This is a genomic window from Streptomyces sp. NPDC051173 (genome assembly GCF_040689515.1).
Lineage (GTDB): Bacteria > Actinomycetota > Actinomycetes > Streptomycetales > Streptomycetaceae > Streptomyces.
The window spans coordinates 1-56,471 of record NZ_JBFBBD010000001.1 but is presented as its reverse complement, the minus strand read 5'-3'; the positions used below and the strand labels follow the sequence as shown (position 1 = coordinate 56,471).

Genomic DNA, 56,471 nt, shown 5'->3' with positions numbered 1-56,471 from the left:
GCCCGTCCTCGGTCAGTTCGACACCCACCACGCTCACCTCGACGCCGAGAACGATCGTGGTGAACGGTAGGGCGAGGTTCTCCTCGATCATCGTGAAGAGGCCAGTGAGCTGCTCGTCATCGCCGTAGGCGTCGACGGTGGCCTCTTCGATCAACGTATCCAGCGCGGCTGCGTCCAAGGCGCTCATGGACTCACCGTAGCGCTGCACCGCGGGGAACAAGGCTGGTTTCCGGCGGTGAAGCCAAGGCCCGAACTTGCCAATGGGTGACCGCGCCTGGTGGGGTTTGGTGGTGAGCGGGCCTGGGCGTGGGCCCCCTGCAAGCGACAAGGCGGGCGAGAGTGGCACGGGTCGTCGTACGAGGATCGGCTACGGGCGCGAGGAGCGTGCCGCCGCTGGCCCTGCCAGAAGCATCCGACTTCGCGAGGAGGCTGCTCGACGGCGGTTGGGCGGCGGTGTTCCTGCCCGACCAGCCCGCCCGCCTCGGTCGACTGCTGCTGTGGAAACCCGCCGGGGCAGTCGCAGCGAACGACACGGCACCCACGGGCATCGAACCCGAGTCGGTGGAGCTGGTGCTGCCGCACGGCCGCTCGGTCAGGCGGCGCAGGGTGGAGGGTTACGCGCTGCCCGTCGCCGTCGCCGTGTCCGCTCTGACCGGGGCCGCGCCGACGCATCCCTCCGCTGCCGCCTGGCAGGCCGCCGCCCGGTTCGCGCTGCGGCTGCTCGCCGATGGCCGCCTCCATCCGGCCCTCACCGACACCGGCTACGACATCTGGCAGGTGGGCCCGCTCACCGCCGCGCAGCGGCAGGCGCTGGACGCCCTCGCCGCCGCCTTCCCGCCCCATGCCCACTGTCTGCCCGAGCCGGGGCCGCCGCCGGTGCGGATCGCCGAACCGGACGCGCTGGTACGGCAGTTCTGCGACGCGGTCGCCGACGAACTGGTCCGTACTCCGGCCGCGCCGCTCTCGATGGGAGCGCTGCCCTACGCCTGGCGCGAGACGCGTGCCGTGCCCGCCCTTCGTGAGTGGGCCGAGGAGACCATCGCCGCGTTCACCGCCGACGTCGGCGTCTCGCTGCGTATCGACCTGCCCGAGGGGCGGCGTCGGCAGTTCCGGGCCGTCCTGCAGCTGCACACCGCGGCGGATCCGGCGCTTGTCGTCGAGGCGGCACGGCTGTGGAGCGAGACGGCCGAGGTGGAGCGGCTGCTCGGCCCGCGGGCCGAGACCGAGACGCTGCTCGCGCTGCGCCGGGGCGCCCGCGCCTGGCCCCCGCTCGATCGGCTGCTCAAGGACGCCGCTCCGGACCAGCTGCGACTGACCGACGGCGAGGCATTCGACCTCCTTGGCGACGCCACCGACACGCTGCGCACCGCCGGTATCGCCGTGCACTGGCCGCGTGAGCTGGTCAAGGCACTCACCGCGACCGCGGAGATCGGGCAGCGCACCGCGCCCGGCTCCACCGCGGGCGGGCTCCTCGACGCCGACACCCTCCTCGACTTCCGCTGGCAGCTCTCGCTCGGCGACCAGCCGCTCACCGAGGCCGAGATGGACGCCCTAGCCGAATCGCGCCGACCCTTGGTCAGGCTGCGCGATCAGTGGGTGGTTGCCGACCCGAAGTTGGTGGCCCGCGCCAAGCGTCGCCGGATGGACCCGCTCACTCCCATGGAGGCGCTGAGTGCCGTGCTGACCGGTGAGGCGGAGCGGGACGGCGAGGGGATCCCCTGCGTGGCCGTCGGCGCGTTCGGTGACCTCGTCGCCCGCATCCGCGACCCCGAATCCCGCACCCCCGCCCCACAGCCCGCCGCACTCAAGGCTACGTTGCGCGACTACCAGAAGCGGGGCCTGTCCTGGCTGGCCGAGATGTGCGAACTCGGCCTCGGGGGCTGCCTGGCCGACGACATGGGCCTGGGCAAGACCATCACCCTGCTCGCCCTGCACCTGCACCGCCAGACCGACCCCGCCACCGCAGGCCCCACCCTCGTCGTCTGCCCCGCCTCCCTGCTCGGCAACTGGCAGCGCGAGGCCGCCAGGTTCGCGCCGTCCACCCCCGTGCGCCGCTACCACGGCGGCGATCGCCACCTCAAGGACCTGGCCGTCGATGAGATCGTCCTGGTCACGTATGGGGTGCTGCGTCGGGACCGCGAAGTGCTGGCCGAGACGGCCTGGTCGCTTCTCGCCGCCGACGAGGCCCAGCACGTCAAGAACCCCTACGCCGTCACCGCCCGCGAGCTGCGCGCCCTGCCCGCCCGTGCCCGCGTCGCCCTCACCGGCACCCCCGTGGAGAACAACCTCTCCGAACTGTGGGCACTCCTTGACTGGACCACGCCCGGGCTCCTCGGCCCGCTCAGCGCCTTCCGTGATCGGCACGCCCGTCCGATCGAGTCGGGCGAGGATCCCGAGGCCGCCGAGCGCCTGTCCCGTCTCGTACGTCCCTTCCTGCTGCGCCGAAAGAAGTCCGACCCCGGCATCGCGCCCGAACTGCCCGCCAAGACCGAGACCGACCGCGTCGTGGCGCTGACCACCGAACAGGTCGGTCTCTACGAGGCGGTGGTCCGCGAGGCCATGGGGAAGATCGCGGAATCCGAAGGCATCGCCCGACGCGGCCTGGTACTGAAACTACTCACCGCGCTGAAGCAGATCTGCAATCACCCGGCCCAGTACCTGCGCCAGTCCACGCCACTGACCGGCCGCTCGGGCAAGCTCGAACTGCTCGACGAACTGCTCGACACCATCACCGCCGAGGGCGAGTCGGTGCTGGTCTTCACCCAGTACACGCAGATGGCCACCCTCCTGGAGAAGCACCTCGCCGAGCGCGGCACCCCCACCCTCTTCCTGCACGGCGGCACTCCCGTCGCCCGCCGCGAGGAGATGGTAGAGCGCTTCCAACAGGGTGAAGTGCCGGTGTTCCTGCTGTCGTTGAAGGCGGCGGGCACCGGACTCAACCTCACCCGCGCCACCCACGTCGTGCACTACGACCGCTGGTGGAACCCCGCCGTCGAGGACCAGGCCACAGACCGCGCCTACCGCATCGGCCAGACCCAGCCCGTCCTGGTGCACAAACTGCTCGCCGAGGGAACCGTGGAGGACAAGGTGGCGAAGCTCCTCACATCCAAGCGCGCGCTCGCCGACGCCGTCGTCGGCTCCGGCGAGGCGGCCCTGACCGAACTCTCCGACGCCGAACTCGCCGAACTCGTCGCCCTGGGGAGGCAGTCATGAGCCCTGCGGCCCGCCGCGCGCCGACGCGTGGCAAGCGCGCCTTCGCCGCCACCTGGTGGGGCCAGGCGTGGGTGAAAGCCCTGGAGGACTCAACCCTGGACGCCGGGCGGCTCTCCCGCGGACGCACCTACGCCCGCAAGGGCATGGTCGGCCCGACCACCGTCGCACCGGGCCAGGTCAAGGCCGCCGTCCAGGGCAGTCGCCCGCGCCCATACCGCTCCTCGGTCCATCTGCCCGTCCTCACCGCCCCCCAATGGGACACCCTGCTCGATGCCATCGCGGCCCGAGCCGGGCATCTCGCCGCGCTCCTCGACGGCGAGATGCCCGCCGAACTCGTCGACGACGCCCGCCAGGCCGGCGTCCCCCTGCTCCCGCAGCCCACCGAGCTCGACCCCGAGTGCTCCTGCCCCGACTGGGGCTACCCTTGCAAACACGCCGCCGCGCTCTGCTACGCCATCGCCAGCACCATCGACGAGGACCCGTTCGTGCTCTTCGCGCTGCGCGGCCGCGGTCGCGAGGAGATCTTCGCCCAGCTGCGAGCACGACGTACGGCAGTCCAAGAGAGCGCCGCCCCACCAGCCCCGACCGGCATCCCGGCCGCCGCCGCGTACACCCGCTGGGCCGAACACGCCCCCCAGCTACCCGAACTCCCCGAACCGGCCGCTCACACCGCAGCCCTGCCCGTCGCCCCGCCACCCGGCACCGGCCTGCTCACCACGGACCTCGAACACCTCATGGCCGACGCCGCCGCACGCGCCGCACGGCTCCTGACGGGAGACACCGTCAGCCTCCACCTGACCCAGCACCAGGACGCCGTACGGATCGCCGCGAGCAGCCCCGGCCCCGAGTGGTTCCACCACCTGATCCAGAACACCGGCGCCAAACCCAGCGCCTTCGCCCGCCTCACCCGCGCCTGGCGCCACGGCGGCCCCACCGGCATCACCGTCGCCGAACAACCCCACACCCCCGACCCGGGGGTGATGACGGCCGCCCGCACCACTCTGACCACGGCCCTCGCCGAGATGACCGACGCCCCCGCCCCTCTGCGGGCCTGGCGCAACCGCCTCACCCTCACCGACCACAGCATCCAACTGCGCCTGGGCCCCGACGCCCGCTGGTACCCCTACCTCCAGGACGACAGCGAATGGTGGCCCGCCGCACCGGCCGACATCGACCCAGTCGCCGCACTCACCTCGGTCTGGCAGCAGGCCGACCGGTGACCATCCGACGCACCCCGCCAATCCGCCGCCTCCGCCCACAAATTCACCTCGCCCAATTTCCGGCACCCGGTGACGCTGGCCAAGGAGCTCATCTCGCTGGACGACATCTCCGGCGGGCGCGTCACGCTCGGCATCGGCGCGGGCGGCTCCGGCTTCGACGCCACCGCGCTGCTCAAGGACGGCCAGGAGCCGTGGACCCCGCGCGAGCGCGCCGACCGCTTCGCCGAGTTCGTCCCGCTGCTGGACCGGCTGCTCACCCAGGACGTCGTCTCGTACGACGGGGAGCACTACTCCGCGTCCGAGGTGCGCAACATCCCGGGCTGTGTGCAGCGCCCCCGGCTGCCCTTCGCCGTGGCCGCCACCGGCCCGCGGGGGCTCAGGCTCGCCGCCCGCCACGGGCAGGCGTGGGTCACCACGGGGGACCCGAAGCTGTTCGAGACGGGCACGCCGGAGCAGTCGCTGAAGGCCGTCGCCGGGCAGATCGAGCGGCTCGGGGCGGCCTGCGCCGAGATCGACCGTGACCCTGCCGACCTCCACAAGATCATGCTCACGGGCTTCACCCCGGACCGGCCGCTGGACTCCTTCGACGCCTTCGTCGACTTCGCGGGCTCGCACGCCGAGCTGGGCATGGACGAGATCGTGGTGCACTGGCCGATCGCCGATTCGGTCTTCGCCGCCGACCTCGCGGTCTTCGAGAAGATCGCGACGGACGGGCTCGCGCAGCTCTCCTGAGGGGCGCGGCGGGGCGGCGGGGGCCGCCGCCCGCCGCGCTTTCTTCAGCCCGTTCTTTACTCCGCGTTTTCTTTACCCCGCGCACAACCGGTGAAGGAGGAGAATCGAGGACAGAGGCACTCACTGGGGGCGCACATCGCGCTGAGCCTTGGAGGTACCCCATGCCACGGACCCGATTCGCTCCCGACCGGGGGCTGACCACCCGCATGGTGAGCACGATGTTCTTCATCGGGCTGCTCTACGTCGTCTTCGTGGGCGTGCTGGTGGTGCTGCTGCGCGGGGCCTGGCCGATCGTCCTGATCCTCGCGGGCGGCATGTTCATCGCCCAGTTCTGGTTCAGCGACAAGATCGCCGCCTTCAGCATGGGGGCGCGCGAGGTCACCCCGGAGGAGGCGCCCGAGCTGCACGGCGCCGTCGACCGGCTCTGCGCGCTCGCGGACATGCCCAAGCCACGGGTGGCCATCGCCGACAGCGACGTGCCGAACGCCTTCGCCACCGGGCGCAACCAGAAGAACGCCCTGGTGTGCGCGACGACCGGCCTGCTGCGCAGGCTGGAGCCCGAGGAGCTGGAGGGCGTGCTCGCCCACGAGCTCTCCCACGTCGCGCACCGCGACGTGGCCGTGATGACCATCGCGTCGTTCCTGGGCGTGCTGGCCGGGATCATCACCCGCATCGGCCTGTGGGGCGGCTTCCGCCGCGCCGGCGGCCGCGATCAGAACACCGCGCTCCTGATGGTGCTGATCCCGCTGGTCAGCGCGGTCGTCTATGCCATCAGCTTCCTGCTCACGCGGCTGCTGTCCCGCTATCGCGAGCTGTCGGCCGACCGCGCGGGCGCCCTGCTGACGGGCAGGCCCTCGGCGCTGGCGTCGGCACTGACCAAGGTCACCGGGCAGATGGCGCAGATCCCGACGCGCGACCTGCGGCAGGCCGAGCCGTTCAACGCCTTCTACTTCGCGCCCGCCTTCTCCAAGGACAGCTTGAGCCGGCTGCTGTCCTCGCACCCGACGCTGGAGCAGCGGCTGGACCAGCTCGGCCGGATCTCGGCGGAGCTCGGCCGCGCCTGAGCGCGCGCCACGCCCGTCAGAATCTCGGAACGTCCGGAACTTCGGAACATTCGGAAACTTCGGAGCCTCGGAGGCTTCGGAGCCTCGGAGGCTTCGGAGCCTCGGAAATCTCGGAAAGGAGCTTTCGCCTGTGGGATTCCTGGATGCCATCCTCGGCCGCAGCAAGCCGGTCCGCCCGGACCTCGACCAGCTCTTCGCCCTGCCCTCCGCCGCCGTCACCCTCCAGGCCGGCGCCGGATTCACCCCGACGGGACTGGGCTCGGTGTGCTTCGCGAGCGTGGAGGGCGGGGCGTTCGGCCGGCTCCAGCAGGACGTGCGGGAACTGCTGGACGCCGATACGGAGCGCGGCGGGGCGCCCGTGGAGTTCAGCCAGGACGGCTACGGCTACACCTGGCTGCTCGCACGGCAGTCGGCCGACGACGTGGCGGGCCTGGTCAACGACCTGCACGCGGTCAACACCCTGCTCCAGGAAGGCGGTTTCGGACCTCAGCTGCTCTGCTCGCTGCTGGGCTTCCGGGACGAGGAAGGGCGCTCGCTGGCCCTCGTCTACCTCTACAAGCGCGGCACCTTCTACCCCTTCGCGCCGATGGCGGGCGGGGGCGACAAGCGGGACAACTCCCTGGAGCTCCAGGCCCGGGCCCTGCTGGCGAACGACCTCCGGATCGAGGAGGACCTGGCGCGGTGGTTCCCCGTGTGGGGCGCACCCGGCCTGAATTGACGGTGCGTCACCTACCGTTCGTCGCGGGGGAGCAGGCCGTCCATCACCCGGGCCCGCACCTCACGCTCGGCGGCGGCGGCGACGAAGGCCGCGACGTGCTCCTCCCCGACGAGCTCGCGCACGGCTTCCAGGGTGCGGGCGGGGAGCCGGAGGCTCCGGTGGGGGTGCGGGCCGGGAGGAGCGCCGGGGGTGGGCAGCGGCAAGGGATCCGGTCCCGTGGCCGGTCCTGTGCCTGGCGTCTCGGCCGGTCCTGTGCCCAGGGCCTCGGCCGGTCCTGTGCCCAGGGCCTCGGCCGGTCCTGTGCCCAGGGCCTCAGCTGGTCCCGCGGCCAGAGCCTCGGCCGGACCTGTGGCCGGGGCTTCAGCTCGTCCCGTATCCAGGGCCTCACCCGGTCCCGTGCCCAGGATCTCAGCCGGTCCGGCGGCAGAATCCCCCGCTGGTCCGGTGAACGAGTCCCCTGCCGGTCCGGCGAACGGATCCCCCGCCGTTTCCGCGCACGACTCGGATCCCCCGTGTTCCTCCAGGCGGTGGCGGAGATAGCGGGTGGCCAGCGATCGCATCGCCCGTGCCAGCTCCGCGTCCACGGTCTGCTGGGCCAGGGGCCGCAACCGGCGGACGAGAGCGGCGGCTTCGGCCGCTTCCTCGTCGGTCGGCGGGTGGTCGAAGAACTGGTGGAAGACGTGCTCGGTCGTGAAGTCGAGGAAGCGCGCGGCGATGTGCTCGACGTGGGTGCGCAGTTCGCGCAGGTGGCCGGAGATCGCGGGCAGCGGCACCCCGGCGAGGTGGAGCTCGGCGGCGACGGTGAGTTCGCGGGGGCTCGGCACCAGGAACTCGTCCGGCGCGTCCGTGACCGGGACCAGCACCCCGAGCCGTACGGCCTCGGAGACGGCGTCGTCCTGGGCGCCGCCGAACCTCTCGTCCAGCGCCGCCCGCGTGATCCGTTCGGCCTGTTCGTCGGTCCAGGGGCCGTCGACCTCGGCGACGAGGCCCAGGACGCCGCCGAGGTCACGGCCCGCGTCCCAGGCGTCCAGGAGCTCCTTGATGCTGGCGAGGGTGTAGCCGCGGTCGAGGAGGCCGGCGATCCGCTGGAGCCGCGCCAGATGCGCCTCGCCGTAGACATTGGCGCGGCCGCGCCGCTCGGGCCGGGGGAGCAGCCCGCGGTCCTGGTAGGCGCGGATCGTGCGGGCGGTGGCCCCGCTGTGGTGGGCGAGATCGTCGATCCGGTACTCGACGGCCACCCGTCCGAGCCGCTCGTCGGGGTGGGCCTTTTCGAGCACCGGACCGGGGACCGGCCCGGACGGCACCGGCACCGGCCCGGACTCCGGACTCCGTACGTGCTTCGTGGTCACAGGGGCGCTCCTCACGCGATGGCCGCGCGACCGATCGCGCCCGCCGCGGACCGTGCCGCGGGTGAGGTCGCCAGATACTCGACGGCCCGGCGCAGCGACCCCTCCTGCGAGGGATGGTACGACCGCCGCAGGTAGCGGGGTACGGCCGAGCCGAGCTCCCGCCAGCTGGGCAACAGGCCCTTGGCCACGGCCTTGTTGTGCTCGCGCAGCGAATAGCGCAGCCGCCCCGCGAGCCGTGGGTCGTGCCGTATCAGATAGGTGGCTCCCCATCCCCAGAGGTGGAACAGCATGGGGGCGGTGAAGGCCATGCCCAGGACCCGGCGGGCATAGCGCCCGGCCTCGGCGCCGCCGCAGTGTTCGTACATGTCGAAGGCGACCGAGCGGTGTTCGACCTCCTCCGCGCCGTGCCAGCGGAGCAGGTCCAGCATGACGGGGTCGGGGCCGGCCCGGTCCAGGCCGTCCGCGTGCAGCACCCAGTTGCCCAGCACGGCCGTGAACTGCTCGATGGCGGCGATCAGCGAGAGTCGGAACCGCAGCCACTCCCGGGCGCTCACCGGGAGGCCTAGGGGCGGCCGGTCGCCGAGCAGCGCGTCGAAGAGGAAGTCCACATGGCGGGTGTACGGGCCGGTGTCCAGGCCCTGCTGGGCGAGGTGGCCCAGCACATAGGCGTGCTGGACGCTGTGCGTGGCCTCCTGCCCCATGAAGCCCTTGACGTCCTTGAGGAGTTCCGCGTCCCGCACGAGGGGCAGGGCCTCCTTGAACACCTTGACGAACCACCGCTCCCCGGCGGGCAGCAGCAGGTGCAGGACGTTGATGACGTGGGTGGCGGTGGGCTCGTCCGGTATCCAGTGCAGGGGGGTGTCGTCCCAGTCGAAGGCGACGCGGCGCGGGGCTATGGGGTGGCCGCCGCTGTGACCGTGGTTCATCTCTGCTCCTCTGCGGGCTTTCCGCTACAGCGGTGGGTCGATCCGCGCGATGGCGCGCAGCACCCGCGGTGTGAAACGGGACATGAAGCGGATGCCGTGCGCCTCGGGGGTCACGGGGACGACGGCCTGGTCGCGGAGCACGGAGCGCAGGATGGCGTCGGCGACCTTCTCCGGGGGGTAGTTGCGCCTGCCGTACGCCCGGCTCGCCTTGTCCCGGCGGCGTTGCTGCTCCTCCTCGGGGACGCCCGTGAAGCGCGCGGTCCCGGTGATGTTGGTGTTGACCAGACCGGGGCAGATCGCGGTGACCCCGATGCCCTGTCCGGACAGCTCGACGCGGAGGCTCTGGCTGAGCATCAGCACGGCCGCCTTGGAGGTGCTGTAGGCCGAGAGCGTCTTGAAGGGCTGGAAGGCCGCGGCGGAGGCGGTGTTGACGATGTGGCCGCCCTGTCCGCGCTCGGCCATCTGCCTGCCGAAGATCCGGCAGCCGTGGATGACGCCCCACAGATTGACGTCGAGGACCTTCCGCCAGTCCTCAGCGGAGGTGTCCAGGAAGGGTCCGGACAGCCCGATGCCGGCGTTGTTGACCAGCACGTCCACCACGCCGTACTCGGCGGCGACCTTCGCGGCCAGCTTCTCCATCGCGTCCTCGTCCGCGACGTCGGCGCACTCGCCCCACGCCTCACGGGCGCCGATCAGCCGTGCCAACTCGGCCGTGCGCGCGGCGCCCTCCGCGTCCCGGTCGACCGCGACGACCCGCGCACCCGCCTCCGCGAAGGCGAAGGCGGTGGCCCGGCCGATGCCGCTGGCCGCGCCGGTCACCAGCACCAGCCGGCCGCCGAACGCCTGGGCGTAGGGGCTGTCGTCCACGGCCCGGCGTGCTCCGCGCACCACCGCGGGCCGTGCCCCGGCGGTGCCCACGGTGCCGCCCTGCTCATGGCCGGTCACGAACTCGGCGATCCAGGCGGAGAGTTGATCGGGGCGCGTCCGCTGCACCCAGTGCTTCGCGGCCAGGGTGTGCCGGACGAGGCCCGGCGCCCACTGGTCCAGGTCGTCGTAGAGCCGCACGGACAGGAAGGCGTCGCCGGTCGGGGTGATCAGCTGCACCGGCGCGTGGGCGTAGGCGTCGGTGCGCGGCCTGCCCAGGCGGGACCGGATGTTGTCGCGGTAGAGCCACGCGCCGTGCGCCGCGTCGTCGGGCAGTGAGGGCGTCGGATAGCCGTCGGAGCGAACCCTCTCCGAGCGCTCCAGGATCTTCGGCCACCGCTTCATCAGCGGCCCCCGCGCCAGCGCCTCCGGCACGGCCGGCGTGTGCAGCGCGGAGACGTACCAGGACCTGGCGCCCTGGCCGAGCAGCTGGGCCACGCGGCGCGGCGTCGGCTGGGTGAGGCGTTTCCTGGCCCAGAGCGCGACGTGGTCGAGGCCCGGCCCGGAGATGGAGGTGAAGGACGCGATCCGCCCCTCCGTGCGCCGCACCGTCACGAACTCCCAGCCCTGCACGGAGCCCCAGTCGTGCCCGACCACGTGCACCGGGGCGTCCGGGCTCACCGCGTCCGCGACCGCCAGGAAGTCGTCCGTGAGCTTCTCCAGCGTGAACCCTCCGCGCAGGGGCCGCGGTGCCGTGGAACGCCCGCAGCCGCGCACGTCGTACAGCACCACGTGGAAGCGGTCCCGTAGCCGCGCGGCGACCGCCGACCAGACCTCCTTGCTGTCCGGATAGCCGTGCAGCAGCACCACCGTGGGCCGCTCGGCGTCGCCCAGCTCGGCGACGCACAGCTCGATCCCGCCCGTGCGGACCCGGCGCTCCCGCGCGCCCTCGAGTCCGGTGTCGTGTCCGGTCATGCGGCCCTCTCCCCTTGCGCGCGCCGTACGTGCGGCAGATCGTCGTCGAGCCAGAAGGCGCTCTCCTCGGGATCCCGGGAGTCGGTGACCACCAGGAGCTCCTCGAACTTCACGCCGGTGCCCCGGAAGCCGATGTGGGGCTCGACCGCCCACAGGCCCGGCCGGGGCGGGTGGTCGGAGAAGCGGTGCGGGCTCCACAGCGGGGACCAGCCCTCCCGGTGGCCCCGGACGGCGTCGGACGCGAGCCCCTTGAGCGCCTGGGTGCCGAAGCCGAAGAGCTGGGGCGACCAGCGGCGCTCCCGCGCGCGGCCCACCTTGTGGGCGATCACGCCGAAGGGATAGGCGCGGTGCCGGTTGGCGTAGCCGTGGCGGACCATGAGGCGGTCCACGTTCTCGTAGATCTCGCGCAGGGAGCGGCGCTCGCGCACCTCGCGCAGGATCAGCTCTCGGTACGCCGGGAGATCCGCCGTCATCCGGTCGTGCAGCGGGTCGGGCCCCAGGCAGCCCGCGTAGCCGATGTCGGCGGTGAAGCCGCCGTGCACCGGGGCCATGTCGAGGATGAACGGCATCCCCGGCTCCAGCCTGCGGTCCGTCGGGAAGAACTGGAGCGGCACCCGGAACCCGACGAACGCCGTGCGGTCGCCGAACCACGCGAAGGGCAGGTGGAACCAGTCCCGCACGCCGCGCTCGCGCAGCCACTCCCGCTGCATCCGCGCCGCCTCGCGCTCGGTCACCCCCGGCCGCAGCTGGGCCGCCACCGCTTCCGCGCAGTCGTACGCGAGGCGCTGCACCTGTCTGAACCCCCGCAACTCCGCGGTGAGTTCCCGAGCCACTGCTGAGGTCATCGTCAACCGTCCGTCCCGCCTGCCGGGGCCCCCGGACAGCAGCCGGAGGAGCGTCCGCAACTTGACACTGATGAATGTGACAATGCTCCGCGGCTGCGTCAAGAGTTGTGCACGGCCTGTGGATAACTTTCGGTAACCCTCGGGGCCGTGGCCCCGTTCCCTTCCGGCACCCCCACCCCCCCTACGGGCGTGTCAGACCCGAGGACTACGCGCATCCCCTCATCTGGTCTGACGACTGCTGTGGCGCAGGCCACTAACGTCGAAGGCGTGACTGTGATCGCTACCGAAAGCCTCAGCAAGCGGTTCCCCCGGGTGACCGCGCTCGACCGGCTGTCCGTCGACATCACGCCGGGCGTGACCGGCCTGGTGGGTGCCAACGGAGCCGGCAAGTCCACGCTGATCAAGATCCTGCTCGGCCTGTCCCCGGCCACCGAGGGCCGCGCCCGGGTGCTCGGCCTCGACGTGGCGACCGAGGGCGCCGCCATCCGCGAGCGGGTCGGCTACATGCCCGAGCACGACTGCCTGCCGCCGGACGTCTCGGCGACCGAGTTCGTCGTCCACATGGCGCGGATGTCCGGGCTGCCCGCGAGCGCCGCCCGTGAGCGCACCGCCGACACCCTGCGCCACGTGGGGCTCTACGAGGAGCGGTACCGCCCCATCGGCGGCTACTCGACGGGCATGAAGCAGCGGGTCAAGCTGGCCCAGGCGCTCGTCCACGACCCCCAGCTGGTGCTGCTGGACGAGCCGACCAACGGCCTCGACCCGGTCGGCCGCGACGAGATGCTCGCCCTGATCCGCCGGGTGCACGCCGACTTCGGTATCTCGGTCCTGGTCACCTCCCACCTGCTCGGCGAACTGGAGCGCACCTGCGAGCAGGTCGTCGTCATCGACGGCGGCAAGCTGCTGCGGTCCTCCTCCACCGCCGAGTTCACCCAGGCCACGGGCTCCCTCGCGGTCGAGGTCACGGACTCCGACGCGCATCCGGACGGCACGTCCGCCCTCATCGGCGCGCTGGCGGCGGCCGGGCTGACGGTCCAGCCCGTGGGCCGCGCCGCCGAGTTCGCCGCGGCCGGCTCCGGCCACGTCGTCCTGGTCGACGTCACCGGCGACGACACCTACGACACCGTGCGCGACGCGGTGACCGACCTCGGCCTCGGCCTGGTCCGCATGGAACAGCGCAGGCACCGCATCGCGGAGGTCTTCCAGACCGCCGGCAGCGCACACGAAAGGGGCAGCTCCGATGCCGCCTGAGAGCATCACGGCGCCCGCCCAGGACGTCATCCACAACATCGGCTACCGCAACTACTCCGGGCCCCGCCTCGGCCGCGCGTACGCCCGCCGCTCGCTCTTCTCGCAGAGCCTGCGCGGCGCCTACGGCCTCGGCCGCTCGGCGAAGTCCAAGGTCCTGCCGATGATCCTGTTCGGCGTGATGTGCCTCCCCGCCGCCATCATGGTCGCCGTCGCCGTGACGACGAAGGCGAGCAAGCTGCCGGTGGAGTACACGCGTTACGCGATCATCCTCCAGGCCGTCATCGGCCTCTACCTCGCCGCGCAGGCCCCGCAATCCGTCTCGCGCGACCTGCGGTTCAAGTCGATCCCGCTCTACTTCTCGCGGCCCATCGAGCGCATCGACTACGTGGTGGCCAAGTTCGCCGCGATGGCCTCCGCCCTGTTCATCCTCACCGCGGCGCCCCTGCTGATCCTCTACGTGGGCGCCCTGCTCGCCAAGCTGGACTTCACCGCGCAGACGGAGGGCTTCGTGCAAGGACTGGTCTCCGTGGCGCTGCTGTCCCTGCTCTTCGCCGGACTCGGGCTGGTGGTCGCCGCAGTCACACCGCGCCGCGGCTTCGGCGTCGCGGCCGTCATCGCCGTGCTGACGATCTCCTACGGCGCGGTCTCCACCGTGCAGGGCATCGCGCTCGACCGCGACAACACCCAAGCGATCAGCTGGATGGGCCTGTTCTCGCCGATCACCCTCATCGACGGGGTCCAGACGGCGTTCCTCTCGGCCACGTCCGCCTTCCCCGGCGGCAACGGCCCCGGCACCGGAGCCGGCGTCGTCTACGCCGTCGTCCTGCTCGCGCTGATCGCCGGATCGTTCGGGCTGCTGCTGCGCCGCTACCGAAAGGCCGGGCTGTGACCGTCCTCCACATCGACAACGTCTCCCGCTGGTTCGGCAACGTGGTCGCCGTCAACGACGTCTCCATGACCGTCGGCCCCGGCGTCACCGGCCTGCTCGGCCCCAACGGCGCCGGGAAGTCCACCCTCATCAACATGATGGGCGGCTTCCTCGCGCCCTCCACCGGCACCGTCACCCTCGACGGCAGGACCATCTGGCGCAACGAGCAGGTCTACCGCGAGATCGGCCTCGTCCCCGAGCGCGAGGCGATGTACGACTTCCTGACCGGCCTGGAGTTCGTCCGCGCCAACGCCGAGCTGCACGGCCTGGGCGCCGAGGAGGCCCAACGGGCGCTCGCCACGGTCGAGATGGAGTACGCGCAGGACCGCAGGATCGGCACGTACAGCAAGGGCATGCGCCAGCGGGTGAAGATGGCCTCCGCGCTCGTCCACGAGCCGTCCGTGCTCCTCCTCGACGAGCCGTTCAACGGCATGGACCCGCGGCAGCGCATGCAACTGATGGACCTGCTGCGCCGGATGGGCGCCGAGGGCCGCACCGTGCTGTTCTCCTCCCACATCCTGGAGGAGGTCGAGCAACTCGCCGCCCACATCGAGGTGGTCGTCGCGGGGCGGCACGCTGCCTCCGGCGACTTCCGCAAGATCCGCCGGCTGATGACGGACCGGCCGCACCGCTATCTGGTGCGCTCCAGCGACGACCGCGCCCTCGCCGCCGCGCTCATCGCCGACGCGTCGACCTCGGGCATCGAGGTGGACGTCCAGGAGGGCGCGCTGCGCGTCCAGGCCGTCGACTTCGACCGCTTCACCACGCTGCTGCCGCGGCTCGCCCGCGCGCACGGCATCCGGCTCCTGACGGTCTCGCCCTCCGACGAGTCCCTGGAATCGGTCTTCTCCTATCTCGTAGCGGCCTGAAAGGAGCCCTGACGCCATGTACCACCCGACCGTCGCCCGGCTCACCTACCGGGGGCTCCTCGGCCGCCGCCGTGCCTTCATCCTCTTCGCGCTGCCCGCACTCCTGATCGTCATCTCCGCCGTCATCCGCGTGCTGACCGGAGCCGACGACGGCACCGCGACCAACGTCCTGGGCGGCTTCGCGCTGGCCACCATGGTGCCGCTCATCGGCGTGATCGCCGGTACGGGAGCGATCGGCCCGGAGATCGACGACGGCTCGGTGATCTATCTGCTCTCCAAGCCGGTCGCGCGCCACACGGTCATCCTCACCAAGCTGATCGTCGCCATCGGCGTCACCGTGGCCTTCTCGGCGGTGCCCACCCTGATCGCGGGCTTCGTGCTGAACGGCAACAGCCGGCAGATCGCCGTGGCCTACGCGGTGGCCGCCGCGGTCGCCTCCGTCGCCTACAGCGCGATCTTCCTGCTGCTGGGCACCGTCACCCGGCACGCCGTCGTGGCGGGCCTGGTCTACGCCCTGGTGTGGGAGTCGCTCTTCGGCAGCCTCATCCCCGGCGCCCGCACGCTCAGCGTCCAGCAGTGGTCCCTCGCCCTCGCGCAGAAGATCGGCGCGGAGGGAGCGATCAGCTCGGACGTCGGCCTGCCTCTCGCGGTCACCCTGCTGATCGCCGTCACCGCGGCGGCGACCTGGTACGCGAGCCGGAAGCTGCGCACCCTCACGCTCGCCGGCGAGGAGTGATCGAGAGACGAACGATGTAAGGGGCGGTCTCCATGGAGACCGCCCCTTACTCATGTAGGCGAGACACTCACGTAGACGGGATGTACGGAGGCGAAGTCGCCGCCTACACGCGCCCGTCCAGCAGCGCCCGCGCTATGTCCAGCTGCACCGGCGAGAGCGCGACGGCCTCGCCGTCCTCGGCGTCCTCTATGTCCCACAGGGCGTTCTGGAGCACCCGCCCGAGCGTCCAGCGCGCCGCGCGCCGCCGGTCCAGGCCGAGCACCTCGGTCATCACGTCGAAGCGGCGCAGGACCGCCCGTGTGACGTCACCGGTCGCGGCGAGGTCGTCCCACCGGTCGTGCAGGGCGGGCAGCAGCTCGAAGCCGGGGTCGCCCACGAGCGGCTTGGGGTCGATGGCCAGCCAGGGCTCCCGGCCGGAACCGGGCAGCGGCGCCAGCACGTTCGCGTAGTGCAGGTCCCAGTGCAGCAGACGCCCTTCACCGGGCTCGGCGGCCACCTCCCGCACGGCCGCCGCGCAGTCGGCCACCAGGCGGCGCTCGGCGGTGCCGGGCAAGGTGGGCAGGGCGGACGGCACTTCGGCCAGCATCGCGGCGGTGACGTCGGTCAGCGTGCGCAGCCCGGCCGGGGCGGGGGTCTTCAACAGCCGGGCGAGCAGCTCGGAGAGCGTACGGAGGGCGTCCTCGGCGTCCGGCACGGACATCAGCGAGCGGTCGGCGTCCAGCCGCTCCAGCAGCATCGTGCCGGACTCCGCGTCGTGGTCGAGGAGGGCGACGGCGCCGTCGCCGCCCCAGGCGCGCAGCGCGGCCGGTTCGTCGACGCTCTCGTCGGTGACCGGCTGGAGCTTGAGCGCGGCCCGGGTGCCGTCCGGGCGGCGTACGGGCAGGACGAGCGCCACCATGCCGTGCGAGGCCGGGCCGTCGAGCCGCAGCCCCCAGCGGTCCAGGAAGTCCGCCGCGAGGTCCGGCAGGGCGGCGATCCAGGCGCGGCCCACCTCTCCGTCGAAGGTGTCGTGGAAGCCGGCCAGTTCGGCGGGGACGGTGATCCGGGAAGGCACGTACATGGGTGGCGCACTCCTCGTGACGGGTGGGAGGCCCCGGGGGCCTCCCTGTCATCCCAACGTCTCAGATCTTCCGATCGCGCCCGGCTCCCATCCCGAGACCCAGCAGACCCGCGCAGACCACGAGCAGCACCACGATCGGCACGGTCCAGCCGCCGGTCGCCTGGTGCACGGCGCCGAGGGCGAACGGGCCGACGGCGGCCAGCAGATAGCCCCAGGTCTGTGCCATGCCCGAGAGCCTGGCCGCCGTGTGCGCGTCGCGGGTGCGCAGCACCATCATCGTCAGTGCGAGCCCCAGGGCGCCGCCCTGTCCCACGCCGAGGAGCGTCGCCCAGAGCCAGGCGCCGGCGACCGGGGCCACGAGCAGGCCCGCGACGCCCGCCGCCATCAGCAGCACGACACCGGCCGCCAGCGAGCGCTGGGAGCGCATCCGGCCGGCGAGCATCGGCACCACGAACGAGCCGACGGCCTGCACCAGCGTGCTGAACGCGAAGACGAGTCCGGCCTGCGCCTTGCTCATCCCGTGGTCGGTGAAGATCGTCGGCAGCCAGGCGATGACGACGTACGCCACGAGCGACTGCGAGCCCATGAAGAGGGTGATCTGCCAGGCCAGCGGGATGCGGGTCAGCTTCGGCCCGTCGTCGGCGGGCCGGGGCGCCGGGGCGGCCCCCGGGTGCCCGGCCGCGGCCTGGCGGGCGGCGCCGCGGGCGAGCACGGCCTGCGGGGCCCACGCGGCGGCCGCGACGGCCGCCAGCACCGACCAGGAGGCGAGGGAGCCCTGCCAGCCGCCGAGCGCGTTCTCCAGCGGCACGGCGCTGGCGGCGGAGACGGTGGCGCCGAGGATCATCGCGGTCGAGTAGAGCGCGGTCATGCCCGCAGCCCGCTCGGGGAAGTCCCGCTTGATCAGGCCGGGCATCAGGACGTTGAGCAGGGCTATCGCGGTGCCGACGAGCGCGCAGCCGACGAACAGCGCGACGACCGGCGGCGCGATGCGCAGCAGGATGCCGCCGCACAGCAGGACGAGCGCGCCGCAGAGGACGGCCTCCGTGCCCCACCGGCGGGCCAGTCTCGGCGCGAGGATCGAGCCGAGCCCCATGAAGACGAGCGGAATGGTGGTCACCAGGCTGCTCGCGGTCGCCGCCAGGTGGAAGTGGTCGCCGATCTCCCCGAGCAGCGGCGACACACCGGCCAGCGCGGCCCGCATGTTGAGCGAGGCCAGGACGATGCCCAGCAGGACGAGCAGGGGGTGGGCCCGCATCCGCCGGGCGGCGGCAGCGGGTGGCGCGAACTCCCCGGCGGCCACGGCGTCTTCCGTGACGGTCAGTGGTGCTTGCGACCTCGTTTCGGACATGGGGGGCCTTTCCAGGGAGTGCGGTGGTACGTGAGGGGGCGTGCGTGAGCGGGCGGTCAGCTCTCCGCGAGCAGTGACTCCACTGCCTGCTTCGGCCGGTCGAGCAGCATGCGGCAGGCGTTCGCCGCGGCGTCCGGGTCGCCGGAGGCGATGGCGGTCATGAGGGCGTGGTGGTCGCCGTGCAGGATGCGCGGCATCTCGCGGTCGCCGAGCGCGGTGACCAGCGCCTCGCGCACGGAGCTGCTGAACCACGAGTACGTGGCGGACAGCGCGCTGTTGTGGGCGGCGTCCACGACCGCCTTGTGGAATTCGATGTCGTGGTCCGCGTAGAGCTCCAGATTGCCCGAGTCGGGCTGGCCCTCGGGGTCCTCGAAGGCTTCCTGGGCCTCCAGCGCGGCGCGCATCCGCTCCAGGTCGGCGGGTTCGTGCCGGAGCGCCGCGAGCCGGGCGGCCTCGGCCTCCAGGGCGATGCGCAGCTCCAGGACGTCCCGGATGCCCGCGCGCTGCACTCCGCGCATGATCTCGGCGGGGTCGGCCATGGAGACGACGAACGTGCCCTCGCCCTGGCGGGAGCGCAGCATCCCGGCGTGCACGAGGACGCGGACGGCCTCGCGGACGGTGTTCCGTCCGACCTGGAGCTGTTCGGCGAGCGCGTGCTCGGTCGGGATGCGCTCGCCGACCTTCCACTCGCCGGCGGCGACCTGCGCGCGCAACTGATCCACGACGGTGTCCACCAGGGACTGCCGTCCCGCCGCACGCAGTGCCATTCCGCTGCTCCTCTTGCCGCACTCTTGGGCTCACCCGATTGCCCAGTCATCCTACAACTGCGCGCGAGCGCGGTTCGGGCTACCTTCGGAGAGTGGTCCGCAGCGAAACCTGCCTCCGGATGTACGACCGGCTCGCCGCCTGGGTGCGGTCGACCCCCGGCACCCACATCTGGCTGCTGGTCATAGGTGTCACCAGCCTCGTCGTCGCCGCGGCCAGCCAGGGCCTGGAGACGTTCCTCCTGCACCGCAACAGCAGCAACATCCACGAGCTGAACAAGCACCCCACGCAGTCGCTGCTGATCAGCGCCTTCTGGATCGAGAACCCGTCGTCGTTCCTGCTCTACGTCGCGCTCTTCGAGATCTTCCACGCCAACGTCGAGCGCTGGATCGGCACCTTGCGCTGGCTCGTCACGGTCACCGTCGCGCACGTCGTGGCCACGCTCGTGAGCCAGGAGGTCGTGCTGCTGTCGATCCAGGACCACGCGCTGCCCCGCTCGATGAAGCACGTTGTCGACATAGGCGTCTCGTACGGGCTGGCGGCGGCGGCCGGGATCCTCACCTACCGCGTGCCGCGGCCCTGGCGGTGGCCGTATCTGGCGGGCGCGGTGCTCTTCTTCGCGGTGCCGCTGCTGACCGGCGGGACGTATACGGACGTCGGCCACGCGATCGCGCTGACGATCGGGCTGGCGTGCGGGCCGCTGGCGCGGGGGCGCCCGCCGTGGGACTTCGCCGCCGGCCGCGAGCACCTGCGGAGGGCCTGTGAGCCGCTCCGCGGGCGCGGGACCGGTTCACGGACGCGGAGCTGATCGGAGTGCCGACGAGTGAGCCGCTCCGCGGGCGCGGGACCGGCCTCAGGTGAAGAGGCGGTCCAGGACCGTCGCGATGCCGTCGTCCTCGTTGGAACCCGTGACCTCGTCCGCCACGGACTTCAGCTCCAGGTGGGCGTTGGCCATCGCCACGCCGTGTGCCGCCCAGGCGAACATCGGGACGTCGTTGGGCATGTCGCCGAAGGCGATCGTGTCCGCCGCCTTCATGCCGAGGCGGCGCGCGGCCAGCGAGAGGCCGGTGGCCTTGCTCAGGCCCAGCGGCAGCAGCTCGACGATCCCGGCGCCCGCCATGGTCACGCCCACCAGGTCACCGGCGACGGCGCGCGCGATCCCTGCGAGGCCGTCGTCGTCCAGGTCGGGGTGCTGGAGGTAGAGCTTGTTCAGCGGAGCGGCCCACAGGTCGGCCGGGTCCGTGATCGGGACGGCCGGCAGCGGGCCCTCCTGGATGCGGTAGCCGGGGCCGACCAGGACCTCGCCGTCCATGCCGTCGCGGCTGGCCGCGAGGTAGAGCGGCCCGACCTCCGCCTCGATCTTGGCGAGCGCCAGCCCGGCGAGCTGCCGGTCCAGCGTCACCGACGTCAGCAGTCTGTGCTCACCCGCGTGGTAAACCTGCGCGCCCTGCCCGCATACCGCGAGGCCCTGATAGTCCAGGGAGTCGAGGATGTGCTTCGTCCACGGGACGGAGCGCCCGGTGACGATGATGTGCGAGGCGCCCGCCGCCGTCACCCGTTCGAGCGCGGCGCGGGTGCGCTCCGAGACGGTGTCGTCGGAGCGCAGCAGCGTGCCGTCGAGATCGGTCGCGATCAGGCGGTAGGGCAGCTCACTCACTGTGTCTTCTCGTTCGCTTCCCGGCCGCCCGCGGCCATCGTCGTCGTCACCGGCCCGGCGGCCACGCGTGCGTCGCTCACCGCCCGAGGGGCTCCAGGATCTCCCGGCCGCCCAGGTACGGGCGGAGCACCTCCGGCACGCGCACCGTGCCGTCGGCCTGCTGGTGGTTCTCCAGGAGCGCCACGATCGTGCGCGGGACGGCGCAGAGCGTGCCGTTGAGCGTCGCCAGCGGCTTGACGGTCTTGCCGTCGCGCAGGCGCACCGACAGGCGGCGCGACTGGAACTCGTCGCAGTTGGACGTCGACGTCAGCTCGCGGTACTTCCCCTGGGTGGGGATCCACGCCTCGCAGTCGAACTTGCGCGAGGCGGACGAGCCGAGGTCACCGGTGGCGACGTCGATCACCTGGTAGGGCAGCTCCAGGCTGTTCAGCCACTGCTTCTCCCACTCCAGCAGGCGCGCGTGCTCCGCCTCGGAGTCCTCCGGCGCGACGTACGAGAACATCTCGACCTTGTCGAACTGGTGGACCCGGAAGATGCCGCGGGTGTCCTTGCCGTACGTGCCGGCCTCGCGGCGGAAGCACGGCGAGAAGCCGGCGTAACGCAGCGGCAGCTGCGACGCGTCCAGGATCTCGTCCATGTGGTACGCCGCGAGCGGCACCTCGGAGGTGCCCACCAGATAGAAGTCGTCCTTCTCCAGGTGGTAGACGTCCTGCGCGGCCTGGCCGAGGAAGCCGGTGCCCTCCATGGCGCGCGGCTTGACCAGCGCGGGGGTGAGCATCGGCGTGAAACCGGCCGCGGTGGCCTGCGCGATGGCGGCGTTGACGAGGGCGAGCTCCAGCAGCGCGCCGACGCCCGTCAGGTAGTAGAAGCGCGAGCCGGACACCTTGGCGCCGCGCTCGACGTCGATGGCGCCGAGCGCCTGGCCGAGCTCCAGGTGGTCCTTGGGCTCGAAGCCCTCGGCGGCGAAGTCACGGGGGGTGCCTACGGTCTCCAGGACGACGAAGTCGTCCTCGCCGCCGCGCGGGACGTCCGGGTGGACGATGTTGCCGATGCGGAGCAGGAGGCGCTGCGCCTCGGCGGCGGCCTCGTCCTGCTCGGCGTCGGCCGCCTTGACGGCGGCGGACAGCTCGCCGGCCCGCTTCAGCAGCTCGGCCTTCTCGTCACCGGCGGCCTTGGGGATGAGCTTGCCGAGCGCCTTCTGCTCGGAGCGGAGTTCGTCGAAGCGGACGCCGGACGACCTGCGCCGTTCATCGGCGGAGAGCAGCGCGTCGACGACGTCGACGTCCTCTCCACGGGCGCGCTGGGAGGCGCGCACACGGTCGGGGTCCTCACGAAGCAGGCGAAGGTCAATCACCCCACCAGGCTACCGTTGCGGGCGCGATCACTCGACGCGATATTCCTCTTCGTTGCGTTTTGTCCCGTTTTGGGGAGAGTGGAAAAGGCTGTGAATAACCGGGCTCGCCGCCGCGCCGGGAAATTCCAGCGCTTTTGGCGAAAAGGGGCATAGGGGTGCCCCGGCGAGATGATCGGCCTTGTGGAGAGCGGGAGTTGGCGGAGGTGTTGTCCACAGGAGTCGGATCCTCCGTTTTCTTTGTCCACAGGCTGTGCGCGAAATCTGTGGATGCCGGAATCGAACGTTCCGCTCGGGGTCGACCGGCACTATGAATTGCGTGCCCAAACCCTACTTAGCCACTCATTCGGGTGGCATTCCCCCGCCCTAAAGGGTTGATGGCCGGTATTCGGCTGACGAACGGGGGGTGTTGGGCACGCAGGGTGGGGCTTGGCGCTGTGGATGACGGGCCTGTGGTTAGAGCGATTTGTCGACCAAGACCGGCCCGATCGCACTCCGGGAGCCTCGATCTGTCGACTTATCCCCAGGATGGAGCGGATCCTGTGGATAACCTTGTGGATCATGATCCTGGGCGGCTCCGCCGAAGATCGCCGATCATACGCGGAACGATCAAGCCCGGCCGCGGAACGATCAGGCCCGGACCGCGGAACGATCAGGCCCGGCCGACGTCGACCCCGCCGTCCGAGCACCGCGCCAGCCACTCCGCCGCCTCCAGGAACGCGCTGTCCGACGTCCCGTGCCGCGGCGCCGGGGAGGCCTCCGCGCCCGCCCGCGGATACGAGCCCAGGAAGCGCACCTTCGGGAACGTCCGCTTGAGGCCCATCAGCGCCTCGCCCACCCGGCAGTCGGTGATGTGCCCCTCGCAGTCCACCGAGAAGCAGTACCGGCCCATGCCCTCACCCGTCGGCCGTGACTCGATCCGCATCAGGTTCACCCCGCGCGCCGCGAACTCCTGGAGCAACTCCAGCAGCGCGCCCGGGTGGTCGTCGCCGAGCCAGACGACCAGCGACGTACGGTCCGAGCCGGTGCGCGCCGACGGCCGCGCCGGGCGCCCGGCGAGCACGAAGCGGGTCTGTGCGTTCTGCGCGTCGTGGATGTCCTTGACCAGCGGCTCCAGCCCGTACGTCGCCGCCGCGAACTCGCCCGCGAACGCCGCGTCGTAGCGCCCCTCCCGCACCAGGCGCGCGCCGTCCGCGTTGGACGCGGAGGACTCCCACACGGCGTCCGGCAGGTGCGCGGCCAGCCACTTGCGCACCTGCGGCTGTGCCACCGGGTGGCCCGTCACCGTCTTGATGTCGGCCAGCCGCGTGCCGGGGCGCACCAGCAGCGCGAAGGCGATCCGGAGCAGCACCTCGCGGTAGATCATCAGCGGGGCGCCGGTGGCGAGTTCGTCGAGGGTCGCGGTGACCCCGCCCTCCACGGAGTTCTCGATCGGCACGAGCGCCGCCGCGGCCTCGTCGTTGCGCACGGCGTCGAGCGCGGCCGGCACGGAGACCATGGGCACGAGCTCGCGCGTGGCCGCCTCCGGCAGCGTGCGCAGGGCGGCCTCGGTGAAGGTGCCCTCGGGTCCGAGATAGGTGTAGCGGCTGGCCGGCATCACGCGTGGCACTCCTCGCGGTGGGTACGGGGCGGGTCCCGCCACACTACCCAGGTCTCCTCGGGTGCCCCTGGGAAAGCCGGGGCACCCGGCACCGCGTGGGGTCAGCCCTCCAGCAGGCGCTGTCCGACGTACTCGCCCTCCGCGCAGCCGCCCGGCACCGCGAAGAGCGCGCTCGACTCGTGGCGCAGGAAGCGCGAGAGGCCGTCGCCCCGGTCGAGCTTGCGCTGCACCGGGACGAACCCCTTGCGCGGGTCCGCCTGCCAGGCGACGAAGAGCAGGCCCGCGTCCGGAGCGCCGTCGTCCAGGAAGCCGTCGTGATAGGAGAACGCCCGTCTGAGCATCGCCGCGCCCCGGTTGGACTCCGGCGCCGCCACCCGGACGTGCGCGTCCCCGGCGATGGCCAGCGAGCCGTCCGCACCGATCTTGTTGAGGTCGACCGGCGTCGTCTCCGTGCCGCCCGACAGGGGCGCCCCGTCCGACTTGCGCCGTCCGATCACCTTCTCCTGGCGCTCCAGGGACAGGTGGTCCCAGCTGTCGAGCAGCATGCGGATCCGCCGGACGACCGCGTAGGAACCGCCCGCCATCCAGTCGCCGGAGTCGTCCGGCACGAAGATCCGGGTGTCGAAGTCGGAGTCCGACGGCTTCGGATTGTTCGTACCGTCGATCTGGCCCATCAGATTGCGGCCGGTCATCGGCTTGGCGGTGGCGCCGGGCGTCCGGTTGAAGCCGTTCATCTGCCAGCGCGTCCGGGCGGTGTCCGCGGCCTGCTTCTGGATCAGCCGGAGCGCGTGGAAGGCGACGAGCGGGTCGTCGGCGCCGATCTGCACCCACAGGTCGCCGTCGCTCCGCTTGGCGTCGACCGCGTCCGCGGTGAAGGAGGGCAGCGGTTCCAGCGCGGCGGGCCGCTTGGCGGCGAGCCCGGTCCGGTCGAAGAACGTACCCCCGAAGCCGAAGGTGACGGTCAGGGACGAGGGACCCGCGTCGAGCGCGACGCCCGTGTCGTCGCCCTTCGGCGGATTGCCCGCCGTCAGGTCGGCCGCCGTCGCCGACCAGCGCCGCAGCAGCGCCGCCGCGGCCTTGCGGTCGGCGCCGGGGGCGAGGTCGAAGGCGAGGAGGTGGCCGCACGCCTGCGCGGGGTCGGCGATGCCCGCCTGGTGTTTCCCGTGGAACGGGACGGACGTGGTGCCGACCCCGGTGAGGGGCGTCGGCGTCTCCCGGGCGGCCTCGGTGGCGAAGGCGCCGCCCGCGCCGCCCACGACGAGCCCGGCGGCACCCGCCGCTCCGGCGGTGCCCAGGAGCCGGCGGCGGCTCATTCCGGTCTTCCCGGTCTGTTCGGTCTGTTCAGCCATCAGTTGATCTTCACGTTCCTGAGCTCCGTGATCTGGTCGATGTCGGAGGTCCGTACGGTCAGGGTGAGCTGCCACTCGCCCGCCATCGGGAGCTGGAAGGCGGTGGCCTCCCAGCGGCCGGGGGCGATGTGCTTGAGCGTGGCGCGCAGCGGGCCGATCTTCCGCTCGGCCTGGGTGAACGACACGTCCAGCTCCGGTACTTCAACGGCGCGGCCGGTGGGGTCGGTCACGGTGACGCCGACGGTGCTGGCGCCGGAGCGGGCGGGGGCGATCCGGACGGTGGCCGTGCCGCGCCCGTTCGTACCGCCGGTGTCGTAGGGGATCTTCACCTCGGCCGGGACCGCGTTCGCCGGGGACGCGCTGCGGGCCGCCTCCTTCTGCTCGGTCTCCGCGCGGCCCGGCTGGGTGCCGGTGAGCAGGGTGGTGACGGCGAGCAGGACGACGGCGACGGCGGTCTCGGCCAGGACGGAACGCCGCAGTCCGCTGCGCCCCTCGTCCGCGTCGCGCCGCCGCTGTCCGGCCGCCTTCGCGAGCGCGGCCTGCTGCCGGGCGAGCTGGGCGGCGCGCTCGGGGGAGGCGTCGCTCTTCCTGGGCGCCTTCGCGGTGGCCTTGGGCTTCCTGGGCTCCGCGCGGTCGGTGAGCCGCCCCGTCCAGCGCCGCGAGAAGTACGCGGTCCCGACGAGGACGGCCACCAGGCCGACCTTGATCAGCAGCAGCCGCCCGTACTCCGTGCCGGTGAGCGCGCCCCACGAGCCGACCTGGCGCCAGGACTGATAGAGCCCGGTCGCCACCAGCACGCACACCGAGGTGAACGCGATCGTGGAGAAGCGCCGCACCGCGGCGCGCGGGACCGCCTCGCCGGTCCACAGCGTGGCCAGCAGCGCGGCCAGCCCGCCGAGCCACGCGGCGACGCCCAGCAGGTGCGCCACGTCGACCGGCATCGCCAGCCACGACTGGAGCCCCACCGAGGCGTGTTCGGCCATCGCCCAGGTCGCCGCCAGCCCGATGGCGACGACGGCGCCGCCGATCGCGAGCCCGTAGGCGAGGTCCCGCCGCTCCCCGGGGCTGCGGTCGTCGTCCTCGCGGGTGTACGAGCCGAAGAGGACGGCGAGGAAGACGGCCGCGGCGCTCAGCAGGAGCAGCCGCGACAGCAGCGCGGCCCCCGGTTTGGTGGCCAGCACGTCGCTGATGAGCGAGAGTTCGACGACGGCGCCCGGCCCCTTGCCGGTCGTATAGGCGCCGCGCAGCAGTATCAGCGCGGCCGTGGAGACGAAGAGGGCGATCCAGCCGCCGACCGCGATCCGCTGCACCGCCCGCGAGGAGCGGCACACCCCGGCGAAGACGCAGCCGCCGACGAGCAGGACGAACCCGGCGTACGCGGCGTAGCGCCCGATGCCGTAGAGCGTGTCCACGGTCGGGTCGATCTTGGCGGTCGCCACCTTCGCCGCCGTCTTCGACGGCGCGCCGATGGAGAAGGTGAACGCCCCGGCCACCGGGTGGCTGTCCGCGGAGACGGCCTGCCAGGCCACGGTGTACGTGCCGTCGGACAGCCCGGACCGCAGGCCCACGCCCGCGGTGTCGGACTTGCCGTCCACGTGCGCGGGCCTGCCCTCGTCGACGCGCGCCCCCCGCGGGTCGAGGACCCGCAGGGAGTCGGCGTTCAGCAGGACGCCCTCGGAGAACGTGAGCCGCACCCGCTGGGGCGCGGCCGGCACCACCGATCCGTCGGCCGGGTCGGTGGCGGTCAGCGCGGCGTGCGCCGACGCGGTGGCCGCACCCGGGCCCAGCGCGCACAGCAGCGCGGCCAGCAGCATGCCGAAGAGGGCCGGCAGCCGCCCGGTGGTCAGGGTCCTCATCGGACGTCAGCCCTCGGGACGGAACGTCGCGGACTCGACCGGCACCTGGACCTTCACCGCGCCGGAGGTGGCGAAGTGCAGCGTGAACTCGACCTTCTCGCCGACCTGCGGCTTGTGGTCGAGCTTGCCGAGCATCAGGTGGGTGCCGCCGCGGGCCAGCTTCAGCTCGCCGTTCGCGGGCACCTCCAGCTCGCCCGCGTGCTTCATCTGCGAGCCCTCGGTGGTGTGCATGGTGATGTCACCGGAGAGGGGGCTGGTGACCGAGGTGAGCCGGTCGGCCGTGCCGCCGTCGTTCTTGACGATGAGGTACGCGGCGGCCATGTCGGTCATCGCGGGCTGCGGGAGGTAGGCGCCGCTGACGGACAGGTCGGCCTTGTCGGACTTCAGGGCGTCCTTCTCCGACTGGCAGCCGGTGATCAGCAGCAGACCCCCGGCGAGCAGGAGCGGCATGGCGGTGGCGGTGGCGACGGTGGACTTGCGCATCACGGGTTCTCCCCCTTGACGATCTTCGGGAGATCCTTGGCGTACTGGTCTGCGGTGGTTTCCGCGGTGTAGATCCAATGGGCACCGTCGTCCTTCGGCGAGAAGCCGACGACCTCGGCGCCATGGCTGACGGTGATGGAGCCGTCCTTCTCCTTCTTCGCCTTCTCGACCAGGATGCCGAGCGGCTTGGCGGCCGCCTGGATGGTCTCGAAGTCGCCGGTCAGGCCGACGATGTCCTGGCCGCCCTGGGCGTCGAGCCACTCGCGCATCCGCTTGGGGGTGTCGCGGTCGGGGTCGGTGGTGACGAAGACGATCTTCAGCTTGTCCCGGTCCGCCTGGGGCAGCTTCTTCGCGGCCGCGGCCATGTCGGAGACGACGGTCGAGCAGACGTCGGGGCAGTAGGTGTAGCCGAAGTAGAGGAGCACCGGGTGCCCCTTGGTCTCCTTGACCAGCTCGTACTTCTTGTCGGACGTGTCGGTGAGGACCAGGTCCGGCTTGTCCTTCGGGCTGTCCAGGGTGATCGCGGCGGCCTTCTTGGGCGCCGCGGAGACATCGGCGACGGCCTTGTCGCCACCGCCGTCCGAACCACCGCCACAGGCGGTGAGGGTGAGCGCGGCGGCTATCGCCAGCGCCGCGCCCAGGGTCTTGGTGCGCATGGAGCTCTTCTCCAGGGGTCGGTCAGGGGTACGGGAGCGGCGCTCTCTCGGGAGCGCCGCTCCGGTCGGTCCGTGCGTCTGGGAGCGAACCTACGCAGGACGGACGGGTCGTGTACGTCCGGGTCTGCGTACGGTCGGGTGCTTCGCGCCCTCGCGGGCCGGGGCTCAGGCCGCGGAGCGACGGCGTCCGGCGAGCACGCCGAAGGCCACGCCCGCGGCACCGACGACGATGCCGACGATGCCGAGCACGCGGGCCGTGGTGTCGGAGGAGCCGTCGCTCTTGTCCGCCGCGGCCTCGGTCGTCCCGCTCTTGTCGTCCTTCTTGGCGCCGCTCGCGTCGGCGGCCTTGTCGACGAGCTTGAGCGTCGGCGCCGGGTGCTCGGCCTCCTCGCCGTTCGGCTTGGAGGGGTCGATCCAGCGGACGACGTCGTTGTCGGAGTACGTCTGGAGCGCCTTGAAGACCAGCGCGTCGGTGTCCGTGGGCAGCTGGCCGACCGACAGCGGGAACTGCTGGAACTGACCCGGGTCGATCTTGCCGCCGCTCCAGGTGACCTTGGTGACGGCCTCGTTGACCATCCCGTCGTCCGTCTTCACCGGCTTGTCGAGCTTGGACTTCTCGACCTTGATGTCCCAGCCCGGCACGGGCTGCGGCATCACCGAGGCGAGCGGGTGCTCGGGGTCGAGGGTGAGCTCCAGCTTCACCGTCGAGGCGTTGTCCTTCTCGTTCGGCACCTTGAGGGCGATGGTGCTGTAGCCGCCCTTCTCCGCGGTGCCGGGCTGCACGCTGACGTGCGCGAAGGCGGGACCGGCGAGCAGCAGGACGCCACCGGCGGTGAGGCCGGCGACGACGGCGAGGCGGCGCGGGCGAGCGGTCTTGACGTTCATGGGAACACTCCACAGGCAGGAGGGGACAAAAGGGGAGTACGGCGCGCGTGCGGTCACGGCGCGACGACTCTCCCGCCCGAAATGCCGGAATTTTTCCCGGAGGTGGCGGAATCCGCGCATGCCGGGACGTAGGACTGTCGGAATGCCGGATCGCTGGAGCGCGTCGCGTCGTCAGGCCGCGAGGGCGAAGCGCGGCGGTCCCCGCCTGATCACGAAGTGCTGGAGTGCCGGTTCGGCCGCCGGGCGCTCGTCGTCGCCGCGGGTGCCCCGGACGATCGCCGCCGGGCAGGTGGCGTCCTGGCCCCACAGCGCGCGCACGAGCGTGAACGCGGCGCGCAGCGCCCGTACGAGCGCCGCCTCCGCGACCCCGCGTGCGGAGCGCTCCGAGAGCCCGACCGCCCGCCACAGCGCGACCTCGCCGCGCCGCAGCAGCCAGCCCAGGGCGAGGGCCGCCAGCAGGTGGCCGAGCAGCATCGGCAGTGAGGGCAGCAGGGCGTGCAGCGTGGACTGCGGCTGCATGGGCACGCGCGGCGGCATGGCCATCCGCGCGGGGTGCACGGCCGGGTCGAGCCCGGCGTCCGTGATGACGCGACGGGCCTCGTCCGCCGACATCGGGTGGGGCTGGTTGCAGATCAGACGGGCCGCGAAATTGATCAACCGGCCCTCGGAGCCCGCCTGTCGGGTCGCCGTGCCGGCGCCCTGCTGGCCGAGGCCGAAGAGCGCGTGCAGCGCGAGCTGCCCGACGGTCAGCGCGGCCGCGATGCCCGGCAGTGAACGCTCGCGTCCCGCCAGCGGCACGACCAGCGCGAACACCGCCACGAAGCCCGCGCCCAGCGTCCACAGCGGCACGCTCGCGCAGGAAGCCAGCACATGCCCGCCTGCGGACAGCAGAACACAGACCGCGGTGAACACCGCGGCCCGGAACAGTCGCAGATCGGCGCCGGCGCGCGCGACGGGATGAGGCATGGCCGCGCCATCATCCCATCGGACTTACCCCTTCCCTACGGCAGGGGGCGCTCACGGGGGGCGCATAGGCGCACGCGGGTTCGAGCGCCATACACCGATGCACCCGCCCGGCGCGTCGTCCGAATGAGCGGTCTCACACATCCGACAGGCTTACGGGTCGATGGTGGTGGCTATACGTATCGGTATATCGAGCCGCGGCCAGGAGGCTGAGCATGAGCATTTGGTGGTCACTCCATCTGCGGCGCGAGGCCGCGAGCGTTCCGCTCGCCCGGAGACTGCTGGTCGGCACGATGGAGACGGCCGGCGTCGATCCCGACATCTCCTACGACCTGTCGGTGGCGCTCAGCGAGGCGTGTGCGAACGCGGTCGAGCACGGCGGCGACTCCTCCACCGGATATCTGGTGACGGCGTTCATCGACGGCGACACCTGCCGCATCGAGGTCACCGACTCCGGGCCGGGCTTCCCGGAGCAGCCACGCCGCCACGACCGGCGCCGCCCGCGCACCGCCCATCAGGCCCCGCAGCCCGCGGCCCCCGCCCATGACGAACATGGCAGGGGCCTCTTCCTTATCGAGTCCCTGACCGATCACGTCCGGGTCCGCAACCGCCCGGGCCACCCGGGCGCGGTCGTCAGCTTCGACAAGATCCTCAAGTGGAGAGAGGACGCGGCGCTGCTCAGGGCGTCGTGAGCGCCGGGGGCCCCTCGTGTGGGCCCCGTCCACGGGCGCGCGCCGGTGACTGCTCCTAGCGTGGCGGTACCGGCAGTTCACGCGTTCCAGGAGAGGCCCATGCCCAGCCCCACGCGCACGCTCAAGGACAAGGTCGTCGTCATCGGCGGCGCCTCCAGGAATCTCGGCGGTCTCATCGCCAGGGAGGTCGGCAAGGACGGCGCCAAGGTCGTCGTCCACTACAACAGCCCGTCCTCGAAGGAGGCGGCCGAGAAGACCGCCGCCGACGTCGAGAAGGCGGGCGGCCAGGCGGTCGTCCACGAGGCCGACCTGACCAAGGTGGCCGAGGTCGAGGGGCTCTTCGAGGTCGCCGAGGGCGCTTTCGGCAGGGTCGACTGCATGGTGAACACCGCCGGCATGGTGATCAAGAAACCGATGACGGAGGTCACGGAGGAGGAGTACGACCGGATGTTCGCGGTCAACTCCAAGGCGGCGTACTTCATGATGCGCGAGGCCGCCAAGCGGCTCCAGGACGGCGGGAAGATCGTCACCGTCGTGACCTCGCTGCTCGCCGCGTACACCGGCCTGTACTCGGTCTACGCGGGCAGCAAGGCGCCGGTCGAGCACTTCACGCGGGCGCTGTCGAAGGAGCTCTTCGGACGGAACATCTCGGTCAACAACATCGCGCCCGGACCGATGGACACCGGCTTCTTCTACCCGGCCGAGACGGACGACTCCATCGCGTACCACAAGTCGTCGGCGATGAACGGTGACCTGACCAAGATCGAGGACATCGTTCCGTACGTGAAGTTCCTGCTCACGGACGGCTGGTGGCTGAACGGCCAGACGCTCTTCATCAACGGCGGCTACACGACGCGCTAGCTGTATTGACCTCTCACGCGGCGGAGCCGCGTGTCGGAACGTCCCCGCGCCCCCTCCGGGGCGCGGGGATCCCGCACTACTTCAGGCCCGCCATCCAGGCCTCGACGTCTGCGGACGTCCGCGGGAGGCCCGCGGAGAGGTTCTCGTTGCCGTCCGCCGTGACGAGGATGTCGTCCTCGATGCGGACACCGATGCCGCGGTACTCCTCCGGCACGGTCGTGTCGTCGGCCTGGAAGTAGAGGCCGGGCTCGACGGTCAGCACCATGCCGGGCTCCAGCACGCCGTCCACGTACGTCTCCGTACGGGCCACCGCGCAGTCGTGCACGTCCAGGCCGAGCATGTGGCCGGTGCCGTGCAGCGTCCAGCGGCGCTGGAGGCCGAGCTCCAGGACGCGCTCGACCGGGCCCTCGGCCAGGCCCCACTCGACGAGCTTCTCGGCGAGCACCCGCTGGGCGGCGTCGTGGAAGTCGCGGAACTTCGCGCCCGGCTTCACGGCCGCGATGCCCGCCTCCTGGGCCTCGTACACCGCGTCGTAGATCTTGCGCTGGAGCGCGGTGTACGTGCCGTTGATCGGCAGCGTGCGGGTCACGTCGGCGGTGTAGAGCGTGTGGGTCTCCACACCCGCGTCCAGGAGCAGCAGCTCGCCGGAGCGGACCGGGCCGTCGTTGCGCACCCAGTGGAGGGTGGTGGCGTGCGGGCCGGCGGCGCAGATGGAGCCGTAGCCGATGTCGTTGCCCTCGACGCGGGCGCGCAGGAAGAACGTCCCCTCGATGTAGCGCTCCGACGTGGCCTCGGCCTTGTCGAGGACCTTCACGACGTCCTCGAAGCCGCGCACGGTGGAGTCGACGGCCTTCTGCAGCTCGCCGATCTCGAAGGCGTCCTTCACGAGCCGCTGCTCGCTGACGAAGACGCGCAGCTCCTCGTCCCGCTCGGCGGTGACCTTGTCGGTGAGGGCCGCCTCGATCCCGGCGTCGTGGCCGCGCACGGCGCGGACGGGGCCGGTGGCCTCGCGCAGCGCGTCGGCGAGCTCGCGCACGTCGGCGCACGGCAGGCCGTAGAGGTGCTCGGCCTCGGTGAGGCTGTGGCGGCGGCCGACCCACAGCTCGCCCATGCCGTCGAGCCAGAACTCGCCGTTCTCACGGTCGGAGCGGGGGAGCAGGTAGAGCGTGGCCTCGTGGCCCTCGGCCCCGGTCGGCTCCAGGACGAGCACGCCGTCCTGGGTCTGGTCGCCGGTGAGGTACACGTACTCCGTGGACGCGCGGAAGCTGTACTCCGTGTCGTTGGAGCGGGTCTTCAGATTGCCGGCGGGGATCACCAGGCGCTCGCCGGGGAAGCGGGCGGAGAGCTCGGCGCGGCGCCGGGCGGTGTCCGGGGCCTGGGCGATCGGCTCAAGGTCACGGAGCTCGGTGTCGGCCCAGCCGGACTTCATGTTCTCGGCAAGCTCGTCGGACACGGCCGGGTACAGACCGTTCTTCCGCTGCTTGATGGGCTCGTCACCCTCGGGGTTCTCGGGCGCGGGCTGCTGCTCGGTCACTGCTCTCCTCCTCGGACGGGGCGTTTCCATCGTATGTGCGAGGAAAAGTGAGGGAGAAGGTCGGCAGCGAAGGTTTGAACGGGAACGCGCGCAGAAGGCAGGTCGCCGACCGGGACGAACACGGACCGAACAAGATCATTCGAAGTGCGCGGCCAGCAGGACGACATCCTCGCCGCCGTGGCTCCCGTCCGCCGCCTCGTCAGCGTCATCGTCGTCGGCGCTGGGGAGCATAGTCCGCAGTACGTGCTCCACGATCGCGTCCGGGTCGCGCAGCGCGGCCCGCGGGACGCTCGCCGCCGCCGAGCGCAGCCGGGCGAAGGCCCGGTCCATCGTGTCCCCGGTGCGGTGCAGGAGGCCGTCGCTGTAGAACAGCAGCGTCTCGCCGGGCGCGGGTTCGATCTCGACGCTCGGCGCCTCCCAGCAGGCGAGCATGCCGAGCGGTGCGGAGAGGGAGGTCTCGACGTACTCCACGCGGTGCTCGCCGATGATCAACGGTGGGCAGTGCCCGGCACCGGCCAGCACGACCTTGCTGCCCCGGCCCGCCGTACGGTCGGCCCCGGCGGGCTCGCAGTAGGCGAAGAGCGCGGTGGCGGCGCGCGCGGGCTCGGTCAGCCGCAGCAGGAGTTCGAGGTCGGAGAGCACGGCGACCGGATCCTCGCCCTCCATCACGGCGTACGCCCGCAGGGAGGCCCGCAGCCGGCCCATCGCGGCGACGGCACTGGGCCCGGAACCCGTCACTCCGCCGACCGCCAGGCCGAGCGCGCCCTCGGGCAGCGGCAGCGCGTCGTACCAGTCGCCCCCGCCCAGCGGGCCGGACCTGTGGCGTACGGCCAGCCGGACCCCCGCGATCCGGGGCAGCCGGCTGGGGAGCAGTTCCTCCCGGAGGGTGGTCACGGCGTCCCGGGCCGCGGCCAGTTCGAGGTGGCGGGCGAGGTGCTCGGTGGCGTAGTCGCGGTAGAGGCCGATCAGGTGCCGCTGGCGCCCGCTGGGCTCGGCGGGCTCGTCGTAGAGCCAGACGGCCGCGCCGATGCGGCCTGCGGCCTCGGACTCCAGGGGGAGGGCGTAACTGGCGCCGTAGCCGAGGCGGGCCGCGACGTCGCGGTGGCGGGCGGTGAGGCCCTCATCGGCGGCGATGTCCGGGTGGGCGACGCCGGCGCGGGAACCGGCGGGCGGGAGGTCGTCGAAGAGGCGGCCGTAGGAGTCGGGGCCGGGGAACTCGTGCCCTTCCCGCCGGGCGGGGGTGTCGTGCGGGATGGTCTCGATGTGGCCGAGGTCGGCGCGGCCGAGCCCGAGTCCGACGGTGGTCGGGCGCTCCTGGCCGGGCTGGAGGGTGACCAGGCCCCGGCGGGCGCCGACGAGCGAGGAACCGGCGCGCAGCACCTCGTGCAGGGCCGCGTCGAGGGTGGTGGTGCGCGCGAGGCGTTCGGTGAGCTCCTGGAGGGTGACCAGGTCGGAGATCCAGCCCGCGAGCCGGTCCTGCACGAGCGCGTTGGGCGCCGGGAGGGCCAGGCCGTCCGGGTCGGCCGGGCCGTGGGGGGCGGTGAGGTCGGCCGGGCCGGAGGGGTCCGGGGTGGCGGGATCGCCGGAAGGGGCGGCGGACGAGGGGGGCGGAGTGTGCGAGGGGGCGGGAAGTGGAGGGTTGATTCCGGCCACTTTCGGCAGATGTGGTGTCGTCATGGCCGTCTGCCGGGGGCGGGCCGCGCGGCGATGCGGTGGCCGGGGATCCGGGAAGCCGCGCGCGGCATCTCGTCGAACCCTCTTGACCAGCTGGTTGGCCTGTGCTTTTTCGTCAATAGCATCGCAAACCCCCTGTCGTGTTGCGCGCTATCAGTGCTCCACATGTACACGCCTGGGTAAGCCGATGTCCAGCATTGGACCGGTGGGATTGGTGGTGTCTATGGGGTTTCAAAGTTGGCCGGAAAATGGTCCCGGGGGCATGGATTTGAGGTCGACTGGCGTTGCTCGACAGCGCGTCATATCCACCCCGGTGGGTACGTACTCGGAGAAGGGCAGGGGCAGTTGGGGCCGCCCCGGAACCCCGCGGCGGACCCGAGCGTCTTCCCCGGCAAGGCCGCGCCCGCCCCCGAGGGCGTGGGGCAACCCGTGCCGCGGACGAGGGGTGCAGAGGCTCGGCACAAAGCGCCATGGGCGCGCCACCCCCCGCCAGGTTTCACGCTCCGCCCGTGGCGTGATGCGCTGCGTTGTAGATGCAGTGACTTTTGATCCACGTGGTGTGCCGGCCTCGAAAGGGCCACGGCGTGTTGAGCAGCGCGTGAGGTCGGAGCCGTAGTGCCATGGGAGTCGGCCGCGGCCCGGCGCAGTGCCACCGCAATGCCACGCAGTCCGTACGGCCCAGGCAGTCCGGCAGCTCCTCGCAGTGCCCGGCAAGTTCACGCAGTACCGCTGGTTCGGTCAGTTCACGCAGTTCAGACAGTTTCACGCAGTGCGATACGACCCTTGTCTCCGGCAAGGGCCCCAACTTCGGCGTTCACGGAAAGGAACGAGCGCTCATGCGCGAGATCCTCGGAAGGCGACGCAAGCTCTCGCTTCGGCGGAGCGGCCGGTCCGCGGTGCTCACCGCGGCCCTGGCCTATGCCACGGAGTGGCAGTGGCCCGTGCTCCCGGGTGTGGGGCTGCGGTCCGGCGGCGGCCGCGAGCGCGAATGCGCCTGCCCGCACCCCGACTGCGCCGCCCCCGGCGCCCACCCGTTCGACCCCGGCCTGCTCGCGGCGACCACGGACGCCCGGATGGTCCGCTGGTGGTGGACCAACCGTCCCGACGCCCCCGTCGTGCTCGCCACGGGCGGGCGGGCGCCCTGCGCCGTGAGCCTGCCTGCCGTCGCGGGCGCCCGCGCGCTGGTGGCCTTCGACCGCGCGGGCGTGCGCCTCGGGCCCGTGGTCGCCACCCCCAGCCGCTGGGCGCTGCTGGTCGCGCCCTACTCCCTGGAGGTACTCGGCGAGCTGCTCCACGAGCAGGACTGGGTGCCCGGTTCGCTGCGCTTCCACGGGGAGGGCGGCTATGTGGCCCTGCCGCCGTCGCCCACGGGGGCCGGCCGGGTGCGCTGGGAGCGGGCGCCGCAGCCCGCGGGTTCCACCGGTGGCACGGCCCGTGCGCTCCGGGCGGACCGGGGGCGTGCGGCGGTGCCCGCGCGCCCGTGGCTGCCGGACATCTCCACCGTCGTCGACGTCCTCGTCGCCGAGAGCGCGGGCACACCCGGGGGCGGCAGCAAGCTCGCGTACTGACGGGCCTCACAGGGCCGCGGACGGAGTGAGGAGTGGCTGCCCTTGAGGGGCCGCCGGTACGGGAAGCAGAGAGCGCGTACGGACGGGAGACGCACGCGCTCTCACTCGTACGGGTGTAAGCCGCTCCGAGAAGTGCGGTTACCGCCGCGCGGCCGCCCGGGAGGGGCCGTCCTGCCCGCTATGTTCTGGTGAGGGCCTGCGCCGGATGTTCTGCCGGGCGCCGCCCGGCGGGGTGTCGGAAGCCGTCCCCGCGTCTTCAGCGTTCGCGGCGAGTTGCGGGTGGTCCTTATGGAGCGTCGGTCCGGTGTGCCCGGAGAAGTCAGTGCGTCCCAGCAGCGGGGGGCCAATCTCCGGATGATCGCGCTCGCGAGCGTGGTCGCCCTGGCGATCGTGCTGCCGCTGGCCGCCGCCACGGCGGGCCCGGCGGGAACGACGAGCCCGGAGAAGGCCCGCGGCCGGGCCGGGAACGGCCCCAAGGGCGAGCGGGCGCGGACCGCGGCTCCGCTCACGGCCGTGGCCGGCGCCCCGGACACCCGGGAGCCGGAGCCGGCGCCCGCACCGGCGGCCGACGAGAGCGAGGGCTCCGACGGGAAGGGCTCCGTCGAGGACGGCGTGCAGGACTCCACGCGCTGCGGCCCCGAACTCGCCGCGCCCGAAGGCGTGGAGGCGCAGACCTGCGTCCTGCGGCAGGGGACCGACACCTGGGCGCGCACGTACTACCGCAACGCCACAGGCGGCCCGCTGACGGCCGTACTCGCCCTCATGGACCCGACGGGCCGGACGGTCGAGGTGCAGTGCCAGATGGGGCCCTCGGACGACCCTGACGGGTGCGAGACGCCGCACGGCCGGACCGTGCGTGACCCGCGGCAGCGCGACGCGTACTCGGCGGTGGCGGAGATCGCCGGAGCGGACGGGCGGATGCTGCTGCGGTCGGGCAGCAACTCGGCGGGCGTCGGGGCGGATTAGGCCGCGCCCGGGGGCGGGCCCTGCGGGGCGGGGCGTCCGCGCCTGTGGTGGAGCCGGTCGGCGTCAAGGAGAGCCGGGCTGCGCACTCGCATCAGCCGCATCCAGCTCGTCCGGCCCTTGAGGGCGCTGCCACGAAGCGGTGGTGGGAGTGGGGCCACGAGGGCCGCTGCGCAAGATCCGCCGGACACGGCGACGAGGGCATGGAAACGCCCGGTCGCTGGCGACGGGGGATGCACCAGCGACCGGGCTCCTAGAACGGTAACAAGAGATCGGCCGTTCGCAAATTCGATCGCGGATTTCCGGACGTGTATTTCCGGGCAGACAGCGGGAGTTGTGACAGGAGTCACGTAAATGACGCCGTCCGCGCACCGGAATCAACCACTCCGCCGCCCGCGACGGCTTCCGTGCGGTCGATGTGTCGACCAGGGGGTGGACGGATGCGCGGAGGGGGCGCGGACGGATGACGGACCGGCGCACGCTCGTTGTCGGCGTGCGGGCGGTGCGCTCGCGTCTGCGGGCCCGGCGCCCCGGCGGCGGGCCGTCGCCGGAACGGCCGGACGGGCCCGGCCGCGGGAGCCTCCTGCGGCCGGGCCCGTCCGTGAGAGGCCGGAGCCCCGGTCAGTTCAGGGTGATCTGACGGTTGGTGAGGCCGCCGCGGGCGCGCCGCTCCTCGGCCGTCAGCGGCGCGTCGTCGGCGAGCGCCGTGGCCAGCCGCTCCGCGAACGCGGCGGCCGGCTTCTCGACGTCCTCCGCGCGCACCGTGGTCGGCAGGTCCCACACCGGCACGGTCAGGCCGTGCGCGCGGAACGAGCCCACCAGGCGGGTGCCTTCGCCCAGGGAGGACGTGCCCGCGGCGTGCAGCCGGGCCAGGGCGTCCAGCAGCTTCTCCTCCGGGTGGGTCATGACCCAGCGCAGGTGGTTCTTCTCCGGGGTCTCGCACCAGTAGGCGGCGTCGACGCCGGACAGCCGGACCGTCGGGATGGCGGCGGCGTTGGCGCGGTCCAGGGAGGCCGCGACCTCACCGGTCGCGCTCTCGGCGTTCTCGACCCAGAAGTCGAAGCCCTTGTGCACGACGGGCTCGAACGGCCCCTCCGTCTCCAGCAGGTCCTGGAGACGCGGCCCGTCCGTACCGGTGCGCTCGGCGGCCACGGGGCTGCCGGGAGCCGCCGTCAGCGCGCGCTGGAGCGTGTGGGCGAGGTCGCGGCTCAGGTCGCCGGACGCGGTGTCGTTCTGGAGGCCCAGCAGGACGGCGCCGTTGTCCCGGCGGAGCGCGGGCCAGGCCATGGGCAGCACGGTGGCCAGCGTCACCGACGGCACGCCCTCCGGCAGGCCGCCCTTGAGGGTGAGCTCCACGGTCGCGGCGGGTACGAGCTCGCGCAGCGCGACCCAGTCGGCCTCGCCCGGCAGCCCCTCGAAGGGGCGCTGGACGAGCTCGGCCACCGCGTGCGCGGCCTCGCGGCCGTGGCACGCCTTGTAGCGCCGCCCCGAGCCGCATGGGCAGGGCTCACGGGCACCGACGACGGGGATCGGGCCGTCGACGGCCGACGGCGTGGCGGCCTTGGTCTGAGGGCGGCGCTTCTTGGCCATGGTGTGCGGGTCTCCCGTTGGGGTGCGGATGTGGTGCGGCGAGCCTAGTCGGCTGCGCCTGGGCTTCTGTGAGTGCTTCAGCTGGCCGTGTCGTCCGCACCACTTGCTGCGCGGCGGGTGTCCTCAGTCGCTGGACGGGCTGGAGTGTGTGGCTCGCCGTGGGGGTGTGCGGGTTCGTATCGCCTGCGGCGGGCGTTCTCGCTCTCCCCCAGAGGTGCCCGCACGGGCTGGAGTTGGCTGTTGGGGGTGCGCGATTTCAAGCCTGTTGGGGGCACCCCCGGACGAAGTCTGGGGGAGATTGAGGACACGCCCGAAGGGCGTTCCCGCCCCTGGGGAGGCAAGCGACCTGGGGCGCTTGAGGGCGTGCCCGCAGGGAGCTCGGCGCCGTAGGCGGCAAGGCAGGCCGCAGTCGCTCCGGGAGTAGGGAGGAGGACAGGCGCGCGCCGTGCGCGGTAGAGGTTCCGGCCGGTGGTGGTGGGGTGCCGCGTCATCGCGGACGTCTCGCGTCCGCTCCGCTCCGCGGGGCACACCGGCCGTGCGCAGGCGCGTCCGAGCGCGCCCGGTCACGACGGTCCGCGCTGGTCTACGCGCGTCGCATCGTCGTCATGTCAGCTCGTCGATATCCGTGAACGCCATCTCGGGCGCCAGCTCCATCCGCGTCGTGAAGCTGTCGCGCGCCGTCAGACAGGCCCATACGGTCACCTCGCCACAGGCGTCCCGTACGCCCCAGTCCTGGGAGAGAGCGCTGATGATGTTCAGGCCGCGGCCCCCGCGCGCGGTCACCGAAGGTGTGGCCGGAAGTGGCCGGGTCGGGCCTCCCCCGTCCGTGACCTCGACCGTGAGCCGGCCGTGCGCGTCGAGTCTCCAGGCGGCACGTATCCCCCCGTCCTTCTCCCCGTCTCTGTCGCCGTTCTCCGGGCTCAGCGGGCGCCCGTGCCGGTACGCGTTGCTGAGCAGCTCCGAAAGGATCAATACGGCGTCGTCGATGACCGAATCCGTTACCCCGCTGATGCGCAGATCCTCACGCATCCGGTGTCTTGCCTGGCCCACACCGGTTGGACCATGGGGTACGGCCATGATCGACGACGTGGGCACCTCCTGTGCCACCACCAACGCCACCCCCGAGACCTCCTTTGCCCCACGTCAGGGGATGGATGCCCCAATGGACTGGACCGGAAACCGGCCATCCCGGAGACGGTGGGGCACTCGGGGAGGTCGAACACGCACCGAACGCGCCGGTGCACTCCATGTAATGGAGCTACAGCCGGCCGAGCTGCGAAAGCACCTGTTTGGGCCGGTTCGTAATGATCGCGTCCACTCCGGCGCGGACGCACAGTTCGACGTCGGCCGGGTCGTTCACCGTCCAAACGTGCACTCGGTGCCCGGCGCGGTGCACCCGTGCCACGTAGCCGGGGTCCTTCCGTACGATCCGGATGCTCGGCCCCGCGATCCGTACGCCCGTGGGCAGCCGGCCGTCGCGGTGGCGCGGGGAGACGAACTGCATCAGATAGACGGTCGGGATGCTCGGGGCGCCGGCCTGCACGCGGTGCAGGGAGCGCGCCGAGAAGCTCATCACCCGCACCGGTGAGGGCTCGCCCGCGGGCGGTTCGGCGAGGCCGAAGCGGCCCAGCAGGTCGAGCAGCTTCGCCTCGACCTGGCCCGCCCAGCGGGTCGGGTGCTTGGTCTCGATGGCCAGCTCGATGCGGCGGTCCGCGTCGACGACGAGTTCGAGGAGCCGCTCCAGGGTGAGGACGGAGGTGGCGTCGAGGTCGGGCTCCTCGTCGTCCGCGGCCTTGCCCTTCCACGAACCGAAGTCGAGGGTCGAGAGGTCGGCCAGCTCCAGGGAGGAGACGGCGCCGCGGCCGTTGGACGTGCGGTTGACGCGGCGGTCGTGGACGCACACCAGGTGGCCGTCGGCGGTGAGGCGCACGTCGCACTCCAGCGCGTCGGCGCCGTCCTCGATCGCTTTGCGGTAGGCGGACAGGGTGTGTTCCGGAGCGTCCTCGGAGGCTCCGCGGTGGGCGATGACGGCGAGCGGGTGGCGCTCGGGGCGGAGGTCCCGGGCCGGGTGCGCATAGGTCACCGCGTTATGGTGCCACCGCCTGACACAATCGCGCATGCGCACCGTTTGTCTTGTTCGCCCCGGAGTAAAGGGCGACAGGTTCGAGCACAGGCTCCGCTTACGGTGGTCTGACGTGTCATGGGAAAAGCTGGCAGCAGACCGGATCCATGGCATGAGCACACGGGCGTGGCCGTAGCCAAGGCCGGACGCTGCGCATGACACTGATGTGCACCTGACGATGCACGTGATGAGGAGAGAGCTGTGAGCACCGAGAACGAGGGCGCTGCCGTTCCGCCTGCGCCCGGCCCGGGTACGACGCCTGCGGCGTCGGCAGCCGAGCCGGAGCGCCCCGTTCCATCCGCACCGAGCGCTCCGCCCGCGCGGGGCGAGGTGCCGGACGCGGCTCCGGCCGCTCCGGTGACGGCTCCCGCTCCCGCTCCTGCCGAGACGGCGCAGCTCCCGGCCGTCGGCGTGGAGGAGGCACCCGCTGGCGCTCCCGCGCCCGCCGCCGCTCCCGCGCCGTCCGTCGTCCCCGAGGCGCCCGCCGCGCCTCCGCAGCAGACCGCCGCGTTCGCGCAGGCCGGTGTGCCGGGCGCGGCGCCCGGTCAGCCCCAGCCCGGTGCTCAGGGCGGCTGGTACGGCGGTGGGCCCGGCCCGCAGCAGCCGTACGGCGGCGCTCCCGCTGCCCCCGGCGGCCCGACCGGCGTGTGGGGCGCGCCGGGCGCGTACCCCCCGCCGCGCAAGCGCGCGGGCGGCCTCGTCGCCGCCGTCCTGGCGGCGGCCCTCGTCGCGGGTGGCGTCGGCGGCGGCATCGGCTTCTGGGCGGCGGACCGCAACAGCGGCGAGTCGTCGACGACGCTCACCGCGTCCGGCGACCCGAAGACGGAGAGCCGGACGCCCGGTTCCGTGGCGGACATCGCGAGCAAGGCGCTGCCCAGCGTCGTCACCATCGAGGCGCAGAGCGGCGGCGGTGAGGGCGGCACGGGCACCGGCTTCGTCTACGACAAGCAGGGCCACATCCTGACGAACAATCACGTCGTCGCGTCGGCGGCGCAGGGTGGCGGCAAGCTGACGGCGACGTTCTCCAACGGCAAGCAGTACGACGCCGAGGTGGTCGGCCGCGCGCAGGGTTACGACGTGGCCGTCATCAAGCTGAAGGACCCGGCCGGCGCGACCCTCAACCCCATCCCGCTCGGCGACTCCGACAAGACGGCGGTCGGTGACGCGACGATCGCGATCGGCGCGCCCTTCGGCCTCTCCGGCACGGTCACCACGGGCATCGTGAGCGCGAAGAAGCGGCCGGTCGCCTCCAGCGACGGCGGCGGCACCGGCAACGCCTCGTACATGAGCGCCCTCCAGACCGACGCGTCGATCAACCCGGGCAACTCCGGCGGCCCGCTGCTCAACGCCCAGGGCGCGGTCATCGGCATCAACTCCGCCATCCAGTCCGCCAACAGCGGCGGCGGCTTCGGCGGCGGCCAGCAGCAGGCGGGCAGCATCGGCCTCGGCTTCGCGATCCCGATCAAGCAGGCCAGGAACGTCGCCGACCAGCTGATCAAGACCGGCAAGCCGGTCTACCCGGTCATCTCGGCGACCCTGAACACGCGGGAGTCCGGCAACGGCGCCAAGATCGCCTCCGGCGGCGACGGCAGCGCCCCGGCCGTCACCCCGGGCGGCCCCGCCGACAAGGCGGGCCTGAAGGCCGGCGACGTGATCACCAAGCTCGACGACACGGCGATCGACAGCGGCGCCACCCTGATCAGCGAGATCTGGACGCACCGCCCCGGCGACAAGGTCACGGTCACCTACACCCGCGACGGCAAGCAGGCGACGACGGAGATCACCCTGGGCCAGCGCGAGGGCGACCGGAACTGACATCCCACGGCCATCCCCCGGCCAACCAGCCCTGCACGCACCAAATGAGCAGACGGTAGGCTGTACCCGCTCCGCAGCAGGTGGGCGGAGCGGGGAGGCTTGCCCGAGCGGCCTAAGGGAACGGTCTTGAAAACCGTCGTGGCAGCGATGTCACCGAGGGTTCAAATCCCTCAGCCTCCGCCGGTTCTGCGTTGCCGCAGGTGAGAAGGGGTGCCCCGGGAGGGGGCACCCCTTTCGTCTTGGTGACGTGTCTCACCGGGTACCGCCGGTATCCCGGGTTCGGTCGGCGCGTGCGGACCAGGCGCGGACCAAGTGTGTGCCCAGGAGCATGTGACGATGTGTAACCGGGTGAGAGATACGGATGGTCACGACCTGACGCCGCCCGGCGGCAGATCGGTGAGTACTCATGGCGAACGCGTACGAGAAGATCGCGGACGAGCTCCGCGAGTCCATCCCCAGGCCGGCTCGTACCGGGTGAGCGGCTGCCGGCGGAGACGGCGCTCGCCGAGCAGTACGGGCGGAGCGTTCCGACCATTCGCGACGCGCTCCGGCTCCTCCGGTCGGAAGGGCTGATCGAGAAGCAGCAGGGCCGCGGCAACTTCGTCCGTAGGACCCGTACCGCTGTGCGGTGCAGCAACCTCCGGTACCAGTGGGAGAAGAACCGCGCCCGCGGGCCGGAGCCGGACCGGAGCCGGAGCGGGCCGCGACCGGGGCGACGGAGCACGACACCGGCCTTGAGACGGGCGATCTGGTCTTCCGTGTCGCCTACCGCGAGGTCAAGGCGGCCAAGGAGATCGCGGAGGCGTTCGGGGTGCCGGAGGGCACGGGGCTGATCGAGCGCACCTATCGGACGCGGTACGCCGCGGAGCGCGCGGGTGAGCGCCGCCCCGGAAAAGATCAGGACCGGCCCGTCCCGCAATGCGTCGCCGAACGGGCCCGGTCATCTGGATTCCCCTCGGATCACTTCCAGAGGACGCCCTTGCCCAGTGTGAAGGGCTCGCCCCAGTATTCGGCCGAGGTGACCTTCACCGAGGGCGAGGGGGCGAGGGCCACCGCGCAGCCCTGGGCGGTCTTGCCCGCGGTGAAGCCGCTCGGGAGCGCATCGCTCTTGCACTTGTCGAAGTCGCCGATGACCATGAGGTCCTGGGCCTCCGTGCCGTCGGGCAGGTGGCCCTTCATGTGGTTCACGGAGCTGAAGGACAGGTCGGACGTGCCGGCGTTCGTGACCGAATAGCGGATGTAGTAGGGGACTTTGCCCTTCACCTGGTCGCCGAGGTTCAGCGAGGCCAGGTCGGCCGGGTCGCCCTGGTCGATCGAGGTGACGGCCAAGGAGATCTCGCCCTTCGTCGAGCCGTAGGTGAAGGGGATCTTGGCCGCCTGGCCGAGCTTGAGATTGTCCCCGGCCTTCGCGTCCGACCCGCTCCCGCCGCTGTCGGCCGTCCCAGTGGGCGCGCTGTTCGGCCAGTTCGGCCCGCTCGTCGCGCTGTCGCCGCCGGAGGTGCTCGGCTTGGCGGCCGACGCGGAGGAAGCGGGGTGGGCGGGACTGCTGTCGGGGCCGCACCCGGTCAGGGCGAGCGCCCCGACGGCGATGAGCCCGCCGAGTCTCCGAGTGGCCTTGACGCTGTCGATTCCGTTCATCGTGTGATTCCCCGTTGCTGTGGATCGATGAATGCGAGGGGACCGTACCCGGAGTAACAGATGGACGGTTGACGCAAAAACGACCTCTCGTCAGTCATTGCTTTCTTTGTGTCGGAGATCACCTGCCGCGTCCTGGATTTACGGCACGGATATACGACAAGGCGCGCCTTTGATGGTTATCGGGACGGAATCCGTATCAGCCGGTCAGGACGCCCACGGCACCCAGGCGTTGGGACCGGCCGCGTTGTACCAATATCGGCGGCCGGCGTCGAGCGCCGTCGTCCGGAACGGCCGGCCGTGGTCGTCGATGCGCGTGGTCCGCTGCCGATCGCCACTGCTCCAGGCCAGTTCCAGATACCAGTTGACGTCCTGGCCGAGCGTGGAGGCGTCGATTTCGAGCACCTGGGGGTCGGTGGCCGACACCTTGTAGGGGAAATCGGTCACCGGCGTCCGCCGCTCTCCCTCCAGGCCGGGGACGGCCCGGGGGCGTGGTGAGGCGTCGTCCAGGTCGATGGCGAACGACGCGGGCGCCAGCTCGCCGCCGCAGCCCGCGCCCATGGTGTAACCGTTCCACGCGGGCGCCTTCCGGCTGCCGGTCGTGCGGACGTACAGCGCGTGCAGGACCACGGGGGTGCTGTCCGTGCCCTGCACGGTCACCGACAGCCGCAGGTGACCGGCGGGTACGGCGTGCAGGGTGGCCGCCCAGCCGTCGGTGGCGTCCCGGGCCGGGGGCGGCGGGACCTTGTCCGGCGCCTGGTCCAGGGCGAACCACTGGTCGCAGGGCGCGCCCCAGTTGTTCGCCTGCACGCTGACGGTGAAGGGGACGGCGTCGGAGCGGGGCGCCGGGGTGCCGGAGGAGCCGCCCCGGTCCGCCTCCGGGGCGGCTGGGGAGGATGTGGTGCCGGTGGACGCGGAGCCGCCAGGGGTGCCCGAGGGTGATGGTGGGCGAGTGACGCCGGTGCCGGAGGCCGCGCCCGGGGCCGTGTCCGCGGCCGCGCCGGGGGAGAGGCCGCGCGACGCCGGCGCGGACGCCGGGGCGGGCCGGGCGTCTGCCGTGTCGGCGGTGCGCCCGCCACCGCCGAGCGTCGCCACGGCCACGGCCGTACCGGCCGCCATGGCCGCGACGACGCCCGCCGCGACGGCGATCAGCCGATGGCGTCGGATGCCGGGTCTGGTGGGTACGCGGGTGGGGGACGCCGGCGAAGGCGTCGAAGGAGCTGAAGAAGCAGAGGGGGCTGAGGGAGTTGAGGAGGCGTCGTCGCGTAAGGCCACCGAAGGTTCCGGCGCGTGCGGCGCCGGACGATCGGGAGCCGGCCCCGGTGCCGTCTCGTCGCAGGCGCGTGAATCGGAGCCCGGTGCGACCGGCTCGCCGCGTGGGACCGCCGTACGGGCCAGCCTTCCGGCGGCCGCGCCGCCGCCCGTCGGCTCGCGGCGGCGTTCGGCCAGGGCCAGGGTCCACTGCTGGTACAAGGCCGGCATTTCGTCGGCGGAGGCTCCGCAGACCTTGGCGAACCGCTCCACGGGCGCGTACTCCGTGGGGACCGTCTGGCCGTTGCAGTAGCGGTGCAGAGTCGAGTTGCTGGAATGCAGCCGCTTGGCGAGGGTGCCGTAACTCCGCCCGGAACGTTCCTTCAGTTCACGCATCAGCTCCGCGAACCGCTCGGTCTCCGTGTCCATCCCACCCTCACCCTCGCGCTGGAACCGCGTTCCAGGCCCGGCCGTATCCCCAGGTGAGAGGGGCTGGAACCATCACATGGTTCCAACTTCCCGACAGGAAGGGCGACTGGGACGAAAAGGGCCGCACAGTTGGCCTCGTCAGCCGGTCCGCCGGAGCCGATCGGAACTCCGGCGCCGCGTGCACCGCTCGATCCCTGTGTGAACTCTTCAATGGAGGAAGACTCATGTCCAAGACCCGCACCCGCGCCCTCTTCTCGTGCGCCGCCCTGGCCCTCGGCGCGACCGCCGTCCTCGGCGGCGCCGGCATGTCCTCGGCCGCGTCCGCCGTCCCGTCCGCTCAGACGCACGGCAACGTCGGCTCGGGCCCCTACGACGACAGTGACGACTACGCCTACGGCCACGCCTGCTCCGCGGACCAGCTCTCGGTGCGGGTGGTCCCGCGGTCGGAGGCTCCGAGCCAGCGGGTGATCGAGGTGCGCAGCCTCGCGGCGAACTCCTGCGGGCTCTCCTACTACCCCCTGGTCAGCATCGGCGACCCGAACGCCGCGGATCACAGCCACGACATCAAGCCCCTGATCCCGGGCGGACTCGGCGGCCCGCCCGCGTACGCGCTCCACGCCGGGCGGACGGCCTACGCGGTCATCGACCTCGACCCCACCGGCAAGGCCGCTCCCCAGGAGGCCGAGCTGAACGTGCTGGCCCACAGCGACATGCCCAACGCCGACACCCTCAACTTCCCGCTCGGCAAGGACGCGCGGGTGCTGGAGCCGAAGCTCGGCCTGTACGAGGACAACGTCGCCGACGCGGTCCGCTCGATGACCCTGGCGGACACGCAGTCCTGAGCGACGGTACGACCGGGTGAGAAGGGGTGCCCCTGAACCGGGGCACCCCTCGCTCCACGCATTGGGGGCGGCGCGCTCGCGGCCGCCCTCGATCGTGCGGCGTGTACAACTGAGACATGGCCTGCGCCTGTGGGGCGCTCGTCGCCACCCTCGTCGCCGACTGCATGGGGCCTTACGAGCTGCGGCTCGATCCCGTGCGGGTGTACGCGTATCCGACGGACCATCAGTTGGCGGGAATGTAACCATAGGTCCACGCCCCGTTGCCTTGTTTTTACGACGTGCTAACAGAACTCACTTGCGCCCCTGGGGCTCGCGCGTGGTGGGATAAGGCGATGCGAACCCCCATACGCATGCAACCTCGCCCCCGTAATCCGTACGACGAACTCGCCGCGCTCGCCGATCCCGACCCGCTTCTCGGCGAAGTGACCCAGGAGATGCCGATACCGGAGGGCGTGGCGGGGGATTCCCCGACATCTGTGCAAACCGTCCTTCCGCTGCGGATCGAGCGCGACGAGCCGTGGTCGCCGCCCGATCACCGGCGGGCCGGGAAAGGGCGGCGTGCCAAGCGGAGCCGGCGGCGGCGCCGGGGGCCGTTCGCCGCTGTGCCCCGGGCCCTGAAACTGCTCGTCGCGCTTCTCGTCTGCGTCGGATTTCTCGTGCTGGCGGACCGGTGCGCGGCGATGTACGCGGAGAAGAAGGCGCAGCGGGCGCTCCAGGACCAGCTCCATCTGGCGGCCGCCCCGCAGGTGGACATCCACGGCTTTCCTTTCCTCACACAGGTGCTGGGCAAGCGCCTGGAGCGGGTCGACGTCACCGTGCCGCATGTCGCCGCGGACCGGGTGTCGCTTGCGAAGGTCAAGGCGAGTGCGCACGACATCCGGCTGACCGGGGATCTGCCGAGCGATATCCGTGGCGCGGTCGTCGGGAATCTGGACGGCGAAGTCGTGATGTCCTTCGACGACATGAACCGGGAACTCGCCGCTTCACAGGTGAAATTCAGCCGCCGCGACGACAATTCCGTGAGCGCGGACGGGAAGCTCACGGTCGCCGGGCAGGAACTGCGCGTACGGGCGCAGGCGCAGCTCCGGCTCGTCGACAACCGGGAACTCTCCACCGACGTCGACGGCATGAGCCTCGACGTGCCCGGCATCGCCACCTACCGCCCGGGGCGCGGCCGCGGCCTGACCCTGCACCGCGAGACGGCCGAGCGCATCAGCCGGGACGCGGCGCGCGTGAAGGCGCTGCTTTCGGTGCCCGCGGTGGTCGAACGGCTCGGGGTGCCGCAGGACGTCGTCGCGGAGGCGCTTCAGGACGAGGAGAAACTGCACGAGCTGACGGGGGCGCCCCGCTTCGTCGAGCAGCTCACCCACGTCAACCTCGTGGACGTCGTGGTCGACCGCCCCTGGCTGCTCTCGAAGATCGGCATCGACCCCAAGCTCATCAACGGCCTGATCCACATGCGGCCGCCGGAGCTCTCCGACCGCCTGTCGTTCTCCTTCTCCCTGCCGAAGGAGGCGCGGCTGCTTCAGCTGCGCGGGGTGAAGGTCGAGAAGGACGGTATCCGCGTGAGCCTTTCCGGAATGGAACTGGCGGTCGGCAAGACCGGGTAGCCCGCGGGTTCGTCGAAAGGCGTCAGCCCAGACCGGCGCAGAGCTCCAGAATCAGGTCGGCCACCTTTTCCGGTTCGCGCAGGGTCGGGTAATGGTCCGATTCCGCGAGCCTCACGAGGCGGCAACCGGGGATGCGCTCCGCCATCTCCTCGTTGCAGCGGACCACTTCGGGCTGATCGTGTTCGCCGAGGGCCAGTACGCAGGGGACGCGGAGTTCGCCGAGCCGGTCGAAAGCGGGCGCGTCCCGGGTGAGATGGGGGTGGTTGGAGAACCACGCCGGGATCGCCGAACGGAGCAGGGCCACGGCCTGGGGGTCGCCGTCCTTGCCCACCGCGGCCCAGGTGCGCAGGCTGAGGGCGATCAGCCCGTCCATGTCCCCGGCTTTGGCCAGAACCTCGATCCGGGCCATGAGATCCCGGGAGAACAGCCCTTCGTAGCCGGTCACCCCCGAGCCCACCAGGGCGAGACCCGCGACCCGCGCGGGGGAGTCCAGCGCGACGTTCAGCGCCGCAGAGCCGCCCATGCTGGAACCGGCCAGGACCACGCGGTCCAGGCCGAAGTGGTCGAGTACCGCCGTGAGGTCACCGGCCAGGGAGAAGGCGGTGGTGGTCTTCGGGGAGCGGCCGTAACCACGTACGTCGTAACGGATCACGCGGTGCCGCTGCGTGAGGCGCGGCAGGATCGGGTCCCAGAAGGCGGAGTCTCCGACTCCGGGGTGCAGCAGGACCAGGGGGAGGGTGTCGCCGCCGGAATCTTCTGCCCATACGGTGCCGCCGGTTACGGGGGCCGTGAGTTCCATGACGCCAGTCTGGTGGTGGGGCGGTCGAGATCGGCAGGTGTGGGGGCGGGTCGGTTGGCGCCTGCGGCGGGCTTCTTCCCCAGCCCCGCCCCTCCCCGGCTGCATCTGATCTGCGGCTCCGCCGCGTGGGGGCGCGTGCCCCAGGCCCCCGGGTGCGGGTCGGTGGGCGCCTGCGGCGGGCTTGTTCCCCTACCCCGCCCCTTCCCGAAACTGGGGCGCTGCCCCAGACCCCGACGTGCGGGTCCGTTGCCGCCTGCGGCGGGGGCTCCCCCAGCTACCGCTGGGAGGTGCCCCCAGCGGGCGCGTCCTGAAACTCCCCCAGCTATCGCTGGGAGGTGCCCCCAACGGGCTGAAAAGAAAAGGCGGCGCATCCACCGGCCTTCAACTTGCTCTCCGGCGGAGGGGGTGGGGCCGGAGGGTGAGGTTCTGGAACGCGGTGCGTCGTCACGGCACCCAATACGGATTACGGCGCCACGCACCGCGTTCCAGGTCCTCAGCCCGGAGGTCACACCCCCGGTCCAGCCACCACCCCAGCCCGGCCGGCGATTGAGGCCACCCCACCCCCGGCACACACAACCCTGACCCAGAATGAACGTTAATCCCCACCCCGCTTACGAATTCGCCCAAATAAAAGCCGGAACGGTTCTCCCCATGGGACGCAACGGTTCCAAGAGCAGGAAGAACCCCCTGGGAGCCCCCGGGCAGGCGTCGGGTGGAGTGTCGGGGTTTATTCGTGAGCGGTCATGCTTGCGAGGGAATGAGAAGCGACGGGTGGTTCGCCGGGGATTCGGTGGGCACAACCTCATCAGCGACATCGCTGGGCGGTCGGCCAACTGCCCGGCACTAAGCAGTAGTTCCGTTCTGCGTTCTGGAGGAATTGACATGGCAAGCACCCGCACTGCTCGCGTCCTCGCCGCTGTTGCCGCTCTCCCGATGGTCGCGCTGCTGTTCACCGGCGTCGCCTCGGCCGACGACGGCGGCCAGCTGGCGAACCGGGGATCCAACGTGGCCGCTGCCGCGATCGTGGGCAGCGGTGTCGGGCACACCAACAACGGAAACTCCACCACGGGCCTCCAGCAGGCCACGGGTTCCGGTGCCTCGAACCAGGCCGCCACGGCGAGCGTCAACAACTCCCACGACACCGCGATCCGCCAGGACAACGTCTCCGTGACCTTCACGAAGCTCTGGTAGCCCCTGGATCCGGGCGACACCCGTGACCGGGTGAGAGTGGACAGGGTCTGGTGATGGTTGCGCGGCGGCACCCCGGTGCCGCCGCGCGGCCTTTCCGGGGGAGTTGGCCGGGAGCCGGCCGGGTCCGCGCGCCCTTGACAGTCCGAGTTTTCCTGACGGACAGTCAGGAAAACTCGGGAAGGGGAGCCGGTGGACGACCCCGAAGACGTGTATCCGCTGCTCAAGAGCTATGAAGGCCGGCCCGTGGGCTCCGGCCGGGGCAAGGACCCGGTCAACGCCCCGATGATCAGGCACTGGTGCGAGGCCATGGGCGATGCCCACCCCGCCTATGCGGGCGCCGACCCGGTCGCCCCGCCCACCATGCTCCAGGTGTGGACGATGGGCGGCCTCTCCGGTCCCGTCGGCCGCGCCGCCGCGTACGGCGAGCTGCTCGCCCTGCTCGACTCCGCCGGGTGCACGGCCGTGGTCGCCACCGACTGCGAGCAGGAGTATCTGCGCCCGCTCCGGCCGGGGGACGTGATCACGTACGAGTCCGTGATCGAGTCCGTGTCACCGCGCAAGACCACCAAGCTCGGCACGGGGCACTTCGTCACCACGCGGATGGACGTCCGGGCCGACGGTGAGCTCGCCGGGACGCACCGCTTCCGCATCCTCAAGTACGCGCCGACGCCCCGCAAGTACGCCCCGGCACCCCTTAAGTACGCGCCGGCTCCCCGCAAGTACGCCCCGGAGGCCCCCGGGTCCGGGTACGCGCCCGCGAAGAACGGCCGGGCGAGCGGGGCCGCCCGCCCGCGTCCCGTCGTCAACAGGGACAACGCCGGCTTCTGGGACGGCGTGGCCCGGCGGAAGCTGCTCATCCAGCGGTGCGACGCCTGCGCGGCGCTGCGGTTCCCCTGGCTGCCGGGGTGCGGCGGCTGCGGGTCGCCGGAGTGGACGGCCGTCGAGGCGTCCGGCGCCGGGACGGTCTATTCGTACGTGGTCATGCACCACCCGCCGTTCCCCGCCTTCGACCCGCCCTACGCGGTCGTGCTGATCGAACTCGCCGAGGGGGTGCGGATGATCAGTAACGTCACCGGGGTCGCCCCGGAGCGGGTGCGGATCGGGATGCCCGTGGAGCTGGAGTTCGTCGGTGTGGACGGCGGGCAGCTCCTGCCCGTATTCCGCGCACTCGCGGCACGGGTGGCGCGATGAGGGCCGGCGACGAACTGCCTGCGCTCACCGTGCCCGTCACCCGTACGCTCGTCGTCGCGGGTGCCCTCGCCTCCCGTGACTTCCAGGACGTGCACCACGACGCAGAAGCGGCGCGAGCCAAGGGCTCTCCCGACATCTTCATGAACATCCTCACCACCAATGGACTCGTGGGCCGTTTCGTCACCGATCATTTCGGGCCGGAGGCGACCCTGCGGAGGGTTTCGATCCGCCTCGGTGTGCCCAACTATCCCGGCGATGCCCTGGTGTTGACCGGAAGGATCGCCTCCGTGAACGACCGCACCGCAGAAGTCCTCGTCGTCGGCACGAACCGGCTCGGCCCCCACGTCACCGGTACGGTCACGGTGACCCTCCCGTCGCCGGACCCCGCGTGAGCGCCCGGCACCCCGACCGCCTGGGCGGCCGGGCGGCCGTCGTCGGGATCGGCGCGACGGAGTTCTCCAAGGACTCCGGCCGCAGTGAGCTGGCCCTGGCCGCCGAGGCCGTCCGCGCGGCCCTCGCCGACGCCGGGCTCACCCCCGCCGACGTCGACGGCCTCGTCACCTTCTCCATGGACACCAGCCCCGAGATCACCGTCGCCCAGGCGACCGGCATCGGCGAGCTGTCCTTCTTCTCCCGCGTCCACTACGGAGGCGGCGCCGCCTGTGCCACCGTGCAGCAGGCCGCGCTCGCCATAGCGGCCGGCGTCGCCGAGGTCGTGGTCTGCTACCGCGCCTTCAACGAGCGCTCCGGCCGCCGCTTCGGCGCCGGGGTGCAGCGGCGCGAACCCTCCGCCGAGGGCACCGCCCTCGGCTGGGCGCTGCCCTTCGGGCTGCTCACCCCGGCGTCCTGGGTGGCGATGGGCGCCCGCCGCTACCTGCACCGTTACGGCCTGGAGCCGGAGGTCTTCGGGCATGTCGCCGTCACCGACCGCCGGCACGCGGCGACCAACCCCGCCGCGTATTTCCACGGCAGACCCATCACCCTCGCCGACCACGCCGCCTCCCGCTGGATCGCCGAACCCCTGCGGCTGCTCGACTGCTGCCAGGAGACCGACGGCGGCCAGGCGCTCGTCGTGACCTCCGCCGAGCGGGCCCGCGCGCTCCCGCACCCGCCCGCCGTGATCGTCGCCGCCGCCCAGGGCGCGGGCCGCGCGCAGGAGCAGATGACCAGCTTCTACCGCGACGACCTGACCGGCCTGCCCGAGATGGGGGTGGTCGCGCGGCAGCTGTGGGGCAGCAGCGGGCTGGCGCCGGGGGACATCGACGTGGGCATCCTCTACGACCACTTCACGCCGTACGTCCTGATGCAGCTGGAGGAATTCGGCTTCTGCGGGCCCGGTGAGGGCGCGGCCTTCGTCGCCTCGGACGCGCTGCCGCTCAACACCCACGGCGGCCAGCTCGGCGAGGGCTATCTGCACGGCATGAACGGCATCGCGGAGGCCGTGCGCCAGCTCCGCGGCACGGCGGTGAACCAAGTGGCCGGGGCCGGGCGGGTACTGGTCACCGCGGGTACCGGAGTTCCCACGTCCGGGCTGCTTCTCGGGGCAGACGGATGAACCGGCGGCGTGTCAGCGGAGAGCCCCACCCCCGGCCCCCTTTGACTCACGTCATGGCCCTGAGAAGGAAGATCATCGGATATCTCGTCGTCCTAATGGTCGCGCTGACCCAGCTGACCTCGGGCATCGCGCCGGCCGCGGCCGGGGACCGGGGCGATCCGCGCGACGAAGGAGCCAAGATCTTCAAGGGGTGGGGCATCGACGCCTGCCAGGCCCCCTCCCTCACCGCCCTGCGCGCCTGGCGGGACTCCGACTACCGCGCCGTCGGCGTCTACTACGCCGGACGGGCCCGCGCCTGCCCCCACCAGACCTATCTCAGCGCGGGCTGGCTCAGCAGCGCCCGGGGTCTGGGCTGGAAGATCCTGCCGATCTTCGTCGGCTCGCAGTCGCCCTGCGTCCGGGCGGAGAACAAGCGGGGCTACGGCATCGGCGACTACCCCTACGACCAGGGCCAGGACGAGGGCCAGGAGGCGGCGAACCGGGCCTCCGCGCTCGGCATCGCGCCCCGCAGCCCGCTCTACCTCGACATGGAGGCGTACGACGACGGCGACGACGACTGCGCCGACATCACCCTCTCCTTCATCCGCGGCTGGAGCGCCACCGTCCGCGACCTCGGCTATCTGCCCGGCTTCTACAGCAGCGCGGACTCCGGCGTACGCCACATGGACCGCGCCCGGCGCAACGGCACCTCCGGGCTGCCCGACGTGATGTGGTTCGCCCGCTGGCGCACGGACCCCACGACCGACGGCGAGCCGGCCCTCGGCCGCGGCGCCTGGACCCCGCACCGCCGCATCCACCAGTACAAGGGGAACGTCACCGAGAGTCACGGCGGCCAGAAGCTCACGGTCGACCGGAATCTGGTGGACGCGCCGGTGGCGATCATCGACTAGGGCAGCGCTCTCCCCCTCTGGGAGGTGGGGGCAACCCCACACATACGACCTGAGGGGGATCGCTCTTCGGCACCTCCGGCCGATCCGCGAGGTACGGGTGGGCTCCTAGCGTTGAGGCATGACAGTTTCCGCGACGCCTGTGTGCACCAGCGCCTCCACCGCCGTGTACCCGTCGTTCACCTCGTACGTCCGGGCACGCGGCCCGGTGCTCCAGCGCACCGCCCGCTCGCTCACCTCGAACCCGTGCGACGCCGAGGACCTGTTGCAGACGGCGCTCACCAAGACCTATCTGGCCTGGGAGCGCATCGAGGACCACCGGGCGCTCGACGGCTACGTGCGGCGCGCGCTGGTGAACACGCGCACCTCGCAGTGGCGCAAGCGCAAGGTCGAGGAGTTCCCGTACGAGGAGCTCCCCGAGCGCGAGTCCGCCGCCCTGGACCCCGCCGAGCAGCAGTCGCTGCACGACGTGATGTGGCGGGCCGTGCGCCGGCTGCCGGACCGGCAGCGGGCCATGGTCGTCCTCAGGTATTACGAGGACCTCACCGAGGTGCAGACGGCGGAACTGCTGGGCGTCTCCGTGGGTACCGTGAAGAGCGCCGTCTCGCGCGCCCTCGGCAAGCTGCGGGAGGACCCCGACCTGGCGTGCGCGGCCTGACGCCGGGGGACGCGCCGCGGCCTGCGTCCCGGTAAGGCGGTGTGGCCTGCGTCTTAGCAAGTGGGTAGTGACTTACCAGGAGTTACCGCAGGAGAATCAGCGGACGATCACTATTCCGCTTTTGTCCTTCGGGAGGCCCCCCGGTGCTCAGCACGATGCAGGACGTACCGCTCACCGTCACCCGCATCCTCGTCCACGGCGCGCTCGTCCACGGGGATGCCACGGTGACGACCTGGACCGGGGACGGCGAGCCGCAGCGGCGGACCTTCCGCGAGATCGGCACGCGGTCCGTGCGGCTCGCGCACGCGCTCCGGGAGGACCTCGGGGTCGTCGGCGACCAGCGCGTCGCCACGCTGATGTGGAACAACAGCGACCACGTGGAGGCGTACCTCGCCGTCCCCGCCATGGGCGCCGTCCTCCACACGCTCAACCTCCGCCTCCCGGCCGAGCAGCTCGCCTGGATCGTCGGGCACGCCGCCGACCGCGTCGTCATCGTCAACGGCTCCCTGCTGCCGCTGCTCGCGCCGCTGCTGCCGCACCTGGACTCCGTCGAGCACGTCGTCGTCTCGGGCCCGGGGGACCTGTCCCTCCTGGCCGGCTGTCGCCCGCAGGTGCACGACTACGAGCAGCTGCTCGCGGGGCACCCCGGCGACCACTTCGACTGGCCGGAGCTGGACGAGCGCCAGGCCGCCGCCCTCTGCTACACCTCGGGCACCACGGGTGAGCCCAAGGGCGTGCTCTACAGCCACCGTTCGATCTATCTGCACGCCATGGAGGTCAACGCGGCGGCCTCCTTCGGCCTGACGCCGGACGAGATCTGTCTTCCTGTCGTGCCGATGTTCCACGTGAACGCCTGGGGGCTCCCGCACGCCGCGTTCATGGCCGGTACGTCGATGCTGATGCCCGACCGCTTCCTCCAGCCGGGCCCGCTCGCCGAGATGATCGAGGCGGAGCGGCCGACGGTCTCCGCGGGTGTCCCCACCATCTGGGCGGGCCTGCTCGCCGAACTCGACGCCCGGCCCCGGGACATGACCTCCCTCCGCACGGTCATCAGCGGTGGTTCCGCCTGCCCGCCCGTGCTGATGCGCGGCTTCGAGGAGCGGCACGGCGTGCGGCTCGCCCAGGCGTGGGGCATGACCGAGACCTCCCCGCTGGGCTCCGTCGCCTACCCGCCCGCCGGCGTCACCGGCGAGGACGCCTGGCCGTACCGCGTCACCCAGGGCCGCCTCCCCGCCTCCGTCGAATTCCGGCTGGCCGGCCCCAGCGGTGAATTCCTGCCCTGGGACGGGAAGTCCGCGGGCGAACTGGAGGTACGCGGCCCGTGGATCGCCGGTGCGTACTACGGCGGTGCCGGAGCGGAGCCCGTGCGCCCCGACGACAAGTTCAGCCCCGACGGCTGGCTGCGTACGGGCGACGTCGGCACGATGTCTCCCGACGGCTACCTCACTCTGACGGACCGGGCGAAGGACGTCATCAAGTCCGGTGGTGAGTGGATCTCCTCCGTCGAACTCGAGAACCACCTGATGGCCCACCCCGAGGTGGCCGAGGCGGCCGTCGTGGCCGTGCCGGACGAGAAGTGGGGGGAGCGGCCGTTGGCGGCGGTCGTCCTGCGGGACGGCTCCGAGGTCTCGTACGAGGTGCTGCGGGTGTTCCTGGGCGAGCGGGTGGCTCGGTGGCAGGTGCCGGAGAGGTGGGTGCGGGTTTCTTCCGTGCCGAAGACGTCTGTGGGGAAGTTCGACAAGAAGGTGCTCCGGAGGCTTTATGCGGAGGGGGCTTTGCGGGTGTCTGTGCTGGGGTAGCGGGCCGGCTGCGGGTCGGTGGGCGCCTTCGGCGCTTTGTTCCCCTACCCCGCCCCTTCCCGAAACCGGGGAGACCCCGGACCCCAGCGCCCTGCGGGCGCGTCCTCAAACTCCCCCAGCGGTAGCTGGGGGAGTTTGAGGA

49 protein-coding genes, 1 tRNA gene and 2 pseudogenes (1 of these 52 running past the window's edge) are annotated in these 56,471 nt (G+C 71.9%); 27 read left to right on the top strand and 25 right to left on the bottom strand.

Translation table 11 applies throughout. The annotated features are described in order from the left end of the window. Positions 1 to 187: the 5' portion of a hypothetical protein gene (locus tag AB0435_RS00260; protein WP_366004579.1), read on the bottom strand. It extends 125 nt beyond the left edge of the window; the window shows 187 of its 312 coding nt (coding positions 1-187); it begins with the start codon at positions 185 to 187; its stop codon lies off the left edge, out of view. Positions 188 to 393: 206 nt separating this feature from the next. Between AB0435_RS00260 and AB0435_RS00255 the strand changes: the two genes are divergently transcribed. The 5 genes and pseudogenes from AB0435_RS00255 to AB0435_RS00235 all read left to right on the top strand — a co-directional run bounded on the left by AB0435_RS00255 (position 394) and on the right by AB0435_RS00235 (position 6,947). Continuing rightward, the gene (locus AB0435_RS00255) at positions 394 to 3,213 is read left to right on the top strand and encodes a DEAD/DEAH box helicase (protein ID WP_366425904.1); all 2,820 of its coding nucleotides are present in this window, start codon (positions 394 to 396) and stop codon (positions 3,211 to 3,213) included. Then, positions 3,210 to 4,433, top strand: coding sequence for an SWIM zinc finger family protein (locus AB0435_RS00250; protein ID WP_366004580.1), 1,224 nt, complete (start codon positions 3,210 to 3,212; stop codon positions 4,431 to 4,433). The genes AB0435_RS00255 and AB0435_RS00250 overlap by 4 nt, the downstream gene beginning before the upstream one ends. A gap of 45 nt (positions 4,434 to 4,478) precedes the next feature. Continuing rightward, positions 4,479 to 5,165, top strand: a pseudogene (locus AB0435_RS00245) (LLM class flavin-dependent oxidoreductase); the annotation flags it as partial. A gap of 161 nt (positions 5,166 to 5,326) precedes the next feature. After that, the gene (gene htpX, locus AB0435_RS00240; RefSeq protein WP_366004581.1) at positions 5,327 to 6,229 is read left to right on the top strand and encodes a zinc metalloprotease HtpX; all 903 of its coding nucleotides are present in this window, start codon (positions 5,327 to 5,329) and stop codon (positions 6,227 to 6,229) included. Positions 6,230 to 6,359: 130 nt separating this feature from the next. Further along, entirely contained in the window at positions 6,360 to 6,947 is a 588-nt protein-coding gene (locus AB0435_RS00235; protein ID WP_366425826.1) for a hypothetical protein, read from the top strand. Positions 6,948 to 6,958: 11 nt separating this feature from the next. On the opposite strand, the gene AB0435_RS00230 is transcribed toward AB0435_RS00235, so the two are convergent. The 4 genes from AB0435_RS00230 to AB0435_RS00215 form a co-directional block, all read right to left on the bottom strand. After that, the gene (locus AB0435_RS00230) at positions 6,959 to 8,185 is read right to left on the bottom strand and encodes a MerR family transcriptional regulator (RefSeq protein WP_366425903.1); all 1,227 of its coding nucleotides are present in this window, start codon (positions 8,183 to 8,185) and stop codon (positions 6,959 to 6,961) included. Between the two features lie 122 nt (positions 8,186 to 8,307). Next, positions 8,308 to 9,222 (bottom strand): metal-dependent hydrolase, encoded by a 915-nt coding sequence (locus AB0435_RS00225; protein ID WP_366425825.1) that lies wholly within the window; start codon positions 9,220 to 9,222, stop codon positions 8,308 to 8,310. 24 nt (positions 9,223 to 9,246) lie between these two features. Beyond that, positions 9,247 to 11,061 carry an SDR family oxidoreductase gene (locus AB0435_RS00220; RefSeq protein WP_366425824.1) on the bottom strand — a complete coding sequence of 605 codons (1,815 nt, stop codon included), beginning with the start codon at positions 11,059 to 11,061 and terminating at the stop codon, positions 9,247 to 9,249. Then, positions 11,058 to 11,906, bottom strand: a complete 849-nt coding sequence (locus AB0435_RS00215) for a M24 family metallopeptidase (protein ID WP_366004587.1) — start codon at positions 11,904 to 11,906, stop codon at positions 11,058 to 11,060. The genes AB0435_RS00220 and AB0435_RS00215 overlap by 4 nt, the downstream gene beginning before the upstream one ends. A gap of 240 nt (positions 11,907 to 12,146) precedes the next feature. Between AB0435_RS00215 and AB0435_RS00210 the strand changes: the two genes are divergently transcribed. The 4 genes from AB0435_RS00210 to AB0435_RS00195 are packed head-to-tail and all read left to right on the top strand — an operon-like array spanning position 12,147 to position 15,690. Continuing rightward, positions 12,147 to 13,157 (top strand): ABC transporter ATP-binding protein, encoded by a 1,011-nt coding sequence (locus tag AB0435_RS00210; protein WP_366004588.1) that lies wholly within the window; start codon positions 12,147 to 12,149, stop codon positions 13,155 to 13,157. After that, positions 13,147 to 14,046 (top strand): ABC transporter permease subunit, encoded by a 900-nt coding sequence (locus AB0435_RS00205; protein WP_366004589.1) that lies wholly within the window; start codon positions 13,147 to 13,149, stop codon positions 14,044 to 14,046. Before AB0435_RS00210 ends, AB0435_RS00205 begins: the two co-directional genes overlap by 11 nt. Further along, complete coding sequence (locus AB0435_RS00200; protein WP_366004590.1) at positions 14,043 to 14,954, top strand: ABC transporter ATP-binding protein; 912 nt, start codon at positions 14,043 to 14,045, stop codon at positions 14,952 to 14,954. Before AB0435_RS00205 ends, AB0435_RS00200 begins: the two co-directional genes overlap by 4 nt. A gap of 16 nt (positions 14,955 to 14,970) precedes the next feature. Continuing rightward, positions 14,971 to 15,690 carry an ABC transporter permease subunit gene (locus AB0435_RS00195; protein WP_366004591.1) on the top strand — a complete coding sequence of 240 codons (720 nt, stop codon included), beginning with the start codon at positions 14,971 to 14,973 and terminating at the stop codon, positions 15,688 to 15,690. Positions 15,691 to 15,793: 103 nt separating this feature from the next. Here AB0435_RS00195 and AB0435_RS00190 read toward each other — a convergent pair whose 3' ends face one another. From AB0435_RS00190 to AB0435_RS00180, 3 genes are all read right to left on the bottom strand, one after another. After that, the gene (locus tag AB0435_RS00190) at positions 15,794 to 16,750 is read right to left on the bottom strand and encodes an aminoglycoside phosphotransferase family protein (RefSeq protein WP_366004592.1); all 957 of its coding nucleotides are present in this window, start codon (positions 16,748 to 16,750) and stop codon (positions 15,794 to 15,796) included. A gap of 61 nt (positions 16,751 to 16,811) precedes the next feature. Next, positions 16,812 to 18,098, bottom strand: a complete 1,287-nt coding sequence (locus tag AB0435_RS00185) for an MFS transporter (protein WP_366004593.1) — start codon at positions 18,096 to 18,098, stop codon at positions 16,812 to 16,814. Positions 18,099 to 18,154: 56 nt separating this feature from the next. After that, the gene (locus AB0435_RS00180) at positions 18,155 to 18,865 is read right to left on the bottom strand and encodes a FadR/GntR family transcriptional regulator (protein WP_366004594.1); all 711 of its coding nucleotides are present in this window, start codon (positions 18,863 to 18,865) and stop codon (positions 18,155 to 18,157) included. Positions 18,866 to 18,984: 119 nt separating this feature from the next. On the opposite strand from AB0435_RS00180, the gene AB0435_RS00175 reads away from it, so the two are divergent. Next, positions 18,985 to 19,671: a rhomboid-like protein gene (locus tag AB0435_RS00175; RefSeq protein ID WP_366425902.1), complete on the top strand. Its 687-nt coding sequence runs from the start codon at positions 18,985 to 18,987 to the stop codon at positions 19,669 to 19,671. Positions 19,672 to 19,716: 45 nt separating this feature from the next. Here the strand turns inward: AB0435_RS00175 and AB0435_RS00170 are convergent, their stop codons facing one another. From AB0435_RS00170 to AB0435_RS00130, 9 genes are all read right to left on the bottom strand, one after another. Beyond that, a complete protein-coding gene (locus tag AB0435_RS00170) occupies positions 19,717 to 20,520 on the bottom strand; it encodes an HAD family hydrolase (RefSeq protein WP_366004595.1) in 804 nt (267 codons plus the stop codon). A 76-nt stretch (positions 20,521 to 20,596) separates the two neighbouring features. After that, positions 20,597 to 21,874 (bottom strand): serine--tRNA ligase, encoded by a 1,278-nt coding sequence (serS, locus tag AB0435_RS00165; RefSeq protein WP_366004596.1) that lies wholly within the window; start codon positions 21,872 to 21,874, stop codon positions 20,597 to 20,599. A 649-nt stretch (positions 21,875 to 22,523) separates the two neighbouring features. After that, positions 22,524 to 23,468 (bottom strand): prephenate dehydratase, encoded by a 945-nt coding sequence (gene pheA / locus AB0435_RS00160; protein ID WP_366425823.1) that lies wholly within the window; start codon positions 23,466 to 23,468, stop codon positions 22,524 to 22,526. A gap of 104 nt (positions 23,469 to 23,572) precedes the next feature. After that, positions 23,573 to 24,820 (bottom strand): iron uptake transporter deferrochelatase/peroxidase subunit, encoded by a 1,248-nt coding sequence (gene efeB, locus AB0435_RS00155; protein WP_366425822.1) that lies wholly within the window; start codon positions 24,818 to 24,820, stop codon positions 23,573 to 23,575. Continuing rightward, positions 24,820 to 26,676, bottom strand: a complete 1,857-nt coding sequence (locus AB0435_RS00150) for a copper resistance protein CopC (protein WP_366425821.1) — start codon at positions 26,674 to 26,676, stop codon at positions 24,820 to 24,822. Before AB0435_RS00150 ends, efeB begins: the two co-directional genes overlap by 1 nt. 6 nt (positions 26,677 to 26,682) lie before the next feature. Further along, on the bottom strand, positions 26,683 to 27,159 hold the full coding sequence (locus AB0435_RS00145) for a copper chaperone PCu(A)C (RefSeq protein ID WP_366004600.1): 477 nt from the start codon (positions 27,157 to 27,159) through the stop codon (positions 26,683 to 26,685). After that, entirely contained in the window at positions 27,159 to 27,815 is a 657-nt protein-coding gene (locus AB0435_RS00140; protein ID WP_366004601.1) for an SCO family protein, read from the bottom strand. The genes AB0435_RS00145 and AB0435_RS00140 overlap by 1 nt, the downstream gene beginning before the upstream one ends. A gap of 165 nt (positions 27,816 to 27,980) precedes the next feature. After that, entirely contained in the window at positions 27,981 to 28,700 is a 720-nt protein-coding gene (locus tag AB0435_RS00135) for a YcnI family protein (protein WP_366004602.1), read from the bottom strand. Positions 28,701 to 28,871: 171 nt separating this feature from the next. Further along, positions 28,872 to 29,666: a hypothetical protein gene (locus tag AB0435_RS00130; protein WP_366004603.1), complete on the bottom strand. Its 795-nt coding sequence runs from the start codon at positions 29,664 to 29,666 to the stop codon at positions 28,872 to 28,874. Between the two features lie 212 nt (positions 29,667 to 29,878). Here AB0435_RS00130 and AB0435_RS00125 point away from each other — a divergent pair, with 212 nt between their 5' ends. Both AB0435_RS00125 and AB0435_RS00120 read left to right on the top strand, forming a co-directional pair. Continuing rightward, positions 29,879 to 30,355, top strand: coding sequence for an ATP-binding protein (locus AB0435_RS00125; protein ID WP_366425820.1), 477 nt, complete (start codon positions 29,879 to 29,881; stop codon positions 30,353 to 30,355). Positions 30,356 to 30,454: 99 nt separating this feature from the next. Next, positions 30,455 to 31,216, top strand: a complete 762-nt coding sequence (locus AB0435_RS00120) for an SDR family oxidoreductase (protein ID WP_366004605.1) — start codon at positions 30,455 to 30,457, stop codon at positions 31,214 to 31,216. Positions 31,217 to 31,292: 76 nt separating this feature from the next. Here AB0435_RS00120 and AB0435_RS00115 read toward each other — a convergent pair whose 3' ends face one another. Further along, the gene (locus AB0435_RS00115; RefSeq protein WP_366004606.1) at positions 31,293 to 32,780 is read right to left on the bottom strand and encodes an aminopeptidase P family protein; all 1,488 of its coding nucleotides are present in this window, start codon (positions 32,778 to 32,780) and stop codon (positions 31,293 to 31,295) included. Positions 32,781 to 32,885: 105 nt separating this feature from the next. Continuing rightward, a complete protein-coding gene (locus AB0435_RS00110) occupies positions 32,886 to 34,427 on the bottom strand; it encodes a SpoIIE family protein phosphatase (protein ID WP_366425819.1) in 1,542 nt (513 codons plus the stop codon). A gap of 833 nt (positions 34,428 to 35,260) precedes the next feature. Here AB0435_RS00110 and AB0435_RS00105 point away from each other — a divergent pair. Both AB0435_RS00105 and AB0435_RS00100 read left to right on the top strand, forming a co-directional pair. Then, positions 35,261 to 35,992 carry a bifunctional DNA primase/polymerase gene (locus tag AB0435_RS00105; RefSeq protein ID WP_366004608.1) on the top strand — a complete coding sequence of 244 codons (732 nt, stop codon included), beginning with the start codon at positions 35,261 to 35,263 and terminating at the stop codon, positions 35,990 to 35,992. Positions 35,993 to 36,298: 306 nt separating this feature from the next. After that, positions 36,299 to 36,958, top strand: coding sequence for a hypothetical protein (locus AB0435_RS00100; protein WP_366425818.1), 660 nt, complete (start codon positions 36,299 to 36,301; stop codon positions 36,956 to 36,958). Positions 36,959 to 37,576: 618 nt separating this feature from the next. Here the strand turns inward: AB0435_RS00100 and AB0435_RS00095 are convergent. The 3 genes from AB0435_RS00095 to AB0435_RS00085 form a co-directional block, all read right to left on the bottom strand. Further along, the gene (locus AB0435_RS00095) at positions 37,577 to 38,545 is read right to left on the bottom strand and encodes a DUF5926 family protein (protein WP_366007749.1); all 969 of its coding nucleotides are present in this window, start codon (positions 38,543 to 38,545) and stop codon (positions 37,577 to 37,579) included. A 603-nt stretch (positions 38,546 to 39,148) separates the two neighbouring features. Then, positions 39,149 to 39,622, bottom strand: coding sequence for an ATP-binding protein (locus AB0435_RS00090; RefSeq protein ID WP_366007766.1), 474 nt, complete (start codon positions 39,620 to 39,622; stop codon positions 39,149 to 39,151). Positions 39,623 to 39,803: 181 nt separating this feature from the next. Beyond that, on the bottom strand, positions 39,804 to 40,628 hold the full coding sequence (locus AB0435_RS00085; RefSeq protein ID WP_366007750.1) for a glycerophosphodiester phosphodiesterase: 825 nt from the start codon (positions 40,626 to 40,628) through the stop codon (positions 39,804 to 39,806). A gap of 240 nt (positions 40,629 to 40,868) precedes the next feature. Between AB0435_RS00085 and AB0435_RS00080 the strand changes: the two genes are divergently transcribed. From AB0435_RS00080 to AB0435_RS00070, 3 genes and pseudogenes are all read left to right on the top strand, one after another. After that, complete coding sequence (locus tag AB0435_RS00080) at positions 40,869 to 42,482, top strand: trypsin-like peptidase domain-containing protein (RefSeq protein ID WP_366007751.1); 1,614 nt, start codon at positions 40,869 to 40,871, stop codon at positions 42,480 to 42,482. A 93-nt stretch (positions 42,483 to 42,575) separates the two neighbouring features. Continuing rightward, a tRNA-Ser gene (locus tag AB0435_RS00075) sits at positions 42,576 to 42,662 on the top strand. 226 nt (positions 42,663 to 42,888) lie between these two features. Beyond that, positions 42,889 to 43,356, top strand: a pseudogene (locus tag AB0435_RS00070) (GntR family transcriptional regulator); the annotation flags it as partial. Positions 43,357 to 43,442: 86 nt separating this feature from the next. On the opposite strand, the gene AB0435_RS00065 reads toward AB0435_RS00070, so the two are convergent. Further along, on the bottom strand, positions 43,443 to 44,120 hold the full coding sequence (locus tag AB0435_RS00065; RefSeq protein ID WP_366425911.1) for a hypothetical protein: 678 nt from the start codon (positions 44,118 to 44,120) through the stop codon (positions 43,443 to 43,445). Between the two features lie 204 nt (positions 44,121 to 44,324). Further along, complete coding sequence (locus AB0435_RS00060) at positions 44,325 to 45,797, bottom strand: helix-turn-helix transcriptional regulator (protein ID WP_366425817.1); 1,473 nt, start codon at positions 45,795 to 45,797, stop codon at positions 44,325 to 44,327. A 224-nt stretch (positions 45,798 to 46,021) separates the two neighbouring features. Between AB0435_RS00060 and AB0435_RS00055 the strand changes: the two genes are divergently transcribed. The 3 genes from AB0435_RS00055 (at position 46,022) to AB0435_RS00045 (ending at position 48,249) form a co-directional block, all read left to right on the top strand. After that, complete coding sequence (locus AB0435_RS00055) at positions 46,022 to 46,639, top strand: hypothetical protein (RefSeq protein WP_366425816.1); 618 nt, start codon at positions 46,022 to 46,024, stop codon at positions 46,637 to 46,639. Between the two features lie 116 nt (positions 46,640 to 46,755). Beyond that, positions 46,756 to 46,881 carry a hypothetical protein gene (locus AB0435_RS00050; RefSeq protein ID WP_366007756.1) on the top strand — a complete coding sequence of 42 codons (126 nt, stop codon included), beginning with the start codon at positions 46,756 to 46,758 and terminating at the stop codon, positions 46,879 to 46,881. Positions 46,882 to 46,989: 108 nt separating this feature from the next. Then, a complete protein-coding gene (locus AB0435_RS00045) occupies positions 46,990 to 48,249 on the top strand; it encodes a DUF2993 domain-containing protein (protein WP_366425815.1) in 1,260 nt (419 codons plus the stop codon). A gap of 22 nt (positions 48,250 to 48,271) precedes the next feature. Here AB0435_RS00045 and AB0435_RS00040 read toward each other — a convergent pair whose 3' ends face one another. Beyond that, on the bottom strand, positions 48,272 to 49,048 hold the full coding sequence (locus AB0435_RS00040; RefSeq protein ID WP_366425814.1) for an alpha/beta hydrolase: 777 nt from the start codon (positions 49,046 to 49,048) through the stop codon (positions 48,272 to 48,274). An 882-nt stretch (positions 49,049 to 49,930) separates the two neighbouring features. On the opposite strand from AB0435_RS00040, the gene AB0435_RS00035 reads away from it, so the two are divergent. The 7 genes from AB0435_RS00035 to AB0435_RS00005 all read left to right on the top strand — a co-directional run bounded on the left by AB0435_RS00035 (position 49,931) and on the right by AB0435_RS00005 (position 56,329). Then, positions 49,931 to 50,239, top strand: coding sequence for a hypothetical protein (locus AB0435_RS00035; protein ID WP_366007759.1), 309 nt, complete (start codon positions 49,931 to 49,933; stop codon positions 50,237 to 50,239). Between the two features lie 189 nt (positions 50,240 to 50,428). Next, positions 50,429 to 51,430, top strand: a complete 1,002-nt coding sequence (locus AB0435_RS00030) for an OB-fold domain-containing protein (protein ID WP_366007760.1) — start codon at positions 50,429 to 50,431, stop codon at positions 51,428 to 51,430. Next, on the top strand, positions 51,427 to 51,822 hold the full coding sequence (locus tag AB0435_RS00025; protein WP_366425813.1) for a MaoC family dehydratase: 396 nt from the start codon (positions 51,427 to 51,429) through the stop codon (positions 51,820 to 51,822). Before AB0435_RS00030 ends, AB0435_RS00025 begins: the two co-directional genes overlap by 4 nt. Continuing rightward, entirely contained in the window at positions 51,819 to 52,985 is a 1,167-nt protein-coding gene (locus AB0435_RS00020; protein WP_366425812.1) for a lipid-transfer protein, read from the top strand. Before AB0435_RS00025 ends, AB0435_RS00020 begins: the two co-directional genes overlap by 4 nt. Positions 52,986 to 53,038: 53 nt before the next feature. After that, on the top strand, positions 53,039 to 53,875 hold the full coding sequence (locus AB0435_RS00015; RefSeq protein ID WP_366007763.1) for a DUF1906 domain-containing protein: 837 nt from the start codon (positions 53,039 to 53,041) through the stop codon (positions 53,873 to 53,875). Positions 53,876 to 53,993: 118 nt separating this feature from the next. After that, complete coding sequence (locus AB0435_RS00010; protein ID WP_366007764.1) at positions 53,994 to 54,530, top strand: SigE family RNA polymerase sigma factor; 537 nt, start codon at positions 53,994 to 53,996, stop codon at positions 54,528 to 54,530. 143 nt (positions 54,531 to 54,673) lie between these two features. Beyond that, positions 54,674 to 56,329, top strand: coding sequence for a long-chain fatty acid--CoA ligase (locus AB0435_RS00005; RefSeq protein ID WP_366007765.1), 1,656 nt, complete (start codon positions 54,674 to 54,676; stop codon positions 56,327 to 56,329). The last annotated feature ends 142 nt before the right edge of the window (positions 56,330 to 56,471 follow it).

Coding starts and splice junctions, on each gene's coding strand:
- AB0435_RS00205 (WP_366004589.1), top strand. CDS start 13,147: ATGCCGCCTGAGAGCATCACGGCGCCCGCCCAGGACGTCATCCACAAC.
- AB0435_RS00090 (WP_366007766.1), bottom strand. CDS start 39,622: ATGGCCGTACCCCATGGTCCAACCGGTGTGGGCCAGGCAAGACACCGG.
- AB0435_RS00130 (WP_366004603.1), bottom strand. CDS start 29,666: ATGCCTCATCCCGTCGCGCGCGCCGGCGCCGATCTGCGACTGTTCCGG.
- AB0435_RS00010 (WP_366007764.1), top strand. CDS start 53,994: ATGACAGTTTCCGCGACGCCTGTGTGCACCAGCGCCTCCACCGCCGTG.
- AB0435_RS00145 (WP_366004600.1), bottom strand. CDS start 27,159: ATGCGCAAGTCCACCGTCGCCACCGCCACCGCCATGCCGCTCCTGCTC.
- AB0435_RS00015 (WP_366007763.1), top strand. CDS start 53,039: ATGGCCCTGAGAAGGAAGATCATCGGATATCTCGTCGTCCTAATGGTC.
- AB0435_RS00065 (WP_366425911.1), bottom strand. CDS start 44,120: ATGAACGGAATCGACAGCGTCAAGGCCACTCGGAGACTCGGCGGGCTC.
- AB0435_RS00115 (WP_366004606.1), bottom strand. CDS start 32,780: ATGGAAACGCCCCGTCCGAGGAGGAGAGCAGTGACCGAGCAGCAGCCC.
- AB0435_RS00140 (WP_366004601.1), bottom strand. CDS start 27,815: ATGCGCACCAAGACCCTGGGCGCGGCGCTGGCGATAGCCGCCGCGCTC.
- AB0435_RS00035 (WP_366007759.1), top strand. CDS start 49,931: ATGGCAAGCACCCGCACTGCTCGCGTCCTCGCCGCTGTTGCCGCTCTC.
- htpX (WP_366004581.1), top strand. CDS start 5,327: ATGCCACGGACCCGATTCGCTCCCGACCGGGGGCTGACCACCCGCATG.
- efeB (WP_366425822.1), bottom strand. CDS start 24,820: ATGGCTGAACAGACCGAACAGACCGGGAAGACCGGAATGAGCCGCCGC.
- AB0435_RS00215 (WP_366004587.1), bottom strand. CDS start 11,906: ATGACCTCAGCAGTGGCTCGGGAACTCACCGCGGAGTTGCGGGGGTTC.
- AB0435_RS00250 (WP_366004580.1), top strand. CDS start 3,210: ATGAGCCCTGCGGCCCGCCGCGCGCCGACGCGTGGCAAGCGCGCCTTC.
- AB0435_RS00175 (WP_366425902.1), top strand. CDS start 18,985: ATGTACGACCGGCTCGCCGCCTGGGTGCGGTCGACCCCCGGCACCCAC.
- AB0435_RS00225 (WP_366425825.1), bottom strand. CDS start 9,222: ATGAACCACGGTCACAGCGGCGGCCACCCCATAGCCCCGCGCCGCGTC.
- AB0435_RS00150 (WP_366425821.1), bottom strand. CDS start 26,676: ATGAGGACCCTGACCACCGGGCGGCTGCCGGCCCTCTTCGGCATGCTG.
- AB0435_RS00220 (WP_366425824.1), bottom strand. CDS start 11,061: ATGACCGGACACGACACCGGACTCGAGGGCGCGCGGGAGCGCCGGGTC.
- AB0435_RS00055 (WP_366425816.1), top strand. CDS start 46,022: ATGTCCAAGACCCGCACCCGCGCCCTCTTCTCGTGCGCCGCCCTGGCC.
- AB0435_RS00060 (WP_366425817.1), bottom strand. CDS start 45,797: ATGGACACGGAGACCGAGCGGTTCGCGGAGCTGATGCGTGAACTGAAG.
- AB0435_RS00180 (WP_366004594.1), bottom strand. CDS start 18,865: ATGGCACTGCGTGCGGCGGGACGGCAGTCCCTGGTGGACACCGTCGTG.
- AB0435_RS00125 (WP_366425820.1), top strand. CDS start 29,879: ATGAGCATTTGGTGGTCACTCCATCTGCGGCGCGAGGCCGCGAGCGTT.
- AB0435_RS00195 (WP_366004591.1), top strand. CDS start 14,971: ATGTACCACCCGACCGTCGCCCGGCTCACCTACCGGGGGCTCCTCGGC.
- AB0435_RS00040 (WP_366425814.1), bottom strand. CDS start 49,048: ATGGAACTCACGGCCCCCGTAACCGGCGGCACCGTATGGGCAGAAGAT.
- AB0435_RS00185 (WP_366004593.1), bottom strand. CDS start 18,098: ATGTCCGAAACGAGGTCGCAAGCACCACTGACCGTCACGGAAGACGCC.
- pheA (WP_366425823.1), bottom strand. CDS start 23,468: ATGCCGGCCAGCCGCTACACCTATCTCGGACCCGAGGGCACCTTCACC.
- AB0435_RS00120 (WP_366004605.1), top strand. CDS start 30,455: ATGCCCAGCCCCACGCGCACGCTCAAGGACAAGGTCGTCGTCATCGGC.
- AB0435_RS00135 (WP_366004602.1), bottom strand. CDS start 28,700: ATGAACGTCAAGACCGCTCGCCCGCGCCGCCTCGCCGTCGTCGCCGGC.
- AB0435_RS00105 (WP_366004608.1), top strand. CDS start 35,261: ATGCGCGAGATCCTCGGAAGGCGACGCAAGCTCTCGCTTCGGCGGAGC.
- AB0435_RS00110 (WP_366425819.1), bottom strand. CDS start 34,427: ATGACGACACCACATCTGCCGAAAGTGGCCGGAATCAACCCTCCACTT.
- AB0435_RS00050 (WP_366007756.1), top strand. CDS start 46,756: ATGGCCTGCGCCTGTGGGGCGCTCGTCGCCACCCTCGTCGCCGACTGC.
- AB0435_RS00025 (WP_366425813.1), top strand. CDS start 51,427: ATGAGGGCCGGCGACGAACTGCCTGCGCTCACCGTGCCCGTCACCCGT.
- AB0435_RS00045 (WP_366425815.1), top strand. CDS start 46,990: ATGCAACCTCGCCCCCGTAATCCGTACGACGAACTCGCCGCGCTCGCC.
- AB0435_RS00095 (WP_366007749.1), bottom strand. CDS start 38,545: ATGGCCAAGAAGCGCCGCCCTCAGACCAAGGCCGCCACGCCGTCGGCC.
- AB0435_RS00190 (WP_366004592.1), bottom strand. CDS start 16,750: ATGTACGTGCCTTCCCGGATCACCGTCCCCGCCGAACTGGCCGGCTTC.